This is a genomic window from Actinomyces naeslundii (assembly GCF_001956585.1).
In the GTDB taxonomy this organism is placed as follows: Bacteria; Actinomycetota; Actinomycetes; order Actinomycetales; family Actinomycetaceae; genus Actinomyces; species Actinomyces naeslundii.
On the sequence record NZ_MSRR01000024.1, the window covers coordinates 1 to 57,671 of the forward strand.

General features: G+C 66.8%; 51 protein-coding genes and 1 tRNA gene (1 of these 52 running past the window's edge). 17 read left to right on the top strand and 35 right to left on the bottom strand.

Going from position 1 to position 57,671, the window contains the following annotated elements:
* The first annotated feature begins 1 nt into the window (after position 1).
* Positions 2–1,111 (top strand): 6-phosphofructokinase, encoded by a 1,110-nt coding sequence (locus tag BKH33_RS10585; protein WP_081395430.1) that lies wholly within the window; start codon positions 2–4, stop codon positions 1,109–1,111.
* Between the two features lie 33 nt (positions 1,112–1,144).
* Here the strand turns inward: BKH33_RS10585 and BKH33_RS10590 are convergent, their stop codons facing one another.
* Positions 1,145–1,876: a nucleoside/nucleotide kinase family protein gene (locus BKH33_RS10590; RefSeq protein ID WP_003784870.1), complete on the bottom strand. Its 732-nt coding sequence runs from the start codon at positions 1,874–1,876 to the stop codon at positions 1,145–1,147.
* 44 nt (positions 1,877–1,920) lie between these two features.
* Here BKH33_RS10590 and BKH33_RS10595 point away from each other — a divergent pair, with 44 nt between their 5' ends.
* Positions 1,921–2,220 carry a YciI family protein gene (locus tag BKH33_RS10595; RefSeq protein ID WP_003784895.1) on the top strand — a complete coding sequence of 100 codons (300 nt, stop codon included), beginning with the start codon at positions 1,921–1,923 and terminating at the stop codon, positions 2,218–2,220.
* A gap of 21 nt (positions 2,221–2,241) precedes the next feature.
* Here the strand turns inward: BKH33_RS10595 and BKH33_RS10600 are convergent, their stop codons facing one another.
* Both BKH33_RS10600 and BKH33_RS10605 read right to left on the bottom strand, forming a co-directional pair.
* Positions 2,242–2,757, bottom strand: coding sequence for a GNAT family N-acetyltransferase (locus BKH33_RS10600; RefSeq protein ID WP_003784890.1), 516 nt, complete (start codon positions 2,755–2,757; stop codon positions 2,242–2,244).
* The gene (locus BKH33_RS10605; protein ID WP_003784902.1) at positions 2,754–5,153 is read right to left on the bottom strand and encodes an ATP-binding cassette domain-containing protein; all 2,400 of its coding nucleotides are present in this window, start codon (positions 5,151–5,153) and stop codon (positions 2,754–2,756) included. Before BKH33_RS10605 ends, BKH33_RS10600 begins: the two co-directional genes overlap by 4 nt.
* Positions 5,154–5,371: 218 nt before the next feature.
* On the opposite strand from BKH33_RS10605, the gene BKH33_RS10610 reads away from it, so the two are divergent.
* The 4 genes from BKH33_RS10610 to BKH33_RS10625 all read left to right on the top strand — a co-directional run bounded on the left by BKH33_RS10610 (position 5,372) and on the right by BKH33_RS10625 (position 9,045).
* A complete protein-coding gene (locus BKH33_RS10610; RefSeq protein ID WP_003784861.1) occupies positions 5,372–6,484 on the top strand; it encodes an ABC transporter permease in 1,113 nt (370 codons plus the stop codon).
* 50 nt (positions 6,485–6,534) lie between these two features.
* Complete coding sequence (locus BKH33_RS10615) at positions 6,535–7,236, top strand: ABC transporter ATP-binding protein (RefSeq protein ID WP_050998543.1); 702 nt, start codon at positions 6,535–6,537, stop codon at positions 7,234–7,236.
* A 44-nt stretch (positions 7,237–7,280) separates the two neighbouring features.
* Complete coding sequence (locus BKH33_RS10620; protein ID WP_003784903.1) at positions 7,281–7,904, top strand: SGNH/GDSL hydrolase family protein; 624 nt, start codon at positions 7,281–7,283, stop codon at positions 7,902–7,904.
* A gap of 112 nt (positions 7,905–8,016) precedes the next feature.
* Positions 8,017–9,045, top strand: a complete 1,029-nt coding sequence (locus BKH33_RS10625; protein ID WP_003784871.1) for a LacI family DNA-binding transcriptional regulator — start codon at positions 8,017–8,019, stop codon at positions 9,043–9,045.
* Between the two features lie 85 nt (positions 9,046–9,130).
* Here BKH33_RS10625 and BKH33_RS10630 read toward each other — a convergent pair whose 3' ends face one another.
* The 4 genes from BKH33_RS10630 to BKH33_RS10645 all read right to left on the bottom strand — a co-directional run bounded on the left by BKH33_RS10630 (position 9,131) and on the right by BKH33_RS10645 (position 14,570).
* Positions 9,131–11,185 carry a sucrose-specific PTS transporter subunit IIBC gene (locus tag BKH33_RS10630; RefSeq protein WP_171972159.1) on the bottom strand — a complete coding sequence of 685 codons (2,055 nt, stop codon included), beginning with the start codon at positions 11,183–11,185 and terminating at the stop codon, positions 9,131–9,133.
* Between the two features lie 229 nt (positions 11,186–11,414).
* The gene (locus BKH33_RS10635) at positions 11,415–12,959 is read right to left on the bottom strand and encodes a glycoside hydrolase family 32 protein (protein ID WP_003784866.1); all 1,545 of its coding nucleotides are present in this window, start codon (positions 12,957–12,959) and stop codon (positions 11,415–11,417) included.
* A 130-nt stretch (positions 12,960–13,089) separates the two neighbouring features.
* Positions 13,090–13,335, bottom strand: coding sequence for a hypothetical protein (locus tag BKH33_RS10640; RefSeq protein ID WP_003784853.1), 246 nt, complete (start codon positions 13,333–13,335; stop codon positions 13,090–13,092).
* The gene (locus tag BKH33_RS10645; protein WP_003784856.1) at positions 13,332–14,570 is read right to left on the bottom strand and encodes an inorganic phosphate transporter; all 1,239 of its coding nucleotides are present in this window, start codon (positions 14,568–14,570) and stop codon (positions 13,332–13,334) included. Before BKH33_RS10645 ends, BKH33_RS10640 begins: the two co-directional genes overlap by 4 nt.
* A gap of 308 nt (positions 14,571–14,878) precedes the next feature.
* Between BKH33_RS10645 and BKH33_RS10650 the strand changes: the two genes are divergently transcribed.
* On the top strand, positions 14,879–16,480 hold the full coding sequence (locus BKH33_RS10650) for an Hsp70 family protein (RefSeq protein WP_003784899.1): 1,602 nt from the start codon (positions 14,879–14,881) through the stop codon (positions 16,478–16,480).
* A 21-nt stretch (positions 16,481–16,501) separates the two neighbouring features.
* Here the strand turns inward: BKH33_RS10650 and BKH33_RS10655 are convergent, their stop codons facing one another.
* The 7 genes from BKH33_RS10655 to gndA form a co-directional block, all read right to left on the bottom strand.
* The gene (locus tag BKH33_RS10655; protein WP_003784876.1) at positions 16,502–17,461 is read right to left on the bottom strand and encodes an aldo/keto reductase; all 960 of its coding nucleotides are present in this window, start codon (positions 17,459–17,461) and stop codon (positions 16,502–16,504) included.
* 149 nt (positions 17,462–17,610) lie between these two features.
* Positions 17,611–18,138 carry a MerR family transcriptional regulator gene (locus BKH33_RS10660; RefSeq protein WP_009397704.1) on the bottom strand — a complete coding sequence of 176 codons (528 nt, stop codon included), beginning with the start codon at positions 18,136–18,138 and terminating at the stop codon, positions 17,611–17,613.
* A gap of 318 nt (positions 18,139–18,456) precedes the next feature.
* Positions 18,457–18,930, bottom strand: coding sequence for a hypothetical protein (locus tag BKH33_RS10665; RefSeq protein WP_043539761.1), 474 nt, complete (start codon positions 18,928–18,930; stop codon positions 18,457–18,459).
* Positions 18,931–19,070: 140 nt separating this feature from the next.
* Positions 19,071–19,835 carry a transcriptional regulator FtsR gene (gene ftsR / locus BKH33_RS10670; protein ID WP_003784868.1) on the bottom strand — a complete coding sequence of 255 codons (765 nt, stop codon included), beginning with the start codon at positions 19,833–19,835 and terminating at the stop codon, positions 19,071–19,073.
* Positions 19,832–20,284, bottom strand: a complete 453-nt coding sequence (locus BKH33_RS10675) for an FHA domain-containing protein (RefSeq protein ID WP_003784879.1) — start codon at positions 20,282–20,284, stop codon at positions 19,832–19,834. The genes ftsR and BKH33_RS10675 overlap by 4 nt, the downstream gene beginning before the upstream one ends.
* Positions 20,285–20,539: 255 nt before the next feature.
* Positions 20,540–23,263, bottom strand: coding sequence for an aminopeptidase N (gene pepN / locus BKH33_RS10680; RefSeq protein WP_076074427.1), 2,724 nt, complete (start codon positions 23,261–23,263; stop codon positions 20,540–20,542).
* Between the two features lie 48 nt (positions 23,264–23,311).
* Positions 23,312–24,787 carry an NADP-dependent phosphogluconate dehydrogenase gene (gene gndA, locus BKH33_RS10685; protein WP_003784875.1) on the bottom strand — a complete coding sequence of 492 codons (1,476 nt, stop codon included), beginning with the start codon at positions 24,785–24,787 and terminating at the stop codon, positions 23,312–23,314.
* A gap of 428 nt (positions 24,788–25,215) precedes the next feature.
* Here gndA and zwf point away from each other — a divergent pair, with 428 nt between their 5' ends.
* The 8 genes from zwf (at position 25,216) to BKH33_RS10725 (ending at position 32,726) form a co-directional block, all read left to right on the top strand.
* Positions 25,216–26,799, top strand: a complete 1,584-nt coding sequence (gene zwf, locus BKH33_RS10690) for a glucose-6-phosphate dehydrogenase (protein ID WP_076066699.1) — start codon at positions 25,216–25,218, stop codon at positions 26,797–26,799.
* The gene (locus BKH33_RS10695) at positions 26,796–27,764 is read left to right on the top strand and encodes a glucose-6-phosphate dehydrogenase assembly protein OpcA (RefSeq protein ID WP_043539766.1); all 969 of its coding nucleotides are present in this window, start codon (positions 26,796–26,798) and stop codon (positions 27,762–27,764) included. Before zwf ends, BKH33_RS10695 begins: the two co-directional genes overlap by 4 nt.
* Entirely contained in the window at positions 27,757–28,557 is an 801-nt protein-coding gene (gene pgl, locus BKH33_RS10700) for a 6-phosphogluconolactonase (protein WP_003784880.1), read from the top strand. The genes BKH33_RS10695 and pgl overlap by 8 nt, the downstream gene beginning before the upstream one ends.
* Positions 28,558–28,591: 34 nt before the next feature.
* Positions 28,592–29,653, top strand: a complete 1,062-nt coding sequence (locus BKH33_RS10705; RefSeq protein ID WP_003784855.1) for an HNH endonuclease family protein — start codon at positions 28,592–28,594, stop codon at positions 29,651–29,653.
* Between the two features lie 25 nt (positions 29,654–29,678).
* Positions 29,679–30,116, top strand: coding sequence for an RNA-binding S4 domain-containing protein (locus BKH33_RS10710; RefSeq protein WP_003784862.1), 438 nt, complete (start codon positions 29,679–29,681; stop codon positions 30,114–30,116).
* Positions 30,117–30,213: 97 nt separating this feature from the next.
* A tRNA-Pro gene (locus BKH33_RS10715) sits at positions 30,214–30,290 on the top strand.
* Positions 30,291–30,763: 473 nt separating this feature from the next.
* Positions 30,764–31,717, top strand: a complete 954-nt coding sequence (locus BKH33_RS10720; RefSeq protein ID WP_003784884.1) for a CAP domain-containing protein — start codon at positions 30,764–30,766, stop codon at positions 31,715–31,717.
* A gap of 139 nt (positions 31,718–31,856) precedes the next feature.
* Positions 31,857–32,726, top strand: a complete 870-nt coding sequence (locus tag BKH33_RS10725) for an HAD-IIB family hydrolase (RefSeq protein WP_003784877.1) — start codon at positions 31,857–31,859, stop codon at positions 32,724–32,726.
* Between the two features lie 93 nt (positions 32,727–32,819).
* Here the strand turns inward: BKH33_RS10725 and BKH33_RS10730 are convergent, their stop codons facing one another.
* The 4 genes from BKH33_RS10730 to BKH33_RS10745 all read right to left on the bottom strand — a co-directional run bounded on the left by BKH33_RS10730 (position 32,820) and on the right by BKH33_RS10745 (position 36,250).
* Positions 32,820–33,116 (bottom strand): rhodanese-like domain-containing protein, encoded by a 297-nt coding sequence (locus BKH33_RS10730; protein WP_167368389.1) that lies wholly within the window; start codon positions 33,114–33,116, stop codon positions 32,820–32,822.
* On the bottom strand, positions 33,116–33,658 hold the full coding sequence (locus BKH33_RS10735; RefSeq protein WP_003784878.1) for a GNAT family N-acetyltransferase: 543 nt from the start codon (positions 33,656–33,658) through the stop codon (positions 33,116–33,118). Before BKH33_RS10735 ends, BKH33_RS10730 begins: the two co-directional genes overlap by 1 nt.
* A 4-nt stretch (positions 33,659–33,662) precedes the next feature.
* The gene (pgi, locus tag BKH33_RS10740; protein WP_003784886.1) at positions 33,663–35,318 is read right to left on the bottom strand and encodes a glucose-6-phosphate isomerase; all 1,656 of its coding nucleotides are present in this window, start codon (positions 35,316–35,318) and stop codon (positions 33,663–33,665) included.
* A 116-nt stretch (positions 35,319–35,434) separates the two neighbouring features.
* Positions 35,435–36,250, bottom strand: a complete 816-nt coding sequence (locus tag BKH33_RS10745) for a helix-turn-helix domain-containing protein (RefSeq protein ID WP_003784867.1) — start codon at positions 36,248–36,250, stop codon at positions 35,435–35,437.
* A gap of 72 nt (positions 36,251–36,322) precedes the next feature.
* Here BKH33_RS10745 and BKH33_RS10750 point away from each other — a divergent pair, with 72 nt between their 5' ends.
* Positions 36,323–36,835 (top strand): VOC family protein, encoded by a 513-nt coding sequence (locus BKH33_RS10750; RefSeq protein ID WP_003784882.1) that lies wholly within the window; start codon positions 36,323–36,325, stop codon positions 36,833–36,835.
* Positions 36,836–36,847: 12 nt separating this feature from the next.
* Here BKH33_RS10750 and BKH33_RS10755 read toward each other — a convergent pair whose 3' ends face one another.
* The 15 genes from BKH33_RS10755 to rapZ form a co-directional block, all read right to left on the bottom strand.
* Positions 36,848–38,026 carry a low temperature requirement protein A gene (locus tag BKH33_RS10755; protein ID WP_232621437.1) on the bottom strand — a complete coding sequence of 393 codons (1,179 nt, stop codon included), beginning with the start codon at positions 38,024–38,026 and terminating at the stop codon, positions 36,848–36,850.
* Positions 38,027–38,091: 65 nt separating this feature from the next.
* Complete coding sequence (gene der / locus BKH33_RS10760; protein ID WP_076142739.1) at positions 38,092–40,251, bottom strand: bifunctional cytidylate kinase/GTPase Der; 2,160 nt, start codon at positions 40,249–40,251, stop codon at positions 38,092–38,094.
* Between the two features lie 129 nt (positions 40,252–40,380).
* A complete protein-coding gene (locus tag BKH33_RS10765; RefSeq protein ID WP_003784889.1) occupies positions 40,381–41,541 on the bottom strand; it encodes a prephenate dehydrogenase in 1,161 nt (386 codons plus the stop codon).
* Positions 41,538–42,524, bottom strand: coding sequence for a pseudouridine synthase (locus BKH33_RS10770; protein ID WP_003784872.1), 987 nt, complete (start codon positions 42,522–42,524; stop codon positions 41,538–41,540). The genes BKH33_RS10765 and BKH33_RS10770 overlap by 4 nt, the downstream gene beginning before the upstream one ends.
* A complete protein-coding gene (gene scpB / locus BKH33_RS10775; RefSeq protein WP_003784874.1) occupies positions 42,521–43,120 on the bottom strand; it encodes an SMC-Scp complex subunit ScpB in 600 nt (199 codons plus the stop codon). The genes BKH33_RS10770 and scpB overlap by 4 nt, the downstream gene beginning before the upstream one ends.
* A complete protein-coding gene (locus BKH33_RS10780; protein WP_003784865.1) occupies positions 43,117–43,947 on the bottom strand; it encodes a segregation and condensation protein A in 831 nt (276 codons plus the stop codon). The genes scpB and BKH33_RS10780 overlap by 4 nt, the downstream gene beginning before the upstream one ends.
* A complete protein-coding gene (locus BKH33_RS10785) occupies positions 43,937–44,809 on the bottom strand; it encodes a ParA family protein (protein ID WP_003784854.1) in 873 nt (290 codons plus the stop codon). Before BKH33_RS10785 ends, BKH33_RS10780 begins: the two co-directional genes overlap by 11 nt.
* 163 nt (positions 44,810–44,972) lie before the next feature.
* Complete coding sequence (gene xerD / locus BKH33_RS10790) at positions 44,973–45,896, bottom strand: site-specific tyrosine recombinase XerD (protein WP_081392039.1); 924 nt, start codon at positions 45,894–45,896, stop codon at positions 44,973–44,975.
* 91 nt (positions 45,897–45,987) lie between these two features.
* Positions 45,988–46,230 carry a preprotein translocase subunit SecG gene (gene secG, locus BKH33_RS10795; RefSeq protein ID WP_003784896.1) on the bottom strand — a complete coding sequence of 81 codons (243 nt, stop codon included), beginning with the start codon at positions 46,228–46,230 and terminating at the stop codon, positions 45,988–45,990.
* Between the two features lie 230 nt (positions 46,231–46,460).
* The gene (gene tpiA, locus BKH33_RS10800; RefSeq protein WP_003784860.1) at positions 46,461–47,240 is read right to left on the bottom strand and encodes a triose-phosphate isomerase; all 780 of its coding nucleotides are present in this window, start codon (positions 47,238–47,240) and stop codon (positions 46,461–46,463) included.
* Positions 47,241–47,255: 15 nt separating this feature from the next.
* Positions 47,256–48,449 (bottom strand): phosphoglycerate kinase, encoded by a 1,194-nt coding sequence (locus tag BKH33_RS10805; protein ID WP_003784869.1) that lies wholly within the window; start codon positions 48,447–48,449, stop codon positions 47,256–47,258.
* 111 nt (positions 48,450–48,560) lie between these two features.
* Positions 48,561–49,568: a type I glyceraldehyde-3-phosphate dehydrogenase gene (gap, locus tag BKH33_RS10810; protein WP_003784883.1), complete on the bottom strand. Its 1,008-nt coding sequence runs from the start codon at positions 49,566–49,568 to the stop codon at positions 48,561–48,563.
* 248 nt (positions 49,569–49,816) lie between these two features.
* Positions 49,817–50,797: a DNA-binding protein WhiA gene (whiA, locus tag BKH33_RS10815; RefSeq protein WP_075405977.1), complete on the bottom strand. Its 981-nt coding sequence runs from the start codon at positions 50,795–50,797 to the stop codon at positions 49,817–49,819.
* A 339-nt stretch (positions 50,798–51,136) separates the two neighbouring features.
* Positions 51,137–52,138: a gluconeogenesis factor YvcK family protein gene (locus tag BKH33_RS10820; RefSeq protein WP_076066715.1), complete on the bottom strand. Its 1,002-nt coding sequence runs from the start codon at positions 52,136–52,138 to the stop codon at positions 51,137–51,139.
* A gap of 3 nt (positions 52,139–52,141) precedes the next feature.
* Entirely contained in the window at positions 52,142–53,116 is a 975-nt protein-coding gene (gene rapZ, locus BKH33_RS10825; RefSeq protein WP_003780742.1) for an RNase adapter RapZ, read from the bottom strand.
* Positions 53,117–53,237: 121 nt separating this feature from the next.
* Between rapZ and purT the strand changes: the two genes are divergently transcribed.
* Complete coding sequence (gene purT, locus BKH33_RS10830) at positions 53,238–54,527, top strand: formate-dependent phosphoribosylglycinamide formyltransferase (RefSeq protein WP_076142740.1); 1,290 nt, start codon at positions 53,238–53,240, stop codon at positions 54,525–54,527.
* Positions 54,528–54,557: 30 nt separating this feature from the next.
* Here purT and BKH33_RS10835 read toward each other — a convergent pair whose 3' ends face one another.
* Together BKH33_RS10835 and BKH33_RS10840 are read right to left on the bottom strand one after the other, a co-directional pair.
* Positions 54,558–56,021, bottom strand: coding sequence for a glycoside hydrolase family 1 protein (locus BKH33_RS10835; RefSeq protein ID WP_003780739.1), 1,464 nt, complete (start codon positions 56,019–56,021; stop codon positions 54,558–54,560).
* A 54-nt stretch (positions 56,022–56,075) separates the two neighbouring features.
* On the bottom strand, positions 56,076–57,671 hold the 3' portion of the coding sequence (locus tag BKH33_RS10840; protein ID WP_003780740.1) for a beta-glucoside-specific PTS transporter subunit IIABC. The gene runs 255 nt beyond the window's last position; only the last 1,596 of its 1,851 coding nucleotides appear in the window; its start codon lies off the right edge, out of view; it ends in the stop codon at positions 56,076–56,078.

The following is a 57,671-nucleotide window of genomic DNA, read 5'->3' on the forward strand; positions in this document are numbered from 1 at the left end:
CATCGGCATTCTCACGGCGGGCGGCGACGCCCCAGGACTCAACGCGGCGATCCGAGGCTTTGGAAAGGCGGCGATTCAGCAGCACGGCTGGGAGCTCATCGGCTTTCGAGACGGCATGCGAGGCCTGGCTGAGAACCGCTTCACCGAGCTCGACCCCGCCGCCCTGTCCGGGATCCTCACCACTGGTGGAACCATGCTGGGAACCAGCCGGGACAAGGTGCATCGCATGATGGTGGACGGCGAGCCGCGCGACATGGTGCCCACCATTGTGGAGAACTGCGAGAAGGACGGGATTGACGCCCTCGTGTGCCTCGGTGGTGGCGGAACCGCGAAGAACGCCAAGCGCCTCATGGACGCGGGCCTCAACGTCATCCACCTGCCCAAGACCATTGACAACGACATCGTCCACACCGACTCCTCCTTCGGATTCGCCACGGCCTTGGAGATCGCTACGGAGGCCGTGGACCGGCTGCACTCGACGGCGCACTCCCACCACCGCATCATCCTCACCGAGATCATGGGGCACCGAGCCGGCTGGCTAGCCCTGGGCGCTGGTATCGCGGGTGGGGCGGACGTCATTCTGCTGCCCGAGATTCCGTACTCGGTGGACGCGATCGCGGACAAGATCGAACGACGCCGCTCCCACGGGTCGTCCTTCTCAGTGGTGGCCGTGGCCGAGGGGGCACTGTCGGTGACGGATCACGCCGAGCTGGAGCACGCCCGCGCCCTGGTCAAGGACGCCTCCAGTCCTGAGCGCAAGGCGATGGCCAAGCGGGGCGTCAAACGCCTGGAGGCATCCCACCGCGCCAACACCTTCACCTTGGCCGAGCAGCTGGAGAGCCTGACCGGACTGGAGGCGCGTGTCTCCATCCTGGGATACGTCCAGCGCGGTGGTTCACCCTGCGGAGCGGATCGTCTCCTGGGCACGCGTCTGGGCGTGGCCGGTGCCGATGCGATCGCTGAGGGCCATTACGGCGTCATGGTGGCCGACCGCGGTCACGGCACGGAGCTGGTGCCGCTCAAGGATGTGGCCGGTCACACCAAGTTCGTTCCGGCCGACCACGAGTGGATCCAGGCCGCTCGCGCCGTGGGGACGGCGCTGGGGGACTGAGAGCCCAGCCTGAGCGGCGGGCGGCTGTGCGCCTCAGCGGGGGAGGAGTGGCCCCGGAGTCCAGGCGACCTCTCCCGGCTCCACGCCGGCCGGGGCGTCTCCGGAGACGATGACGTCTGCGCGCTGCCAGGGGCGGTCCTTGGCGAAGAAGATGCGCTCGCCGGCCATCCACCAGTGCCAGAAGCGCACCGACTCCTCGGCGTTGCCGTTGACGCCCTCTGCGATGTCGCGGCTGATGCCGCGGCGCTCGGCCACATCGTCTCCGGTCTGGACCCAGACGTGCGCGTCAATGAGGTTGCTGACCGCGCGCAGACCGGCTCCGGTTCCCTCGACGACGACCAGGGGGGAGCCGGCCGGGACGCGGATGGAGCCCTCTCGGCCGTGCTCCCGCCATTTGTCCGGGACGAGGTCGAGGCAGCCGGCCTCACGCAACTGGGTCAAGGTGTCGACGAGCAGCTGGTCCCAGTCGTAGAGCGGCTCGTTCCAGATGAGGTCGTCAAGGTGGAAGGCCTGCGCGCCGGGGACGGCCGCCGTTAGTGCCGTGGTAAGCGTCGTCTTGCCGGATCCGCCTCGTCCGTCGACGGCGATGATCGCCGGCCGTCCCTCTGGGGCTCCGACAAGGCCCAGCAGATGCGCAACGAGCTCATCGGTACCGCTGACCTGCCACTGAGCGACAGCGGGCTCCTCCGGCTGAAGCTGGATGGACTCAGCCCCACTCACGCGCCGGAAACGATTGTCGTCGGTGGGGTTTTGACAATTACTCATGAGATATTTCTCCCTGGATACCAATCAAGTGCTACCATACCATCATGGCTCACTTATTTGTTCTCGATATTATATACACGCAGGGTACTGAAGCCGTCGACCCCCACCTGGAGGCCCATCGCCAGTACCTCACCCGCAACTACAAAAACGGCAGGTTCCTAGCCAGCGGGCGCAAGGATCCCAGAACAGGCGGTATCATCATTGCTGTTGGTGCGCGCAACGAGATTTCAGAAGTTGTGACTGAAGACCCGTTCGTAGTGAACGGTGTCGCAGAGTACACCATTACCGAATTTATTCCAACAATGACGTCACCTCATCTCGAGAATTATCGCGAAAACCTGTAAATAGTGAACATAAGTCTCCAATCAATGTAAAGAACGGCTCATGAGGGTCAGATCGAGGAGCTGTCCGAGCTTCTCGCCTGCCTGCGGGACGGTGCCGACTATGGTGAAACCATAGCGTTCGTGCAGACGTACCGAGGTCACGTTGCCGGCCTCGACGAGAGCGATCATGGTACGGTCCCCAGCCGCCCGGGAGGCTTCGATCAGGGCAGCCAGAAGCCTGGAACCAAGACCATGACCTTGAGCGGCCGGGGACAGGTAGATCGAGTCCTCGACGGTACGGGCATAGCCCTCATAGGAGTGCCATGCACCGGCGACCGCGAAGCCGACGATCTTCTGAGGCCTACCGTCCACGTGGGCAACGAGAGCCGTTCCGCGCTGCACCATGGGCGCCAGCCAGGCCTCAGCCTGGACAGGGTCCTGCTCAACGCTCGTCCAGATCGCCAGAGACTCCCGCACGGCCGCATTGCGGAGACGCCGGATACCGGGGGAGTCCTTCATGGTCGCTGGACGGATCCGATAGAGCCCTGCCGTCGTCATGAGCCGCCTTTCTCAACGTACCGGGCCAGGTATCGGCCCGTCAGAGTCCTCCGGTCCGCCACCATCTGCGCCGGCGTTCCGGTGAACACGACGCGACCGCCGTCATGGCCTGCGCCGGGGCCCATGTCGATGACCCAGTCTGCGTGCGCCATGACCGCCTGATGGTGCTCGATGACGACGACGGTGCGACCGGAGTCCACAATCCTGTCCAGCAGCGCGAGCATGGCCTCAATATCGGCCGGGTGGAGCCCAACGGTCGGCTCGTCAAGGACGACGACGCGCCCTTCCTGGCCCAGGTGGACGGCAAGCTTGAGCCGCTGGCGCTCGCCTCCGGACAGGGTGGTCAGCGCCTGACCGAGTCTGAGATAACCGAGGCCAACGTCCGTCAACCTCGCCAGGATTCTGGATGCGGCCAGTAGACGCGTCTCACCCCGGGAGAAGAACTCCAGTGCCTCGGTGACGCTCATGTCCAGGACGTCTGCGATACTTCGTCCGCGGAGCCGGTAGGCCAGTACCTCATCGTTGAAACGGCGCCCCTGGCATGCCTCACAGCAGGACTCCACGGTCTCCATGAAGCCCAGCTGTGTCTCAATGACACCGGAGCCACCGCACACGGGACAGGCTCCTTCTGAGTTGGCCGAGAAGTACGCCGGCTTGGCGCCCTTGTCCTTATTGGCTTTGGCGAAGGCCTTGCGAATATGATCGAGCAGGCCGGTATAGGTCGCCGGATTCGAGCGCCGAGACCCCTTGATCGGGCTCTGGTCGATCGTCACCACGTCATCCATGGGGGAGAGGTGGCCGTGGATGAGACTCGATTTACCGGAACCGGCAACGCCCGTGACAACAGTGAGAACGCCTGTGGGTATATCGACATCGACGTGGCGAAGATTGTTCGTGCTGGCGCCACGAATCTGGATTCTTCCCGCGGGGGAGCGAGGGGTGTTCTTGATCTGCAGATGGTCGGTCAGGTGGCGCCCGGTGAGAGTATCGGAGTCACGCAGCTGCTCAACGGTTCCTTCGAAGCAGATCCGACCGCCCTGATCGCCGGCTCCCGGTCCCAGGTCCACCACGTGATCGGCGATCTCGATCGTCTCAGGCTTGTGCTCGATGACGAGCACTGTGTTTCCCTTGTCCCGCAAGGACAGCAGGAGCTCATTCAGAAGGTGGAGGTCGTGCGGGTGCAGACCGATACTGGGCTCATCGAAGACGTAAGTGACATCGGTGAGGGCAGAACCCAGGTGACGTACGAGCTTGGTGCGCTGGGCCTCACCACCTGAAAGTGTCGCAGCGGGGCGATCCAGTGAGAGGTATCCCAGTCCGATGGATACGAAGGCATCCAGCATTTCCTTCACGTTGGCAAGCAGGGGAGCAGCGTCGGCAAGAACACTCTGAAGATGAGTGATCCACTGCGCCAGATCGGAGATCTGCATGGCGCAGGCGTCGGCAATCGACTTCTCATCGATCAGACAGGTGCGGGCCGGCTCGGACAGGCGGGTCCCGTCGCACTGCGGGCAGGTCCCGAAGACGACAGCCTGTTGCACAAAGGCGCGAACATGGGGTTGCAGCGTCTCTGGCTCCTTGGAGAGCATTGACCTGCGAATTCTGGAGACGAGTCCCTCGTAGGTGACGTTGATTCCGCCGACCTTGATCTTGGTCGGATCCTTGTAAAGCAGGTCGTTTCGCTGCCTAGGCGTGAAGGTGGACACCGGCTTGTCCGCCGGAAAGAGGCCGGACTCGGTGAAACTGCGCACCTGCCAACCGCCCACTGCGTAACCGGGGACGGTGATCGCACCGTCTTTCAGGGAGAGCGTCTCATCGAGCACCTGCGTCAGATCGATGTCGGAGACCTTGCCCATACCTTCACAGGTCGGGCACATCCCGCCCTGAACGCTGAATCTCTTGCGCTCAACGACCTTGCGGCCGCCGCGCTGCGTGGTGACCGCGCCGCCACCGGTAACGGACGGAACGTTGAAGGCGAAGGCCTGGGATGAGCCGATGTACGGCTCGCCCATGGTGGAGAACAGAACCCTCAGCAAAGCCCCGACGTCGCTGACGGTTCCGAGCGTGGAGCGCGGATTGGATCCCATACGCTCCTGGTCCACGACGATCGCCGGTGTCAGCCCTTCCAGGTGGTCGACGTCGGGACGCGCGCTGGCGTCCATGAATCCCTGGACGAAGGCCGGGTAGGTCTCGTTGATGAGACGGCGCGACTCGGCTGCGATCGTGGCGAAGACCAGCGAGCTCTTGCCGGAGCCCGACACTCCGGTGAACACAGTGAGCCTGCGCTTGGGGATGACGACGTCGACGCCTCGCAGGTTGTTCTCACGAGCTCCGACGACGCGGATGACATCGTGCTTGTCAGCAGCGGTCTGTGCAGCAGCCCTTCCACCAGTCACAGGAGCAATTGTGCCGGATGTCGCCGCATGCCGGCGATACCGCCCAGTCCCAGTCAATGCCGATAATGTACATTATGTCATTCTGCGTGAGCGGGAAGAGGCGCGCCCGACCTCTACCCTCTCTCGCCCACAACCGTCCCCCCTCACACAACCGTCGTGTAGCCTTCGCGGAGCATGCCAGCCGGTCCCGCCTGCAGACCACGTCCTCAGGGAGCCACATGTTCCTCGCCCTACGCGAGATCCGCCACGAACCCGTTCGTTTCGGGCTCATCATCTCCGTCATCACATTGGTGGCTTACCTCACTTTTTTTCTGGCCTCGTTGGCCATTGGGCTTGCCCACCTCTATCGCGCCGGCATCGATGGCTGGAACTCAGGCAGCGTGGCCATCACCGATGCCTCCAACGAGAACCTCTCAGCCTCACGGCTGAGTGACGAGCAGCTGAGTGCGGCCAAGGAGCTGGCACAGGAGCACGGAACCACGGCGTCGACTCTCATGAGCACGGCTGCCGTCGCTCAGGTCCCGGAGGTCAAGGACAAGGACGGCAAGGCACTGAGAGACGACGTCTTCGCCTTCGGCATCGACCTGGACGGAGAGCTCAGCCCGGTCGTGACCAGTGGCCGATCGATCTCGGACCCCACCAGGGAGATACTCGTGGATGACTCCCTTGAGGCCAAGGGGTTCAAGACCGGTGACACGCTCCGGCTCCTGGGATCAGATCACGACTGGACCATCGTCGGTCTCACCCACGACACGACCTTCCAGTCGGCTCCCGTGGTGACCCTGGACGGCCAGGCCCTGAGCCAGTACGGTCCCACCAGCCTGTCCCCCGCGGTCTCCGCCATCGTGTTCAAGGCCGACCTGACCACGGACAGCAAAGCCATGCAGTCCGCTCAGGACGCGGGTCTGACGATTCTCACCAGCGAGGAGCTCGTTCGGACGCTGCCGGGATACTCGGCCCAGGTTCTTACCTTCAGCCTCATGATCGGCTCGCTGATCCTCATCGCCTCTACGGTGCTGGGCATCTTCATCTATGTGCTGACCCTGCAGAAGAGACCAGTTCTGGGAATTCTCAAGGCGCGTGGTGTGCCCACGGGGTATCTCGTCCGGTCGGGCTGCGCCCAGACCCTCGTGCTGTCGGTCGTCGGTATCGGCATCGGACTGCTTCTGACGGTGGCAACCTCCCTGGTCCTGCCCAGTGCCGTCCCCTTCAGGCTCTCCGGTCTTCTGGACCTTCTCATCGCCGCCGCCTTCGTCCTCGTCTCGGTCATCGGTGGTCTTATCTCCGTGCGGGTCGTCTCCCGCATCGACCCCGTGGAGGCCATCTCATGACGACGCCGACAGCAGCAGGCCAAGCAGCGAGCCAAGAAACAACCACAGTCATGTCCCTGGAATCGGTGACCCGGGACTACCGCCAGGGCGACGAGATCGTTCACGCGCTGCGCAGCACGGATCTTCACCTTCGCGCCGGTGAGCTCGTCGGGATTCTGGGGCCGTCCGGTTCTGGAAAATCGACGCTGCTGACCATCATGGGCGGGCTGCGCACTCCCTCCAGCGGCACCGTCACCATCTTGGGCGAGCCTTTCTCCTCCCTGCCGGAGAAGCGCCGGGCCCGGCTCAGGCTCCGGCGCATCGGTTTCGTCCTCCAGGCCTCGGGCCTGGTTCCCTTTCTGCGGCTCAACAACCAGTTCGACCTGCACGACCGGGTCACGCGCACGAAGGGCGACACCGACAGGCGCGATCACCTTCTGGACTCACTGGGCATCTCGAAACGTGCACACGCCTATCCCTCCGAGCTCTCCGGGGGCGAGCGCCAGCGCGCCGCCATTGCGGTGGCGCTCTACCACAATCCCGACATCATTCTGGCGGACGAGCCGACTGCCGCTCTGGACACCCGACGGGCTCAGGACGTCGCCCATCTGCTCGCAGATCAGACCCATGAGCTGGGAAAGGCCACAGTCATGGTCACTCATGACGAGCGGCTGCTTCCCGTGTGCGACCGGGTGCTGGTCATGCACGACGGCGTCCTGACAGAGCAGGACGCCGTGAAGGACGAGGGCCACGCCCACTCAGACACTCACTGAACCGCGCTGGTTCCTCCCAGCATGGAGAACTACAGTCGTGAATCGTGTCCACGATTCCGAACTCCGACCACTTCCCCACTGCTGTCTTCCTCGGTGACTCCGTCACCACCGGCTGGCGAGCACTGAGCCATCCCCGTAATCGCTGGACCTCCCTCGTGTGCGAGCACCAGCGGTGGCGGGAGGTGAACCTGGCGGCGGACGGTCTTGGCTTCTTCGCACGTCGCGGAGGCCACCTGCCTGGAGGTCAGCGCTCGCCGTCCTGCCGTGACACCACCTGGTTGGAGGCGGTTCTGCGCTGTGAGCCCGACGTCGTTACCATCAGCCTGGGCCTGAACGACGCGGCCTTCCTCCCCTCCCAGCGCGAGCTGGTCGAGCAGGCCATCGACCATGACCTCACCTTCTTCTCCACCCGGTTGCGGGGCACCCCGGTCATTGTCGCGCCCTACTTCCCCTCCCTGGAGATCGGTCCGCGCTTCCAAGCCATCCACCGTCTCGTCCATGAGGGGGCCACTTCCCTGGGCCTGTCTTCCACCGACGCCCTGACCACTGCGATCAACGGTGACGAGGACCGGCTCGCCATCGACCAGATCCACCCCGACGACGCCGGGCACGCCCAAATGGCCCGCGCCATGATCTCCCTCTACGCCGAGCTCCTGCCCAGCGCATAACACTTCCGTCGGCGTTTACGCAGGTCAGTTGGGTAATGACCCCTTCGAGGCATATGCTTGACAGCAGATCGCACTGACCATGAACGACTAGAGGGAGCTCGAGGATCCACTCGTGGAGTCACATCGCGAACCCACACTGGCTGATGTTGCCCAGGCTGCAGGCGTCTCGCTGACTACAGTCTCCCGCGTGCTCAATAACCGCGGTTACCTCTCCCAGGAGACCAAGGAGCGGGTGGCCGAGGCGATCGCACAGCTGAACTACCGCCCCAATCAGATCGCCCGGGCGCTGCACGGCAAGTCCACGCAGTCGATCGGGCTGATCGTCCCCACCGTCGCCCTGCCCTTCTTCGGGGAGCTCACTGAGTACGTCGAGGACTTCCTGGCCGAGCACGGCTACAGGACATTCGTCTGCAACTCCATGGGAAAGGCGGATCGAGAACGCGACTACCTCGATCTCCTGGTCTCCCACCGGGTCGACGGGATCGTCTCCAGCGCCCACAACGACGGCCTGGCCGACTACGGCTCGATCCACCTGCCCGTGGTCAGCGTCGACCGAGACCTCTCCCCCACCGTCCCCAACGTCCGCTGCGACAACGAGGCCGGCGGCCGTCTCGCCGCCGAGCACCTGCTCAAGAGAGGAGCGCGGCGTCCAGCGCTGCTGACCTCCCGTACCGGTATCCACAACCTGCGGGAGAAGGGCTACCGTCAGGTGCTCCAGCAGGCCGGGATCGAGCCGGTGGTCCTGACCGTTGACTTCAACACGCCCAACGGCGAGCGCCCGGGCCTCATCCGCGAGCGGCTCGACCTCGTCGCCGACGACATTGACGCAGTCTTCGCCACCGATGATCTCGCTGCCGCACAAGTGATGGAGTGGGCGGCCGAGCGCGACCTGAGGATTCCGGACGACTTCAAGGTGATCGGTTTTGACGGCACTATCGCCATGCAGCATGCTCTGCCGGCGCTGACCACGATCCAGCAGCCCATCGCCAACCTGGCCCGGGCAGCGGTCGACCTGCTCCTGAACCGGATCGAGTCGGCCACCGCCGTCTCCTCGGAGAACAAGCAGCAGGGCGAGCCCTGGAAGGACCTGCAAGCCCCCTCCCCCATGCCAGTCAGGCTACTGCCCGGCCGCACCGCCTAGTGAACCGGAGAAGATATTCAGTGGGCCCCAACCATCTAGGTCGGGGCCCACTGAATATCTGTGTCACAGACAATCGTTCAACGGATCAGGCATTGGCCTGTGCAGCGTCGGCCTGAGCATCCGCCTTGTCATCATCGGAGTCGTCGGTCTTGCGAACGACGTCGAAGAGGGCGTCTCCCCGGTGAATCGTTCCAGCACCGTGCTCCTCGATCCCCTCGTAGCCCTGGGCGTTGGAGACGACGATCGGGGTGACGGTCTGGTAGCCGGCGGCACCGACGGCAGCCCAGTCGACGTCCACCAGCGGCATGCCACGCAGAACCTTGTCACCGGCCTTGACCTTGGGGCTGAAGTGCTTGCCCTCGAGCTGGACGGTGTCCATGCCGACGTGGATGAGCAGCTCGACTCCGCTTGCGGCTCGCAGACCGTAGGCGTGCCCGGTCGGGAAGGCCACGAGAACCTCGCCGTCGACCGGGGATACGACCGGCCCCTCAGCGGGGGCGATGGCCATGCCCGGGCCGAGCATGCCGGAGGCGAAGGTCTGGTCCTCCACCTCGGACAGCGGGATCGCACGCCCCTGGATCGGAGCGGTGACGGTGAAGTCCTCGGCGGCCTCATCGGGCAGCTCGACGGTCTCGGCGTGCTCGGCCATGGCCTCGGCCTCCAGGGCAGCCTCATCCGCCTCACCGACGTCGTCGCCGGCCAGGGATGCCTTACCACGCGTTGAGGCGTAGGCATAGGCTGCGGCGAAGGCGATGATGATCGTGAACACCTCCACGGCGAGGTACTTGGGAATATCCGTTGTTCGCATCGACACGAAGCCCACCATTCCCGCAGCCCCCAGGGAGTGCGTGCGCAGGTCGAGCAGGGAGACCAGGATGCCTCCGATGCCGGCTGCTCCCATTCCGATGAAGAAGGGCCAGCGGAGGCGGAGATTGACACCGAAGATGGCGGGTTCGGTGATGCCGAAGAGCGCGGAGACACCACCGGCGCCCGCAAGCCCCTTCATCTTGGCATCACGGGTCTTGAGGAACACGGCCAGAGCCACGGCGCCCTGCGCGACATTGGCCATGGAGGCGATCGGGAAGATGAAGGATCCACCGGTAGTGGCCTTATCAGCAATGAGAGGCAGCTCCACCGCGGGGAAGGACTGGTGCAGACCGGTAACCACGATTGGGGAGTAGACGATGCCAAAGAGGAAGCCACCCACAGGACCTGCCGTGTTGTACAGCCAGTCCAAACCGTCCGTGATCCAGATCGACAGCTCGCGGGTGAGCGGGCCGACGACGATGAAGGTGAGGAAGCCGGTGACCAGCATGGTGAAGAGCGGCGTCAGCAGGAAGTCGGCGGTTCCGGACAAGCGTTTGTGAAGCCACTTCTCAATCATGGACAGGATCCATGCCACGCACAGCACCGGGATGACCATGGCCTGGTAGCCGATCTTGGCCACTTCCAGACCGAACAAGGACCAGGTCGAAGACTCCCCTGTGTACTGCCAGAACTTTGCCGCCGCCTCCGGATTGGACATGTCATAGGCGGACAACAACGACGTCGAGACCATGGCCGCACCCATAGCGGCACCCAGATAGACGTTGCCACCGAAACGCTTGGTCGCCGAGTAGCCCACGAGTACCGGCAGGAAGGCGAAGGCCGCCGCCGAGATCATGTTGATGAGAGCCGCATAGTCCTTGAGCCAGCCCCAGCGCTCTGTCAGCGCCTGGTCGCCGAAGAGCCCCTCGGCGGTCAGGACGTTGTTCAGGGCCATCATGAGACCGCCGGCGATGAGGGCGGGAAGAATCGGAACGAAGATGTCGGCGATCGTCTTGATGAAACGGGAGAGCGGGTTGCCGCCCTTGGCGGCCTGCTCCTTGGCCTCATCCTTGGAGACCTCCTTGACGCCTCCGGTGTGGATCATCTCGGAGAAGACGAGGTCGACGTCTCCCGGCCCGACGATGATCTGGAACATGCCGCCCGCGATGAAGGTTCCCTTGAGGTCGGGGTCCTTGTCGAGAGCCTTCTGGTCGACCTTGTCCATGTCATTGAGGACAAGACGCAGGCGGGTCGCGCAGTGCGCTGCTGCGTTGATGTTGTCGGCGCCACCGACGTACGTCAGGACGTCCTTCGCCACGCGGGCGTGATCCATTGCCACCCGGGGTTCCTTTCTCGTGATGGGACCGCGAGAACTGGGAGGGCTGGGAAACCCATTGGTCGGGAACATCGCTGACTCCCGGCGGCCACACCTATGTCAATCGATGGTCACAGTACAGTGAGTCACAGCACCCTGCAACCGGAGAGAAGGGTCTGGTCAGTTTCTCGACTCCGGGCTACTGAATCATTACCTGTCCGCGTCTATCCGCGTCGTGGAGCGGATATCAGCAAGCCTGCGGAGCCTGGACGAAAGTCCTGATGCTGCCGGCTGACAGTGTCAGCACGTCCTCTACCAGGAGCCCTGCCCCCGAGCTGGCGGGATCGACGAAGCTGCGCAGGGTGAAGGTCAGCATCCCGCCGCCAACGAGGATCTCGGTCAGTGAGCGGTCGTGGATCACCTCCAGCGACGACGTACAGCCCTCGGGCAGCGTCACCGTGCGCGTCTCACCGTGCTGGGTGTAACGGGAGGTCGACCGGTCCACCCGAAGCGCCCCACCGTCCAGAACAATGTCCACGTGCGACTCGTCCGTGCCGATTCGCAGCCCCCACGCGCCTGAGCTGCGTGCTTCATCGACGTCCACACGCAGCTGCCAGCTGCGGTGGCCCTCCAGCTCGGTAACCTGGTGAAGACCGGGCTCGAGAACCGTGCCCACCAGAGCCGGCTGTCCGACGTCGTAGGGCAGATCAGTCGCAGGGCGCTGAACGAGCCGACCATTCCTCACGCTCAGCGCTCTTGGCAGACTCAGGGCGTGAACCCATCGGCCTGTCTCGATCGAGGGCTGGTCGTCCTCGGAGGCATTGCCTGCCCAGGCGGTCAGCAGCACCGGCCCCGGCTCAGAGGGGCGGCGGGTGAACACCTGGGGAGCGTAGAACTCGAAGCCTCGGTCGACCTCGTAGAAGGCGCCATCGGTGTCCCGCAGCTCGGCGCCCACGAGATGCCCCACCGTGTAGACGCAGGGGAAGACGTTCTCGAAGCCCTCTCGCTGCGGGGTGATGCCCTGGGGGCACCAGACGAGGACGTCCCAGTCCTCGCCAGTCACCTCGTCCTTCACCCGCACCAGGCCGGGGCACTCCCACATGTAACCGAAGGAGTCGAAGGCACCGTCCGCGTCCGGAAAGCTCAGCTCCCCCTCGAGCTCCCAGGAGATCAGGTCCCGGGAGCGGTACAGAACTGCGGCGCCGGTCTCGTTAGTCCGCTGGACGCCGATGAGCATCCGGTACTCCCCGGGCCGGTCGGGGTCCCTGAAGACCTGCGGGTCACGGTAGTGGGCGGTATATCCCTCAGCATTGGTAGGAATGAGGGGATTGCCGGGCCACTTGGTGAAGGCGCTCAGATCACTGCTGGTCACCAGGCACTGACTGGCGGTGCGTTCATCAGTCACCGGGTCCTTGAGGTTGCCGGTGTAGAAGAGCTGGCACGGAGCCCCAGCAGGGGCGGCATCGACCTCGTGCCCCTCCAGCACGATCGCGTTACCGGAGTAGGCGCCGGAGCGGTCGTAAAAGGAGTCCGGGATGATGGCCGGCTCGTGGTGGCGCCAGTGCAGCAGATCCGTCGAGGAGGAGTGTCCCCAGTAGACCAGCTTGCGGTGGGGATGGAAGGGGCTGAACTGGTAGAAGGCGTGATAGGTGCCTCGGTCGACCAGAAGCCCGTTGGGATCGTTGAGCCGTCCTATTGGGGGAACGACGTGGAAGTGCGGGTAGTCCGGGTCATCGGCCGCAGCGGAAGTAGCAATCGCATCCAGGGCCAAGCCCTTGAGGTCCTCAGTCACGCTCGGATGTTAGCAGGACCACTCCCCCGTGCTGGACGTGCGCCCAGCAGATGTGCGGCGGGATTCGGTGGGAGGCCGTTTAACGACCAGCAGACGACCAGCACAGGACCAGTGGGCAGCTGGCGGACGATCAGTGGAAGTACGGGATGATGAGCCAGAGGCCGAACAGCGCGATCACGGCGGCGATCACGATGAAGACTCCGGCCAGGATCTGGGCCCGCAGCACGCCCTCGACCTGACCGGCCTCGTGCTTGGCGTGCACGGTGGCCATCATACGGGCCGCCAGCGAGCAGATGGTGAGAATGAAGGCGGTGCCCAGTACCGTCACCGCGGTCACCAGCCCCAGGGAGGCCCAGTCGATCGTCATACCGGTCATGCCATGGATCCTGTCGTCATCCGCTGCGCACGCTCCTGGTCCGTCGCACCGTTGACGATCTCGGAGCGCACCTCCTCAAGTGTGCGCGGTTCGCGACCCAGCTCGGGATCGCGCTTGGCGACGACGACCTCGGAGGCGTCATTGACGTTGGAGAAGTCTACCCGGTTGTGGCCGGCCTGCCTGATGATCGCCAGCGCCCCGAGGATGAGCAGGCAGATGACGACAATTGTGCCGGGCACCCCTCCCTTGACCGCGACGTATGACGTAGCGGCGCCCACCAGACCTGAGCATGGGAGCGTCACCAGCCAGGCGATCCCCATCTTGCTGGCCGTTCCCCACGACACCTTGGTGCCTCGGCCGATCCCCGAGCCCAGGATCGACCCGGTGCAGATATGAGTGGTGGACAGGGCGAAGCCCAGGTGGGAGGAGGCCAGGATCGCCACGGTCGAGGCGGTCTCGGCGGCGAAGCCCTGTGGAGCCTCGACATGCACCAGTCCGCGCCCCATGGTGCGCATGATGCGCCAGCCTCCGGAGTAGGTTCCCAGACCGATGGCGAGTCCTGCCGCGGCGATGACCCACCAGTGGGGGCCGGTACCGGCCTCCTGGTAGCCACCGGCCACGAGCACGAGAGTGATGACTCCCATGGTCTTCTGCCCGTCGGAGGTGCCGTGAGACAGGGCCACCAGCGATGCGGTGACCCGCTGGCTGTTGCGGAAGAGTCTCTGGGAGTAGGGGTTGGTCGGGTGCGCGATGCGGTAGGCGAGCGCTGTGGCCAGCGTGGCAGCCACCCCGGCCACAACCGGGGCGATGACGGCCGGCAGGATGATCTTGGAGATCACCGTTCCCCAGTGGACTCCTTGAGCCCCGGCCGCCACGACGACCGCCCCGATGAGTCCCCCGAACAGTGCGTGCGAGGACGATGACGGCAGCCCGAACAACCAGGTCGCCAGGTTCCACAGGATGGCGCCGGCCAGACCCGCGAAGATCATGGCCGGCGCCGCCTCGATCACCGCGTCGTCGAACATCCCGTGAGAGATCGTCTTGGAAACCTCGGTTGACAGGCAGGCTCCGATCACGTTGAGCACGGCGGCAACCAGAACCGCTCTTCTGGGTGTGAAGGCGCCTGTCGCCACCGACGTCGCCATCGCATTGGACGAGTCGTGGAAACCGTTCGTGAAGTCGAAGACGAGGGCCGTCACAACGACAACGACCACAAGGAAGAGAATGGTGCTCATACCGTTCCCGATGGGAGATTGAGTGACCCTCCCTGCCGCCCTGCCGGGCGGGGGCGAAGGCCCGGGCCGCTTGAGCGCAACCCACCAGTATTGTTACCCGCCGATCGCCCCACTGCCTAACTGATCGCGCACAGGCTTCGGACCAGCTGCAGTCACCTACCTTCATACGTGAAGCTAATGGGCCAACAACACGGCCTTTCGTCCCAACGAGGGCGCAACTTTCCTGAGCAAATTGTCACCTTCCACAAACGGCTCTTGATGCAGTGGCATTGCCGGGAAAGGGGCACCCATCACGATAGGGTCACCGCATGGCAGCGGACACCACGAACAGCCTGGACACCATCCACAGCGGGACCCTCCCCGGACAGGGGAATGACATCGAGTCAATGACTGACATCGACCTGGGGATCGACCTGGGAACGACTCGTACCGTCGTCGCGCGCGCCGACCGGGGCAACTACCCAGTCCTCAGCTTCGGCGACGAGAACGGCGATGAGAACGACTTCATCCCCTCGTTGACGGCCCTGCGCGATGGCGAGCTCGTCCACGGTTTCGCTGCCAGGCAGGCCGCCCGCCGAGGGACCCCCTTGTTGCGCAGCCTCAAGCGGGCTCTGGCAGCCCCTACCCTGACCGCCTCCACCCCGGTGAGGCTGGGCGAGCAGTCCTTCTCCGTCTTGGAGGTACTCACCAGCTACCTGCGTCACGTCAAGGCTGAGCTGGAGAAGCAGAATGTGTCTGTCGACCGGGCTCGTGTGGTTGTGGCGGTGCCCGCCCACGCCTACGGGGCTCAGCGGCTGCTGACCCTGGAGGCCTTTCAGCAGGCGGGCTTCCGCGTGGCCGCCATGCTCAACGAGCCCAGCGCCGCAGGCTTCGAGTACACGCACCGCAAGGCCACCACCGTCTCCTCCAGGCGCACCCGGGTCCTGGTCTACGACCTGGGCGGAGGCACCTTCGACACCTCACTGGTCGACGTCGTCGGCACCTCCCACGAGGTGCTGGCCTCGCACGGGCTCGGGGACCTGGGCGGGGACGACGTTGACCTGCTCATAGCGACGATGGTGCTGAACAAGGCCGGTATCGCCGAGGAGGACCTCTCCCCTGCTGAGCTCGACGACCTGCTGGACCAGTGTCGCGACGCCAAGGAGCACCTCACCCCCCAGAGCCGCCGGGTGCTCATTGTCCTGCGGGGACAGGACATCGTCCTTCCTGTGGTCGACCTGTACCAGGCATGCAGCCCGCTCATCGAGCGCTCCCTGGCCACGATGGCTCCACTGGTCGGCAGGCTTGACGACGGCAGTCCGGACCTGACCGACATCGCCGGCGTCTACCTGGTTGGAGGCGCCTCCGGTCTCCCACTGGTGCCCAGGCTCCTGCGTGAGCGCTTCGGCCGTCGGGTCCATCGTTCCCCCTACCCGGGGGCCTCGACGGCGATCGGCCTGGCGATTGCGGCCGACCGCACCAGCGACTACGACCTCACCGACAGGCTCTCACGGGGCTTCGGTGTCTTCCGTGAGGCCGACGGCGGTCACCGCCTCACCTTCGACTCGATCCTCAGTCCCGAGTCCATCCAGGCCTCTCCCGGTGGCCGGGAGGGCACGGTTCTCACCCGTGAGTACAACGCCGCCCACAACATCGGCTGGTACCGCTTCGTCGAGTGCGCCGATGTCGATGAGACCGGCGAGCCCCGCGGAGAGATCGCCCCCTACCAGGACATCGTCTTCCCCTTCGAGGCCGCACTGCGTGATGTGGACGACCAGGAGCTGCGCACCTACTCCGTGGAGCGGCGTGAGCACGGGCCACGGATCCAGGAGCACTACCGCATCGATGAGGCCGGCCTGGTGCGAGTCACCATCACCGACCTCACCGACGGGTACAGCCGCCACTACGTCCTGGGTCAACGCACCGAGTAGGTGCGAGGAACCACGAGCGCGTCAGAAGCGCGCCGCATCGGAGACCCGGGTGAGAGCCCGGGTCTCATCTTCGCTGAGCTCAAGGCTCAGGGCGTCAACAATTGGCGCCAGCTGCCTCAGGTTACGTGCGGAGGCCAGTGGAGCGGTGACGCCGGGGCGGTCACGCAGCCAGGACAGCGCGACGGCCGCCGGCTCCACTCCGTGATCCGCTGCCACCTGGACGACGGTGTCAACGATGTCGTAGCACTCGGGCCGCTGGTAGTCGGCGACCATCCCGGCACGGTCACCGTCGACCGGCTCGCCCCGTCGATACTTTCCCGTGAGGAACCCGGCAGCCAGAGCGAAGTAGGGCATGAGCCCCATGCCGAGCTCGGCCGCCACCTGTCCTCGCAGGCCCGGGCCCTCGACGTCGTCGCGATGGAGAAGGTTGTAGTGGGGCTGCAGGACGATGGGCCTGGCGCTGCCCTGGGAGTCGGCGATGGCGAACCACTGCCGAATGCGCTCAGGCGTGTAGTTGGACAGCCCCACATGACGGATCTTGCCGGCACGGCGGGCCTCCTCGAAGGCGGCCACGGTCTCCTCCAGCGGGACGGACTCGTCGTCGAAGTGAGCGTAGTAGATGTCGACGACATCGGTACGCAGACGTGACAGCGACTCCTCCAGCGCCAGGCCGATGTTGTCAGCGCTCAGACCGGAGTGGTCGGGCTTGGTCGAGACCTTCGTGGCCAGGACGATGCGATCGCGGACCGGACGTGAGGCGAGCCAGGACCCGATGACGGTCTCGGACTCCCCACCGGAGTTCCCTGGAGCCCAGTAGGAGTATCCGTCAGCGGTGTCGACGAGGTTGCCCCCGGCATCCACGTAGGCATCGAGCACGTCGAAGGAGGTTGCCTCGTCCGCAGTCCAGCCGAATACGTTGCCCCCCAGCCCGATAGGACTGATCCGAAGGTCGGCCAGAGGCCGGGTCGGTGTTCCAGTCATGTTCTCTCCTGATCTCGTCAGCGCTCCCGGAAGGGGAACTTGTCCAGTCATAGGGCATGTCGTCAGACTCGGAATACGTTCGAGGCCGGAACCGCCTCCACGGTTCCAGCCTCGCCGAACAGTACTTTCTTTAGTGCGTCTTGCAGGGCTCAGATGGCCTGCTGCCGCTTGGCAGCGCGACGCTTGGCCAGCTCGTCCTCGACCAACGGTGTCCCCAGCGCCTGGGCGTGATCGACAGGCAGATCGGCAAGCGCCCCCTCGACCTCGTGCCACACGCGTCCCACAGCGATGCCGAAGACGCCCTGACCTCCGGCAACCAGGTCGACGACCTCGTCCGCAGAGGTGCACTCGTAGACCGACGCGCCGTCGCTCATGAGCGTGATGGAGGCCAGGTCCTCGACTCCACGTGAGTGGAGCGCGCTGACAGCCGTGCGGATCTGCTGGAGCGAGACGCCGGTATCGAGAAGGCGCTTGACGACCTTGAGGACCAGGATGTCGCGGAAGGAGTAGAGACGCTGGGAGCCCGACCCCTTGGCGCTGCGGATCGACGGCTCAACCAGTCCGGTGCGAGCCCAGTAGTCGAGCTGACGGTAGGTGATGCCGGCGGCGCGGCAGGCGACCGGACCCCGGTAGCCCGAGTCGGCGTCGAGCTGAGGAAGCGGGTCGCCGAACAGCATGCCCTGAGTACGCTGAGGCCTTGCTACCGCGCTGGCTTCATTCATGCTCACGACCTGCTCCTGTCACCGAAAGAAGGCGCGTCTGAAACCGACGCGGTGGCTCGCTTCGCGCGGCCACGGCTCCACGATAGGGCCAGTTGGGGCGATGCTCAACGAAGGGCACGCCCGATCTCGATGTGCCGTCAGGCATGAATCTCTAGATGAGGTCGAGCACCTTGCGAGATAGTCCCTTGAATCCTTGCAACGGAGCCATTGTGTCGCCTTCACACTCATCATTGTCGAGTGTCATAGATCACAACTAAAGTCACAGCAGTCACATCAGTCCCGCGTGTCGTCAGTGAGGTCGTCAGTCTCCGACAGCATACGCCGCCACTGCGCGAGCCTTTCAGCTCCGTGGTCATCACTGAGGTCAACAGCCCTCAGGCGCGTCAGCGAGCTGCTGGCGTGCACCGGGAACCGGTGGTAGCCGCTCAGTAGGAGTCCCTCGCCCGGAGTGCAAGGCACCGTAGTGACCCCGTCCGGGTAGGCGGGCGTTTCAACGACGAGCCTGGCAACGATGCGAGCGTCGTCGTCGACATCGAGCTCCGTGCGCCCGATACGCCCACCTAGGGCTTCAACGACGTCATCGAGGAGTCTGGGCCACGACGGCGAACGGTGCGGGCCGTGAGCATGCAGGACCAGCCCCTCGTGAGGTGTTACCGGAATCGCCAACATCGCCGGTCCTCCGTCCTCCACGAGGACAGCGACCAGGCCGTCATCAGGATTGGTGGACCTGACGCCCACCAACTGCATCAATGGCACACCCCAACCCTAAGGGGCGGCGATGACCCCTGTCCCCGGAACGCGTACACGACGAGGGCTGATTTTCGTCGACACCGGCTGTCACACGACCCGACTCCGGGCCGGTTCCAGACCCCTTCACGGATGCGCCGTCAGCCCAGCGCGTCGATGGCGCGGCGCAGCAGGATCGTGTGCAGGTCTGCGACGAGCTCGGCCAGCTCGCGGGCGGTCTCCTCCCCCGCACTGCGAGAGCGGGAGCGGCGTGGAGCCACGGCCTGCTCGATCGTGTCCGCCTCCCGCTCGGCGGACGCGCGTACCGCGCGCAGATTGCGCAGGGGCACCCCCTTGCGAGTGATCTCCATGGCCAGGCGCACGGTCCTCAGGTTCTGCTGGCTGTAGCGCCCCCGGACATCGGGGCTGATGAGTCCGACCGCGACGAGCTCCTCGATCTGCGCCTCACTGGCACCGGAGTGGGCCAGGAGCGCCTCCAGATCCATAGGACCGTCGTCGACGATCTGGCCGTCACGGGCAACGACCCGGGCGACGGGCTGAGGCGCAGGAGCCTCGGCGTCGGCATCCAGGCTTGCCAGACGTTCACGAATGACGTGCAACGGGAGGTACTCGTCGCGCTGCACCGCCAGGGCGTAGCGCAGACGCTCCAGGTCCGCCTGCGAGTAGCGACGGTAGCCGTTTCCGACCCGGTGGGGACTGATAAGCCCCTCCCCCTCGAGATAGCGGACCTTGGAGATCGACAGGGCCGGGAACTCAACCTTGAGGAGGTCCACCACCTGCCCGATCTTCATCACCGGCTCTCGGGAGATGCCGCGGGGCCAGCTTCCACCGGCCGGGCGCTCAGAAGCCTCAAGCAAGGAGGAGGGGGTGTCCCTCTTCTTGCTTCGTACGGTTGCGGCGCTCACCGAGACGCGGCTCCGCCCTGGGGGCCGGGGTGGTAGGTCATCCGGTACTTACCGATCTGGACCTCATCACCGGAGCGAAGAGCCATCTGCTCCACACGCGTGCGGTTGACGTAGGTGCCGTTGAGCGAGCCGGAGTCGCGAACTCCGTAGCCGCCGTCAGGCAAGGAGGAGAAGACCGCGTGCTTCCTGGAGACGGTGACATCGTCGAGGAAGATGTCGGCACGCGGGTGACGCCCCACAGTCGTTTCCTCGGCATCCAGGAGGAATCGCGCACCGGTGGTCGGCCCGTGGTGGACCAGAAGGAGCGCGGTTCCTGATGGCAGGGCAGCGATCGCGGCAGCGTCCTGCTGGCTCAGCCCCACCACCGGGGAGTCGACCGAGTTGACGACATCGGCAACCCCGAAGGTCTGGGTGGAGGAGGGATCCTGCTCGATCGGACTGCTCGACATTATTCCTGCCCCTCGGTTCGTTGCGGCGCCCGGTGCGCCGCCTCACGCACCACCATACCGTTCGTTGCACCGGCGTCGAGTCAACACCACGACGTGGCTTGCTGTGAATGGCGGGAAGCATACCCGCTGTCCGCCCCTAGCCAACTCCTCAAGGTGATCAGGAGCACCGGACGATGGTCTCGAACAGGTAACCGCCTCCACTGATCATGCTCAGGATAGGCCCAAGGTCCCGCAGTGCGGCTGGAGCGGGCTCCCTCAGTCAGAGGCTGAGGCGACCCGGCGAGCGGCGAGAGCGCGTCGCAGGTCGTCAAGGCCTTTGAGGACCAGCCGCCGTAGAGCCGGCGGCGCCTCGGGGTGCCCCTCGAGCCAGTCCTCCACTGCCTGAGCATCAGCCTCGTCCCCGCAGACCGGGAACAGTCCCGTCACTAGCCGGGTGGCGATCTCCTGGCCGCGCCCGGACCACATCCCTTGAAGCTCGTGGATGTAGCGCGCGGTGAACGGCGCGGTGAGCTCACGGTGAGCGTCGACGGCGAAGCCCGCGATGAGGGCGTCGATGTGGTCGTTGCTCAGGGAGCTCTCGTTCAGGAGCCTTTCGAAGATCTCCGTCTTGAGCTCCTCGCGGGGAGCCGAGCTGGACGCTCTCAGATAGTGGGTGATGCCTTTGGCCGTCGGGTCCGCCTTTCGCTGTGCAGCGAGCTCGCCAGGACCGACGGCGTCCAGTCGTGCCAAGGCCGTCAGTGCCCGCCATCGCAGGTCGGCGTCCGGCTCAAGACCGGGCAGGCCGCCGTTGAGAAGCAGGCGGATGCGGTCAGTCACCTGGACGCGCGACTGCTGGCTGAGCCGCCCCGCCTGTCCGGCAGCCTCCAACCAGGCGCGTGCGCGCACGAGCTGGGAGTCCGAGCCCGGCGCAGCGGCACACAGCCTGCCCCAGCCACCGCGCCCGGGGAGGAGCGCAGAGTCTTCCGGGTCCCTCGTCGGGTCGTCTGCAAGGAGCCTGTCCAGTAGCGCCCGACGTGTCCTGGGGCCGCTGTACCGGCTGGCTGCTCGCAGTGCCTGGCTCAGTAGCGTGGCCAGGGTGCCCGGCTCGGTGTCGTCGTCGGCGTGCGCCAGGACGGCCTCCACGAACAGCGGTGAGCCGATGAAGGCGTCCCGCAGAAGGTTGTGCAGCATCGACCATGCCAGGGCCCGGGCCATGGGGTCGCGGACGGACCCGAGCGAGGTTGCCAGACAGGACAGGGAGTCATCGTCCGGCCGCACGACGGCGTAGGTGAGGTCCTCGTCATTGACCAGGACGACGTCGGGTGCGGGCATCCCCACCGCCTCCGGGACCTCGACCTGCTCGGCCTCCATGGTCACTGGCAGACGGTGGGTGCGCACCAGCGCGCCGTCCTCGTCCAAGGAGTACAGGCCGACGACGAGCGTGTGCGGACGCAGCACCGACTCCCCGGTGGTCGGGTCGGTGCCCTCCTGGCGAAGAGTCAGCGAGACGATCCGTCCACCGTCCACAACCACCTCGTTGGTGAGGATGGAGGGACCCGCGGTGTGCAGCCAGGCCCGGGCCCAGTCCTGCATGTCCCGGCCTGATACCTGCGAGAGCACGTCAAGGAAGTCGTCCAAAGCAGCGTTGCCGTAGGCGCTGCGCTCGAAGAGACGCCCGGCTGCCTCCAGGAAGGCGTCCTGGCCCACGTAGGCGACCAGCTGCTTGAGGACGGAGGCGCCCTTGGCGTAGGTGATGCCGTCGAAGGCCTGACGAGCGGCCTCGACGTCGTCGACCTGCGCGACGATGGGGTGGGTGGTGGCCGGCCGGGAGTCCTCCAGGTACGCCCAGGCCTTACGGGTGGAGGCGAAGCTCACCCATGCCTCGGTGAAGCCGGCGGCCTCGCTCGCGGCCCAGGTCCCCTGGTGGTCGGCGAAGGACTCCTTGAGCCAGGTGTCCTCCCACCAGGCGGGGGTGACGAGGTCACCGAACCACATGTGGCACATCTCGTGGAGGATCGTGTTGGCGCGCCCAGACCTCTGGGCTCGGGTGACCGGCCCGCGGAAGAGGTAGAGGTCCTCGTTGAAGGTGACGCAGCCGGGGTTCTCCATGGCACCGAGGTTGTACTCGGGGACCAGCACGCTGTCGTAGGAGTCCCAGGGGAAGCCGTAGCTGTAGAACTGGTCGTAGAGGTCCAGGCCTGCGCGGGTGAGGTCGAGGAGCTCGGAGGCGTCCAGATGGTCGGCCAGGCTGGCGCGGCAGGACCAGGACAGGGGAATCGTCAGGCCCTGGCGGCTCGGGGAGCTCCACTGGCCGGTCACCCGGTGCCAGGGGCCGGCCGCCAGCGCGGTGAGGTAGCTGGGCAGAGGCTTGGATGAGGCGAAGGACGTCACCTCGACGTCGCCACCGACCTCACCGCTGTCGGTGTCGGCCGAGTCAGCCGGCACATGGGCGCCCGAGCCGCCCGCCACCGGGCGCGTGTTGGACATGACCGTCCAGCCGCGCGGATGCGTGACCTCCAGGGAGAACCGGGTCTTGAGGTCCGGCTGCTCCATGACCGGCCAGGCCCGGCGCGCGTCTGAGGGCTCGAAGTGGGTGTAGAGATAGGTGGCGCCGTCAACCGGGTCATGGAAGCGGTGCAGTCCCTGACCCGAGTTGGAGTACAGGCCGCGCGCCCCGATCTCCACCGTGTGCTCGCCCGGATCCAGCACGGGCAGGATGATACGGGCGCCGTCCCAGCTCACTGCGACCGGTTGCCCGTCGATGCTGAGCGAGTCGACTCCCTGACCTACGAAGTCCACCCACAGTCCTTCGGCCGGCCACCTGATGCGCAGACGCATCCAGCAGTGGACCGTGAAGGCGACCTCACTGGGGTCGATGGCAGTGGAGACGTCGATTGCCACGTGGCTGGAGGCCACCTGGCACACCGAGGCCCGCCAAGCCGCTTCCTCGTGACGCAGGTTCGTGAGGCTGTCCGAGCGAGCCGGAGCGGTCGTCGTCATGTGCGGGAGTCTCGCGGAAGGTGGGGAGGATGGAGGCTGAGGCGGGGCTCAGCTCCACTTCTCCTCGGTGCGCTCGGACGTGGCCCACAGCGTGTGGTAGACCCCCTCGACGTCGTCCGTGCGGTGGTAGGTGTGCGAGCCGAAGAAGTCGCGCTGTCCCTGAATAAGGGCGGCCGGCAGTCGCGGTGAGCGCAGCTGGTCGACGTAGGCCAGGGAGGAGGCGAAGGCCGGGGCCGGGACACCGGCGGTTGCGGACGTGGCCACGACCTGGCGCCAGGCGGGCAGCACCGTGGCCAGGGAGGAGGCGAAGACCGGCGCCGTCAGCAGGCTGGCGAGGCTGGGGTTCTCGTCGTAGGCGCGGGTGATGTCGTCCAGGAAGCGGGCCCGGATGATGCAGCCTCCCCGCCAGATACGCGCCATGGCCCCCAGGTCGATATTCCAGTCGAGTTGGGCCGAGGCGGTGGCGATCTCATCGAAGCCCTGGGCGTAGGCGGCGATCTTGGAGCCGTAGAGAGCCTGCCTGACGGCGTCCACGAAGGCGCGCCGCTCCTCGGGGTTGGCCAGGGTCGGAGTCGAGGTTCCCGGGGCGATATCTGCTGCCTGGACGGCGGCTCGCGCCGCGCCGGCGGAGGAGACGGCGCGGGCGAAGGTGGCCTCGGCGATGGCGGGCACGGCGACCCCCAGCTCAAGAGCCGTCTGGGTGGTCCACACCCCGGTGCCCTTCTGGCCGGCGGCATCCACGACGACGTCGACGAACGGTTCCCCAGTGGTGGCATCGGTGTGGGAGAGGACCTCGGTGGTGATGTCGATGAGGTATGAGTCGAGCTCGGAGTCCTTCCAGGAGCGGAAGACCTCAGCAATCTCGGGGACGGTGAAGCCACCGACGTGGCGCAGCAGGTCGTAGGCCTCGGCGATGAGCTGCATATCGGCGTACTCGATACCGTTATGGACCATCTTGACGAAGTGGCCGGCGCCGTCAGGGCCCACGTGGGTGCAGCAGGGCACGCCGTCGACGTGCGCCGAGATGGACTCCAGCATCGGCCCCAGGCGCTTGTAGGACTCAGCGGTACCGCCGGGCATGATCGAAGGGCCGTTGAGTGCGCCCTCCTCCCCGCCGGAGACGCCCATGCCCACGAAGTGCAGGCCGCGCTCGCGCAGGGAGACCTCACGACGCCGGGTGTCGGTGTACAGAGTGTTGCCGGCGTCGACGATGATGTCACCGGGCTCCATGAGCGCGGCGAGCTCCTCAATGACCTCCTCGGTAGCTGCTCCGGCCTGGACCATGATGATGGCCACGCGGGGGGTGCGCAGAGAGGCCACGAAATCCTTCAGGTCGGCCGCGGGCACGAAGTCGCCCTCGGAGCCGTGCCGTTCGATGAGCCTCTCGGTGCGGGCCAGCGTGCGGTTGAAGACGGCGACCGCGTGACCGTGGCGAGCCAGGTTGCGTGCCAGGTTCGCTCCCATCACCCCCAGCCCGAAGACACCGAGGTCGGCTGTGGCTGGTGCCGGGGTGAAGCTGCTCATGGAGGTCCTTTCCTGCGTGACAGGCCTGTGACAGCCCTGCGGTTCCAAGACGTGGTACCGGACGATGCTCGTTGCGATCCGCGAGGCGAGGACGACGCGTCGGCAATCCTGGTCCAGACGCCGACGGACACCCACCGGTACCGGTCAACGCCGTTGACCCTACCGCCTCCGGCCCTCGCGCACGAGGATCGTCCGTGGTTCAGTCATGCCCCGGAAGGAGTGTGACGGCTCACGGTGAGCCCGCCCTTGCCAGGTGAGACCCCCACGGGCGCGTTACAGTGGCATTCGGCTCGCACGGCCCTTCGATCTCCTGCTGCAGCCCTGACCGAAGCTTCCGGACCACAGTGCCTAGGCAGTCTGCCGACAGCTCGCCGCCGGTCTGTTGCCGTTGCCTGCCCCATGCTTCGTCGATTCTCAGAAAGGCTGACGTGTCCAGCTCCGACTCTGCGACTCCGCTACCGCTGTCGCGGCCCGCGCGAGCAGCCAACCCGCTTCTCGACGCCCGCGACCTTCGCTTACCGCGTATCGCCGACCCCTGTGTGCTGGTGATGTTCGGCATCACCGGTGATCTCGCGCGCCACAAGCTCCTGCCCGCCATCTACGACCTGGCGAACCGCGGCCTGCTCTCCCCCAGCTTCTCGCTGGTGGGCGTCGGCCGGCGTTCCTGGTCCGACGACGACCTGCGCGAGTACGTGGAGAAGGCCGTTCGTGCAGGGGCTCGCACCCCGTGGCGCCCCGCGATCTGGGAGCAGCTGGCCGCCGGAATGCGCTTCGTGGAGTTCAGCTCCTTCGAGGACGACGACGCCTACGTCCAGCTCACCCGCGTCGTGGACGACCTGGACGCCACCCGAGGCACCCGCGGGAACCGCGCCTTCTACCTGTCGATTCCCCCGGGATGGTTCCCGGCCGTGACTGAGCGTATCGCCCGCTCCGGACTGGTGGAGGAGTCGGCCGACGCCTGGCGTCGCGTGGTCATTGAGAAGCCCTTCGGGCACAACCGCGCCAGCGCCCGTGAGCTCGACGCCCTCGTGGGACGGATCGTGCGTCCCGACGACGTCTTCCGGGTGGACCACTACCTGGGCAAGGAAACGGTGCAGAACATCCTGGCGCTGCGCTTCGCCAACACGATGTTCGAGCCTCTGTGGAACCAGCGCTACGTCGACCACGTCCAGATCACGATGGCCGAGGACATCGGCATCGGCACCAGGGCCGGTTACTACGACACCATCGGCTCAGCACGTGACGTCATCCAGAACCACCTGCTCCAGCTCCTGGCACTGACGGCCATGGAGGAGCCCACCAACATGGACGCGGCCGCCGTGCGTCTGGAGAAGGAGAAGGTTCTCAACTGCGTGCGCCTGGAGCGCGACGGAGTTCTGGACCTGGATCTCACCACGGCCCGAGGACGCTACGAGGCCGGCTTCCAGGGTGGGCTGCCCGTGAGGGGCTACCTGGAGGAGGACGGTGTCGCCGCCGACTCCCGGACCGAGACCTTCGCTGCCGTGCGCCTGGAGATCGCCAACCGCCGCTGGGCGGGGGTGCCGTTCTACCTGCGCGCCGGCAAGCGTCTCACCCGCCGGGTGACAGAGGTGGCAGTCGTCTTCAAGCAGCCCCCGTTCCTGCCCTTCGAGGCGGCAGCCACCACAGCCGTGGGGGCCAACACGATCGTGCTGCGGATCCAGCCCGATGAGGGCATCACGCTGCGACTGGCCTCCAAGGTTCCGGGCACCCAGATGGAGCTGCGCGACGTCTCCATGGAGTTCGGCTACGGAGCCACCTTCAACGAGGAGTCACCGGAGGCCTACGAGCGCCTCATCCTCGATGCGCTCCTGGGCGACGCCCCGCTCTTCCCCCACCAGCGCGAGGTCGACCTGTCCTGGCGCATCCTGGATCCTGTCATCGAGCACTGGGCCGCACAGGGAGCCCCCGATGGCTATCGCCCCGGTTCCTGGGGCCCGGCCAGTGCCCACGAACTCCTTGCCCGCGACGGCCGCACCTGGAGGCGCTCATGATCACCACGCTGACCGCAACGACCACCTCCCGGATCGTCTCCCGACTTGTGGAGCACGAGGGCACTTCTGGGTCCTCCCGAGTGCTGACGCTCGTCATCTCCACCGACGAGGCGGGACTGGAGGAGGCGCTGTGCGCTGCGCACGGAGCCAGCCGGGACCACCCGTGCCGGGTCATCGCCGTTGTCAAGCCGCCTGAGGAGGACGCCGATCGGGTGAGGCCGCGCAGCCGCGACGGGCACGTCTCCGCTCAGGCCGGCGGGCACCTGGATGCCGAGATCCGTGTGGGCCATGACGCCGGAGCCGGCGAGACACTGGTCCTGCGCCCCTGGGACGAGGCGGCTCTGCACACCGACACGCTGGTGGTGCCCTTCCTCCTGCCTGACGCCCCGGTGGTCGTGTGGTGGCCGACGACCGTTCCCGAGGTCCCCTCTCAGGATCCGTTGGGTCGCCTGGGCTCCACGCGGATCACCAACACTCCCGCACAGGACTTCCCCGCCAGGGCGCTGCGTCAGCTGGCCCCGGTGAGCGTGCGCGGCGACATCGATCTGGCCTGGACCAGGATCACCCTGTGGCGTGCCATGGTGGCCTCCACGCTGGACCCGATTCTTCGCTCGGGCAGGCTGCACGAGGTGGTCGTTGCCGGTGAGCCCAGAAACTCCTCGCTCTCCCTCATGATCGCCTGGCTGCGGCTCCGCCTGGACGTCCCTGTGAGACGTGTCGATGAGGAGGGATTCAAGGGCATCTCGTCCATCACGGCCAGGACCGACGACGGCGACGTCGTCATCGCCCGCCACGATCTGGAGCGGGTGACAATCACCCGTCCTGGCTCACCCGAGCCGCAGGTGGTGACGATGGCCCGCCGAGAGCCGGTGAGCACCCTCAACGAGGAGCTGCGTCGGCTCACCCCTGATCTCGTTTACCAGGAGGTCCTGGCCACCTTGCTCGAGGAGCCCGCTCATGACTGACAACGCTGCTGACGGCCGGACGATCACTGAGATCCAGATGGGGGCGGCTGCGGCCCCTGAACCAACCGTCGTCGTCGCAGCGACACTGGCCGACGCCGCCGGGCTGGCCTGCCAGGACACGACACAGGCCCTGGCCGAGGCGGTTGCGGACCGGGGAGTCGCACACGTGGCGCTGACGGGAGGGTCCGGCGGGGTCGCGCTGGCCGAGGCCCTAGCACCGCTCATCGCCGCCCAGCCCGAGCCCGTACGCTGCGGCATCCACCTGTGGTTCGGCGACGAGCGCTTCGTTCCCATGGGGGACCCGGAACGCAACGACATGCTGGCCACGCCACTCATTGCCGCCGGAGTACGGGAGTCCCAGGTGCACCGTCTGGCCGCTCCGCAGGATGTCAGTGGGCTCGATGAGGCGACGGCACGTATGGTCCACGAGCTGGAGTCGGCGGGACTGGCCAGTGGCGGCTTCGACGTCGTCCATGTGGGCCTGGGGCCCGATGCCCATGTCTGCTCCCTCTTTCCCGGGCACCCGGCCGCGCTCGCGGTGGGGGTACCAGCCGTGGCTGTACGCAGGTCGCCCAAGCCCCCTTCCCAGCGCTGCTCCCTGACCTTCGAGGTTCTACAGCGCGCTGGCCGGGTCATGGTGGTGGCCGGCGGCGCGGGCAAGGCCGAGGCAGTGCGCCTGGGGCTGGGTACGCCTGACGTCCTCTCAGCACCCGCCTCCTGCTGCCGGGGCCGGCAGACCACCTGGTACCTGGATGAGCCGGCTGCCGCGAGCTGCGGCGTCGAGGGCCGATAAGGATCGTGTCGGCGGGTGGTACTACCGTTGGCGCATGAGCTTCCCCGGCCGGTTCCTGACACGCCTCGGTGTCCTTGGTGCGCTCGGTGTCTGGGGCCTGATGACGGTGTCGCCGGTCCAGGCCGACGATGCCTCTTCAGGGCCCGCCCAGGACTCGGCCTCTTCTGAGCTCGCTGCCCTTCACGAGGCGCCGTGGGACCAGCGCGGCGATTTCATCCTGTCCCCTAAGGCCTCACTCGAAGCACTGTCGGAGCTGCCCGCGGACGCCCCCGCCGCGCAGTCCTGGAGCGAAGGAGGCTCCCGCACCGGCTGGTTCGGCGAGGCATGGACGGACGTCGACGGCGACGGCTGCGACACCCGCAACGAGATCCTGGCCCGGGACCTTGCCGATGCTGACTACTCGCGCGCCGACGGAGTTCAGTCCCGTGAGCAGGGGCGTGGCCAGGGCGCGGGGGTGTGTCCGGATGCCACTGTCTGGGCGGGAACGCTCCAGGACCCGTACACCGGCAGAAGGATCGCCTTCAGCCGCGGCCAGGACACCTCGGCCGCCGTTCAGATCGATCACGTGGTACCGCTGAACTACCTCTACGCCCACGGTGCCTGGCAGTGGGATGAACGCACGCGGCTGCTAGTAGCCAATGACCCGCTGAACCTCATCGCCGTCGACGGTGAGGCCAACCAGGCCAAGGGCGCCTGCGGGCCGGCGAGTTGCCCGGTCGGTTCCACGGACACCGGCAGCTGGCGGCCCACCGGCCCCGGAGGCTGGTGGCCCTCCAGCTCCTCCTATCGCTGTACCTACGCGCGTCGTTTCGTCTCAGTGGCCGGCGCGTACCGGCTTGGCCTGCCCCAGGCGGACAAGCAGGCCCTGCACTCCACCCTGACCGACTGCCTCGCTGGCGGCGACGGAGCCGAGTCCCTTCCGGAGCAGGCCACTCGCACGGCTCAGGAGATGGGCTCTGCCATATGGCGAACTCCCGGTTACTCGGCTCTGGCCGCTCTTGGCGCCCTCGTGCTGGGATGGGGACTCATCGCTCGAGGACGTGCTCGGGGACGTGGAACACGGCGTCGTCGAGCGAGATCCGCACACCGTCGTTGAGAACGGTCTGCCTAGGATGGCTCCCATGACAGCTCGTTCTCAGGCCGGGTCCTCCGGCGCCGGTGACCCGAACGGGCCGACGTCGGCACGTATCGACGTCTGGCTGTGGAGCGTGCGGCAGATCAAGTCCCGCTCGGCCGCGACGAGCGCCTGCAAGGCAGGACACGTGCGCATCAATGGCGAGACCGCCAAGCCGGCCCAGCACGTCTCGGTGGGAGACGAGGTCCGCTACCGCGTCGACGGTTTCGACCGGCTTCTTACGGTGACCCGGATTCTCACCAAGAGGGTGGGCGCGCCGATCGCCCGTACTGCGTACATCGACACCTCTCCCCCGCGTCCGTCTCCCTTGGATGCCCCGGCCGCAGTCATTCGGGATCGTGGTGCCGGCCGCCCCACGAAGAAGGAGAGACGCCAGCTCGACGCCCTCATGGGAGGAGGCCGCCATCGGGGAGACCACAACTGAACTGAGGTGAGCGGCCTCACCGTCGACGGATTTCTGAAGGAGCCGCCCCATGGGTTAGGGTTCTACTCGTTGCGAGCGGCTGATTGCCGTAAGACAACGGGCTGTGGCGCAGTTTGGTAGCGCACTTGACTGGGGGTCAAGGGGTCGTGGGTTCAAATCCCGCCAGCCCGACCAAATACAAGCATCCGCACCGAAGACGGTGCGGATTTTTATTTGCCAATACACTTTTGCAGCAAGGCTGCTTCGTTTCTCCAGCCATATCCGCATCAATATCCGTCACATCTGTAACTCCCATAACAACCATGGAGTATATTTATTCTTATTTCTCCTTTTGGAACCTTCTTCCAAGTTGGTTACGCTCGAGTAAACGTTGCAACGACGGCACTTACCCCACCCTCAACCTTACGTACCTACTTTTTGCTGACATAACCCCACGAAAGCGGAACAGCAACTCACATGTCCCCGATTCAGCCGGGCGCCAAATTCGGTCAGGAAAGTCACAACCCAATAACATGCATGGTCCGAACGACTGTGGTTGAGTGTTTGTCGACATCAAGGGTGTCTTCACAGCATCCTGCACACCGGTTCATAGCCGGTTGTTGCGAATCCGACTGTGTTCTCATGTCCCCGATCAGAGAGAACGACACATGAACATCAAGCGCGTCATCGCCGCAGCTGCGCTCACCGTCGTGCCGCTGACCGTTTCCTCAACCGCACTGGCCGCTCCGGCCGCTCCTCAGGGTGCACCCGCCGCTGCCGCGGCTGTTCCCGCTCAGGTGTCCGCGGATGGGGCCCAGTACGCCAACACCGTCCTGAACAAGGTCAACGAGCTGCGCAGCAGCCTGGGCCTTCAGCCCGTGACCCGGTACCAGGAGCTCGACACCGTCGCACAGGACTGGTCCGAGCAGCAGGCTGCCGCCAACAGCATGAGCCACCGCCCCGACTTCACGTCGGCCTACCCGGCGGGCTGGACCACCGGTTCAGAGAACGTGGCCTGGCGTACCGCGGGTGGCGACACCGGTGCGCTGATCTTCGACCAGTGGCTCAACTCCCCCGGCCACTACAAGAACATGACGGACCCGAACGTCAACTCCATCGGCATCGGATTCGCCCAGACCTCGGACGGCAGGTGGTACGCCACTCAGAACTTCGCCGCCTACAACGTCAGCAACACGACGCTGACCCAGACAACCAGCACGACCAGCAACACCACGACGACGACCACCAACACCACGACGACGACGAACGACGCCCCGCCGTCGGACACCCCCGCCCCGCAGCCGACCCCGGAGACCACGTCGTCGACGCCGACCACTGAGACGACTCCTGCGGCTCCGGTCGCTCCTCCGGCGACAGAGACCACCTCCCCCGCGGCCACCCCGACGCCGTCCGCTCCGGCCACCACGGCCACCACTAAGACCGTCACGGCCACTGCCACCCCGGCCAAGCCGTCCTCGACTCCTGCGGTCGCGGCTCCCAAGAGCACTCCGACGAAGTCCGCGCTGGCCACCACCGGTCCGAGCATCGCCATCGCCGTTGTCGCCGCCGGTCTGCTCGGTACCGGCTCCTTCCTCGTCATGCGCCGTCGCCAGGCCGGCTGACTGAGCTGAGGCTCCGACAAGACGAGCCGTTTCTCTGACGGGCGCCTGTTGTCCACGCATGTTGGTGGACAACAGGCGCCCGTCGTTGTCGTCTCCGTCATTGTCCACCTCGAGGGACGAACCCTGAGAGGATGGGCACGTGAAGCGTTTACCCCTTGAATCAGAGTATCTTGCGCCGCTACCCGCCGAGATCGACCTGCGCCTCATCGTCACAGACATGGACGGGACCCTCATTGATGGTGACGGCCGCGTTCCTGTCAGGCTGGACGAGGTCGTTGCCCGGATGCGTGAGGCCGGCATCATCTTCGCTCCCGCCTCGGGCAGACAGCTGGCCAACCTCCGTGCGGTTCTGGGACATGTCGTTGATGACTCACCGCTCATCGCGGAAAGCGGGGCCCTCGCCGTCCACGGGAATGAGGAGATCCACTCTGACACCATCAGCGCAGAGGAGGCCGGTGCCGCCATTGCCACAGCTCGGGAGCTGGCGAGTTCCGGCTACGACGTCGGGACTGTGGTGGCGTGCAAACGCTGCGCCTACATCGAGCGATCCGATCCCGCCTTCCTGGCTCAGGCCCGGCTTTACTACGCGGCGCTGGAGATCGTTGACGACCTCATGACCATCCCCCTGGATGAGGTGCTCAAGGTCGCGGTCTTCGACTTCGATGACGTCGAGAACGGCAGCTCGCAGGCGCTGGCCGCGGCGGTCCCAAGCGTCCAGACCGCCGTGTCCGGTCTGCACTGGATGGACATGACGTCCCCGCATGCCTCGAAGGGACGCGCGCTGGCGGCGCTTCAGGCCAGGTTCGGGATCCTTCCGGAGCAGACGGCTGTCTTCGGTGACTACCTCAACGATCTTGACCTCTACGAGCACGCGGACCTGGGTTTCGCTATGAGCAACGCTCACCCCGGTATCCGTGCGGCAGCCGCCTTCACGGCGCCGGCCAACACTGAGGACGGGGTGCTGCGCATGGTCGAGGAGCTGCTTCGGCGCTCACGGAGGAGAGACTGAGACGGAGAGGGACGGTGTCGGATCGATCGGGATCCGACACCGTCCCTCTGCGCAGCACGAGCGGAGTCTTTCAGAGCACTGACCTCCGCATCACTATCGCTCCAGCCAAGCCTTCATTCCGCCGCGTACGTTGACCAGCTCACCGGTGTATCCGGCCGCGGTCAAGGCCTCGATCGCCTTGACGGAGCGCACGCCTCCGGCGCAGATGACCGCAGTGGGCCTGGCGGGGTCGAGCTCGCTCATCCGGTCGACGACCTGTCCCAGTGGGATGTTGACCGATCCAGAAATGGCTGCTTGCGCCACCTCGTCCGGCTCTCGCACGTCAAGGACCACCAGGTCCTCCTCCGTCCCGAGCCGGCCACGCAGCTCATCGGCGCTGACCTCTTTCATCATGTCCTCCTCAAGGGTGGTGGGTCGCTGACATAACAGAGCATTCGGCTGGTCTCGCCGGGCTCGGTGTTCCGGAAGCCGTGGCGCTCATAGAAGCGTCGGGCATCGGTGTCGGCCTCATCAACGCCGATACGCATCTCGAGCGCGGAGCGTTGTCGCACCTGCTCCAGTGCCTGTTCGAGCAATCGGGAGCCGACGCCGCGGTTGCGCCGTTCCGGCTGCACATAGAGCTCCTCCAGCTCAGCAACCGGCCCCTCGCTGTATGGCGTGGGACGCAGGGTCAGGTACGCGAAGCCCACTGCTCGTGAGTGATCAGCACTGCTGTCCTCAACCAGGAGAACCATGACGTCCTGACGTCTCAGCATCGTCAGGAACCTGGTGGTCAGCTCCTTGGCCGAGGGCGTCGGAGTATCGAACTCGGTGTTGAAGTCGAACAGCAGGCGGGCAATGCATGACGCATCCGCCGTGTCTGCCGCGCGCACGTGGATGTGCTGAGCTCCTTCGTACGGATCGATCGCCGCTGAGTCGCCGTCGGGACACATGGGGTTAACGACGCAGACTGCGGTAGCGAGTGATGAGGCTGCGGGTGGAGGCGTCCTGACCTGCGAGAGCCTCCTCGTCCCCCTGGACGGCGGGGGCGATCTCGAGGGCCAGCTTCTTGCCGAGCTCGACCCCCCACTGGTCGAAGGAGTCGATGCCCCACACGATGCCCTGGGTGAAGGTGATGTGCTCGTAGAGGGCGATGAGCTCTCCGACGACCGCAGGCGTCAGGGCCGGGGCGAGGATCGAGGTGGTCGGCTTGTTGCCGGCGAAGACGCGGGCCGGAACGATCTCCTCAGGGGTGCCCTCGGCACGCACCTCATCGGCGGTCTTGCCGAAGGCCAGCGCTGCGGTCTGGGCCAGGTAGTTGGACAGGAACAGCTCGTGAACATCCACTCCCCCGTCCTTGGTGGGGTGAGCGGGGTTGGCCACCGCAATGAAGTCCGCGGGGATGAGCTGGGTGCCCTGGTGGATGAGCTGGTAGAAGGCGTGCTGGCCGTTGGTGCCCGGCTCGCCCCAGAAGACCTCACCGGTCTCAGTGGTCACGGGACTGCCGTCCCAGCGCACGGACTTGCCGTTAGACTCCATGGTGAGCTGCTGGAGATAGGCGGCGAAACGGTGCAGGTACTGGGCGTAGGGCAGGACGGCGTGGGAGCCGGCCTTGAAGAAGTTGACGTACCAGACGTTGAGCAGGCCCATGAGCATGGGGACGTTCTCGGCCGGAGCCCTGGTGGCGAAGTGCTCGTCAACGGTGTGGAAGCCGGAGAGGAAGTCGGCGAAGTTCTCCGGGCCGATGGCCACGGCCAGAACCGTGCCGACGGCGGAGTCCACCGAGTAGCGCCCGCCCACCCAGTTCCAGAAGCCGAAGGCGTTGGCCGGGTCGATGCCGAACTCGGCGACCTTATCCAGGGCGGTGGACACGGCCACGAAGTGCTTGGCGATGGCGCCGTCAGTCTCAATGCCCTTGGCCTGCAGAGCGGACAGGAACCAGTCACGGGCCATGCGGGCGTTGGTAAGAGTCTCCAGGGTGGTGAAGGTCTTGGAGGCGATGATGAACAGGGTCGTCTCCGGGTCGAGGTCCGCGACCTTCTCGGCGCAGTCGGTGGGGTCGATGTTGGAGATGAAACGGCACTGAAGGCCCTTCTGCACGTAGGGCTTGAGCGCCTCGTAAACCATGACGGGGCCGAGGTCAGAGCCGCCGATGCCGATGTTGACCACCGTCTTGATGGGCTTGCCGGTGATGCCGGTCCACTCCCCAGAGCGCACGCGGCGGGCGAAGGCGTAAATCTTCTCCAGGACCTCGTGGACGTCGACGACGACGTCCTGGCCGTCCACGGTCAGGGAGTCAGTGGCCGGGCGGCGCAGGGCCGTGTGGAGGACGGCGCGGTCCTCGGTGATGTTGATGTGCTCGCCGGCGTACATGGCGTCACGGCGGCCCGGGACGTCCACTTGCTCGGCGAGCTCGACCAGGGCGTCGCGGACGTCGTCGGTCAGCAGGTTCTTGGACAGATCGACGTAGAGGTCCCCCAGCTCGTAGGAGAAGCGCTCGGCGCGCTGCGGGTCGTCGGCAAACCAGGCGCGCAGGTCCGGGGTCATGGTGTCGTGGAGCTCGGTGAGGCGCTTCCAGGCGGGCGTGGTGGTGGGGTCAACCGGATTCAGCATGGCTACAGTCTATGGGTGTCACAGCCGCGCGCCACTCTCTGGTGCCAACCGTTCTCACACTCGCGGAGTCCTGTTGACTTCTGACCTCGCGCGGCGCCGCCCAAGGTTTGAACCCGTTACCGGTCACTGAGAGCCTGACGATCGCTGATGGTCTGCTGTCTGTACCGGCTCGGTGAGAGACCCAGGACTCGTCGGAAGTCGGCAGTCAGGTGGGCGTGGTCCGCGTAGTCGAGCTCGGCGGCCACTTGCGCGACGGTGACGGAAGGATCCTCCCGCAGCCGTTGTGCCGCTTCCTGGAGCCGATAGCGTCTGATCACGGCAAGTGGGGGCAGACCGATGTATCTCTCGGAGAGTCGTTGCAGACTTCGGATGGAGAGATCGAGGCGCCGCGCCAGCTGATCGACGCGCAGAATGCTTCTGTCGGAGGCGACGACGTCCTCCATCCTGTTGGCCGTGAGCGCCATCGCTTGTGGCGGCCCGGTGTACTGCGCCACCCAGGCTGCCAGCGCGCTGGCGGCACATTGTCCACCCGTCGTCGTGTTCGTATCCGCCATAGCGTCGGCGACGGCGACCTTCAGGTCAGGGTCCTCGAGCGGCCGATGGGAGTCCCGAATCAGGGACGGGGAGCACAGCGCGCCTGCACCCGCCGGTCGCAGAAGGGCTCCGACTGCCCATCCCCGGCCTTCCAGCTCGCGATAGGAGATGCTCGTCGTCGGGCCGTACAGGGAGACACCATCCGGCTCGACCACGAGGTTACAGGCCGGGAACGGGAGAACCTCCTGCCGCTCCCGTTGTCCTGCGGGCAGGTCCCAGCGCGGAATCCAGATCCAGCGGACACGGTCGGCCAGTGCCTCGGAGACAGGCTCACGGTGAAAGGTTGGAAGCCTGGAGGGGTAGAGGATCCCCCGCTGATCAGCGGTCGTCTCGGGCACGGTTCCTCACCTTTCCGGAACTGTCGCAGATCTTCAAGCGGAGGCACCTTTGTCGTTCCTACAGTCGTTGACATGAGTACACGTAACGTATCCGGGGCCACTGGTCAGTACACGACTGACGGGACTCCGCACGGATTCACCAGCATCACACCGTTTCTGGCCATTGACGGCGCCGACCGGGCACTTCGGTTCTATCGCGACGTCTTCGGGGCGCGCATCGCGGACAGCGTCGAGATCGAGGGAGCGGTCGTCCACGCGGAGCTCGACTTCGGTCACGGAAGGCTCCAGATCGGTGAGCCGTCCGCCTTGTCCGGTCTGGTCGCGACCCCGTCGGACGAGCCGGTCTGCTACTCGATCGGTCTGTACTGCCCGAACGTCGACGCCGTCACTGAGCGGGCCACTGCCGCCGGCGCAACCTTGCTGGAACCGCCTACCACTTTCGTGTCCGGGGACAGGTTCGCCTCCATCCGCGACCCTTTCGGCGTGCGGTGGGCGGTCATGACCCGGGTCGAGGACCTGTCCAAGGAGGAGAGCGCGGCTCGTGTTGCCGTATGGGCCAAGGAGCAGGCGGGCGGTGAGAAGTAGGGCGGCCAACGCTCAGGTCCGGGCGGCCCGGTCGGCGAGCTCATCGAGATCGGGAACGCCCGCGCCGGCCGGAGCCAGTGTCTCCCAGAGACACTCGGCCACCGTAATGAGAGCGAGGAGACTGACCAGGAGCACTCCGCTCATGTGAGGGCCTGCGGGGATGAGAGCAAGGCACAGGGCGCAGGCCACGACACGGGATCGGTAGATCTTGCGTGCGTTGCGTAACCTGATGACGGCGAACATGGCGAGGAAAACGATGACGCCGCTGCTCAGGAGGGCCGACGTCTCCATCGGGACGCGGTCGTGTGGCTCCTCCATCACGTGATGGAGGCCGGCGGCCAAGGCGATCAGTCCGGCCGCCAGAGCGAGGTGACCGTAGGCGAGGAGGCTGCGCACGGCACGGAAGGGAACGCGCGCCCGGTTGATGTAGTGCTCCATGAGACCGAGGCTGTGGTGGAAGTAGGCCCACCACAGCCCGCCCACAAGGACGAAGGCGGCAGCGAGACCGCCCAGGTCGCCCCAGGTCAGATGCTCGATCCCAGTCTGAGGAGTCGCGATCGACACGATCGTCTCACCGAGAGCCACAATGATGAGGAGGCTGAAGCGCTCCACGACGTTGCCGACGTCGTAGTGCTGGGCGCTCATGGTTCGGCTGTGCCGCAGGGGGCCGGTGATCTCCCACAGCGCCGCGAGGGTCCACAGTGCCAGTTGGCCGTTGCCGCCCATGATGGCCCCGCCGAGCATGAGGGGTCCCTGGATGAGGCTGGAGACCAGGTCCATGCGGAAGGCGTTGGAGTTCTCGTGCCGCGCCAGACGGAAGGTGATGACCATGCGCGAGAGCCAGCACGACGTCGCGAATATCAGTGCCCGTTCCCCGAAGGCGCGAGGCACGGCGACCGCGCTGACCATGACGATCACCATGAGGGTCATGATGGTGAGGCGGTGACGATTCGTCGACGCGTCACGCAGGCTGGACTGGATCGTCACCAGTAGCCACTGCCAGTAGATGAAAACCAGCAGGACTCCGGCATGTGCAAGCCCTCTCCAACCGGTTTCCTCCCGAATGACGCCGTTGAGCTCAGTGATGAGGAAGACGTAAACCAGGTCGAAGAAGAGCATCACCGGGTCCACAGCCCGGTGCGGCAGCAGCGAGACATCCCCGCGACGCTCGGAGGACCTCTGTGCAGTCACGCTTCTCCTCACGTAATCAGTACGTGGTCAGGCATGGTTGCTCCGTTTTCTCCCGAAAGCTCGTCTCAGCGCCGCTGGCGCTTCTCGCGCACGCGCACCCCGATCTGGATGGGGGTGCCAGTGAAGCCGAACTCCTCGCGCAGGCGGCGCTCGATGAAGCGCCGGTAGCCGGCGTCGAGGAAACCAGTGGTGAAGATGACGATCCGGGGCGGGGCCACCTGAACCTGGGTGGCGAAGAGGATGCGAGGCTGCTTGCCGCCGCGCACCGGGTGTGGGGTGGCGGACTGCAGCTGCCCCAGAAAGCCGTTGAGCCGGCCCGTAGGTACTCGGGTGGTCCAGCCGTCCAGGGCGGCGTCGAGGGCGCGCACGAGCCGGTTGGTGTGCCAGCCGGTCCGGGCGGCCAGGTTGATGTGAGGGGCCCAGGAGACGTGGGCCAGGTCGTGCTCGACCTCCCACAGCAGCATCTTCTGACGCTCCTCGTCCACCAGGTCCCACTTGTTGTTGACCAGGACCAGGGCGCGACCTGCGTCGACGACCTGCTGGACGACGCGCACGTCCTGCTCGCTGATCGGCTCGGAGGCGTCGAGGAGGACGACGGCGACCTCGGCCTTGTCGATGGCGCCCTGCGTGCGCAGGACCGCGTAGTAGTCGGCGCCCCGTGACTGCTTGACGCGCCGGCGGATCCCGGCGGTGTCGACGAAGACCCACTTGCGGGAGTCGAGCTCGATGATCTCGTCGACCGGGTCGCGGGTGGTGCCGGCGGTCTCATTGACGACGACGCGCTCCCGGCCCGCGATGGAGTTCAGCAGCGAGGACTTGCCGACGTTGGGCCGCCCCACGAGGGCAACCCGGTGCAGGTCTCCCTCGGGCGCGGCGGCGGCCACAGCGGAGACCTCTGGGAGGATCTCCATGACGGCGTCGAGGACCTCACCGCTGCCCCGGCCGTGCAGGGCCGAGACCGGGAAGGGCTCACCCAGTCCCAGGTTCCACAGGGCGGCGGCGTCTCCCTCCTGCGCTGGGGAGTCGACCTTGTTGGCGGCCAGGACCACCGGCTTGCCGCTGCGGCGCAGCATCCGCACCACGCGCGCGTCGGTCTCGGTGATACCGACCTGGGCATCGACGACCAGAAGGACGGCGTCGGCCATCTCGACGGCGACCTCGGCCTGGGTGGCCACGGCGGCATCGAGGCCGGCTACGTCCACCTCCCAGCCGCCGGTGTCAACGATGGTGAAGCGGCGCCCGGCCCACTCCGCCGGGTAGGAGACTCGGTCACGGGTGACACCGGGGGTGTCCTGGACGACGGCCTCGCGGCGGCCCAGAACCCGGTTGACCAGTGTCGACTTACCCACGTTGGGCCGGCCGACGACAGCCAGCACCGGCAGCCCGGCCTCGGCCCGGTCGCCGATTGGGAGCTGCCCGTCCGCCTCCAGAAGAGCGAGATCCTCCTCATCGAGCTCATAGTCACCCAAGCCCTCGCGCATGGCCTGGGCTCGCAGGTCCTCCTCGGCGTCGCGCCGGGCGGCGGAGTCGGCGGCCTCCTCCACCAGGTCCAGGACCCGCTCGACGGACTGCTCCAGGCTCAGCTCCGAGGTGTCCACCAGGGTGACGCCCTCGGGCGCGGTGAGGAACTGGGAGACCGTGGAGTCGTCGCGGTCGCGGCGTACCACCTGGTCGCGCAGGGCGACGGCGTCGACCTGCTTGCCGGCGGCCTCCAGGTCCCCGGCGCGGCGCGTCAGGCGGGCCTCCTCCGAGGCGGTCACGAGCAGGCGGGCGTCGGCGTCGGGGGCGATGACGGTGGTGATGTCACGTCCTTCGGCCACGATGCCGGCTCCCCCGGAGAAGGAGCCGGTGCGCCCGGTCGCCTCGAAGCGGATGATCTCGCGCTGACGGCGGGCCAGCTCGGCACGCACCTCGAGGTTGGTGGCGACCTTGGAGACGATCGTGGCGATGTGCGGGTCACGGATCGCGGCCGACACATCAGTTCCGTCCACGGTGAAGGTGGGGTGCTCGGGATCCAGACCCATGTGCAGCGGCATCGCAGCGACGGCATCGGCGACGGCGGCCCCGTCGTCCAGGTCAACCCCCTCGTGCTCGCACCACCAGGCCGCGGCCCGGTACATGGCACCGGTGTCGAGGTAGGCCAGTCCGAGCGTGGTGGCCACGCGCCGCGAGACGGTGGACTTGCCCGACCCGCTCGGCCCGTCGATAGCGACGACGATTCCCATGGTGTCCTCCAGCAGAGTCCGATTCCGGTCAAGAACTGGGCCAAGCGTCCCACACTCCGGCGCGATACTGCGGATCAGGACCCCATGAGCACTGACACAGGCGGCCGGCAGGCGCGCAGTGAACCGGTGTCAGCCCGCGACGACGCGCCAGCCCTTGGCGTCCAGGGCCTCCTCCAGCCCCTGGGCGGCCGCCGGCAGGACGGAGATGAGCGCAATCCCGGCGCTCTGACCGGCCGAGTGCTCCAGGGAGAAGTCCTCGATGTTGACACCGGCGGCACCGACGTCGGAGAAGAGCCGACCGAGCTCGCCGGCGGCGTCGGGCACGAGGACCTGGACCTCGGCATAACGGCGCGGCGCCCCGCCGTGCTTTCCGGGGATACGGGCCCGTCCTGCGTTTCCGCGAGTCATGACATCGGTGACGGCACCGACGGCCCCAGGTGCGATCGTGCTCACCGCGCCGGTGGCCGTGTACTCGGGACCACCAGGATCGCAAGCAGCCGCCTCGACCCCCGCGATCAACGCGCTAAGGTCGTCACTGATCCGGCGCAGCAGGTCGGCCACGGGACCGGCATTGCCCACGATGATGGCCGACCACAGCCGGGGGTCCGAGGCCGCGATCCGGGTGACGTCGCGAAGTCCCTGACCCGACAGGGCCAGGGCGCTCTCCCCCAGCTCCTCCAGGCGGGCGGCCACGAGGGAGGCGATGAGCTGGGGCATGTGGGAGACGGCGGCGACGGCGGCGTCGTGCTCCGACGCTCCCATGCGCACCGGGGTAGCACCCACATCGACCGCCAGGTTCCTGATGGCCAGCTCCGCCTCGGGATCCGAGTCCTGACCGACAACCACCCAGGGACGTCCGGCGAAGAGATCGGAATCGGCGGAGCCGGCACCCGAGCGCTCGCGGCCCGCCATCGGGTGGGAGCCGACGTACCTGCGCGCCTCCGCTCCCGCCCGGGCCCGAACCTCCGCGACGACCCGTTCCTTGACGGAGGCCACGTCAGTGACCACGGCATTCGGGTGGGCGCTCAGCTGCGCGACGACGACGTCGGCGGTCACGTCGGGCGGGGTGGCCACGACGACGATCTGCGGCTCGGGGCTGTGTTTGTCGTGGGGCGTTCCCGCCCCCATGTCACGGGCCAGGGCCAAGGACGTGGGCGAGGTGTCGGAGAGCTGGACCTCGACGTCCGCTGTCCGCAGCGCCAGGGCCAGAGACGTTCCCAGGAGGCCGGTGCCGATGATGAGGACCGGTCCACGTGTGGACACCGATGCCCGGGACTTGGCCGCGCTCACAGCCCGACCTCCTGCTGGAGTGCCGCGATCTCCTCGCCGCTGAGGGGGCGGGTCTCACCGGGGCGCAGGCTGCCCAGCCGCAGCGGTCCCAGTCTCGTACGCGCCAGGCGCGTCACCGGGTGGCCGACGGCGTCCAGCATGCGCCGCACGATGCGGTTCTTGCCCGAGTGTAGGGTGATCTCGACGATGGATCCCCGAGGCCCGGAGTCCTTGACGGTGACCCGGTCCGCCCGTGCCTCGCCGTCCTCGAGCTCCATGCCGCGCCGCAGCTTGCGCGGCACCCACGGCTCGACCTGCCCCTCAACGATGGCGACGTAGGTCTTGGCGATCTCGAAGCTGGGGTGCATGAGCCGGTGGGAGAGCTCACCGTCGTTGGACAGCAGAAGCAGCCCCTCGGTCTCGGTGTCGAGACGACCGACGTGCACCAGGCGCAGCGAGTCGGGCAGCTCGGGGTGCTCGGCCAGGTAGTCGCGTCCGTACTGGGCCACCGTCGGGCGGCCCTCAGGGTCCTCCATGGTGGTCACGACCCCGGCCGGCTTGTGGAGCATGAGGGTGATGAGCTCGGGGTTGGTGAGGATCCGGCTGCCGTCGACGCGGATCTCCTGGGTCCGCGAATCCACCCTGACACCCGGCTCGGTGACGGTGATGCCGTCGACGCTGACGCGGCCGTCGGCGATGAGCTGCTCGCAGGCCCGGCGTGAGGCGACTCCGGCGTGGGCGAGGACCTTCTGCAGCCTCTGTCCAGAAGCGACGTGCGGGTCGTCCTGACCACCCTTGGAGGCGCGCTCACGCATTGCCAGCAGACGGGACTCCTCGTCCTCATCGATGGCTTCGGCATCGAAGGCGGCCAAATCAGCAGCGTCACTGTGCTCGTCCAGCTCCTCGAGGTCGTCCTCGTCGTAGAACTCCTGGCCACCGAAGTCGCTGTCGGGTACTGAGATGGTCTTTGAGTCGGTCCTGCTGCGGTGCTTCCTCGGGGTCATGAGGTCCTCCTACCGGCCATCTCATCGGCCTGTTCGACGATCTCCCCCAGTGCCTCGACACGAGGCAGGTAGGGAGCCAGGGGTGGTAGCTCGTCCAGGGAGTCGATTCCCAGGTACTCCAGGAACTCTCCCGTGGTCCGGTACAGGATGGCACCGGAGGTCTCGGCCCCGGCCTCCTCGATGAGGCCGCGGGCGTGCAGGGTGCGCATGACGCCGTCGACGTTGACACCCCGAATCGCCGCGACGCGACCGCGGGTGACCGGCTGGCGGTAGGCCACGACGGCGAGGGTCTCCAGGGCGGCTTGGCTCAGGCGCGCGGTGGCGCCGCCGATGATGAACTGCTCGACGAGCTCGGCGTGCTCGGGCACGGAGGCGAAGCGCCACCCTCCGGCTGCCCGTCGCAGGAGGAAGCCGTGGGTGCGGCTGTCAGGTGCCTCTCCCCGGTACTCGGCGGCGAGGTGCTCCAGCAACGTCTCGGCCGATCGCTCCTCAATGCCGAGGGCATCTGCGATCGAGGCGGTGGTCACCGGTTCGTCGGCGACGATGAGAATCGCCTCGGCGGCGCTGCGCAGCTGGGGCTCGGCGGCCTCGCTCATGCGAATTCCTCCTCGAGCTCGATCAGGTCGTCGGAGGCCATCATGCCGGTCGGATCGTCCTGACCGGCACACCAGGTCACGGTGATCTCGCCCATGGCCTCGACCTGGTCCAGCTCGGCGCTGCCCTGCCGGTGAAGGATGAGCAGCGCCAGGAACCGGGCCACGACGACGGCCGTGCGCTCGGCGTCCTCAATGATCTGGGCGAAGGTCAGGGTTCCGTGACGACGCAGTCTCAGGACAATGAGGCTCAGCTGTTCTCCGACCGGGACCCGCTCGTGAAGGTGGACGGTCTGCACTCCCGGATCCGTGGGCCGGGTGAAGGCGCCGACCGCCAGCCGCGTGAGCTCCTCGGGAGTGATGGTGGCTACCAGCCGGGGCAGGAGCGCGGCCAGGTGCGGTTCCAGCGCGACGATCCGGGGATGGCTGCGAGCGGAGGTCTCCGCCCGGTGGCGGAAGGCGGCTGCGGCCTCCTTGAAGGCCCGGTACTGCAGGAGCCGGGCGAAAAGCAGGTCGCGGGCCTCGAGCAGCTCGAGGTCGGGTTCCTCGTCATCCTCATCACGAGGCAGGAGGCGGTGCGCCTTGAGGGCCAGAAGGGTGGAGGCCACCACGATGAACTCCGAAGCACGTCCCAGGTCCCAGTCCGAACGCATGTGGGCGATGAAGTCGTCGGTCACCTCAGCCAGCGCCAGCTCAGTGACGTCGAGCCGTTTGCGGGCGATGAGGCTCAGGAGCAGATCGAAGGGCCCCTCGAACTGGGGCAGGGCGACGCTGAACCCGGGCAGCCTGGGTGGGCCCTGAGACTCCTGGTCCTCCGACTCAGGCGACATCGCCGCGGGCGATGACCTCACGGGCCAGCCGGCGGTAGGCATCCGCACCGGGGTGGGAGGGCGCGTAGCTGGTGATCGGCTCGTTGGCCACGGAGGCGTCCGGGAACTTGATCGTGCGCCGGATGCGCGTGTCGAAGAGCTGCTCGCCGAAGGCCTGCTCAAGACGCTCAAGCACCTCACGCGAGTGCAGGGTCCGGGAGTCCACCATGGTGGCCAGGATGCCGTCGATCTCCAAGGTGGCGTTGAGACGGTCCTTGACCCGTTCAACGGTCTCCACCAGAAGCGCCACCCCTCGCAAGGCGAAGAACTCGGTCTCCAGCGGGATGATGACGCCGTGGGAGGCGGTCAGGGCGTTGATGGTCAGAAGCCCGAGCGAGGGCTGGCAGTCCACGAGGATGACGTCGTACTCGTCAAGGACAGGACGTAGCACCCGCTTGAGGGCCTGTTCACGGGCGACCTCATTGACGAGCTGGACCTCGGCGGCGGACAGGTCGATGTTGGCCGGGACGATATCCAGTCCCTCCACGGTGGTCTCATGGATGACGGTGCGGATGTCCGGACGGCTGGCGACGAGCAGGTCATAGATCGTGGAGTCGAGCTCGTGGGCGTTGATGCCCAGCCCGGCGGAAGCCGCCCCCTGAGGGTCGAAGTCGACGATGAGGACCTTGCGCCCCAGCTCGGCCAGCGCCGCGCCGAGGTTGATTGTCGTCGTGGTCTTGCCAACGCCGCCCTTCTGGTTGCACATGGAGATGACCCGAGCGGGTCCGTGCGACTCCAGCGGCGCGGGAACGGGGAAGTCCTTCTCCTCGCTCTCTTCGGTGCCGGGGTTGTCGATCAGGCCTGGCTGGATGGAGTCATTCACATCCGTCAGCCTAGTCGAAGTCGGCTCCACCTCGCCCAGTTCAGACGGGACACGCCAGAGAACGGGCTAAACAGGATCCGGCTTTCAGGAAGGCGTCGGCCGGCGCCCAGGCTCCCCTCACCAAGAGCCGGATCCCCTGACGTTTCAGGAGCGCACTCGGCGCTCAGGCCAGCGCGCGCGGATGGCTTGTGGCGTAGACCTCCCGCAGATGGTCGACGGTGACCTTCGTGTAGATCTGGGTGGTGGTGACCGATGCGTGCCCGAGCATCTCCTGGACGACACGCACGTCCGCCCCTCCGGCCAGCAGGTGGGTGGCGAAGGAGTGCCGCAGGGTATGGGGCGAGATACGACGCTCGTCGGGGACACCGGCTCCGGCGAGACCGGCCCTTTCGGCAGCCTGCTGCAGAACGGCCCAGGCACTCTGCCGGCTCAGCGGCCTGCCCAGGGTGTTGAGGAAGACCTGCGGCACTCCCCTGCCCCGCTCCGCCAGAACCGGCCGACCTCGAACCAGGTAGGCATCCAGTGCCTCCCAGGCGTAGGTGCCCATGGGGACCACGCGTTCCTTGCGTCCCTTGCCGAACAGTCGCAGCACCCGGGAGTCGGCATCGAGGTCGTCGACGACGAGCCCCACTGCCTCGGAGATGCGGGCACCGGTGGCGTAGAGGACCTCCAGCAGCGCGCGGTCCCGCAGACTCACCGGGGAGTCGTCGATGCCTGCGGCTTCCAGCAGGCGGCGGACCTCCTCGATGCTCAGGGCCTTGGGCAGCCGCCTGCCGGGCTGGGGCGGGCGCACTGTGGCCGAGGGGTCCTGCGAGGTGGTGCCCTCCGCCAGGAGGAACTTGTGCCAGCCGCGTACGGCGGTGACGGTTCGGGAGGCCGACGACGAGGCCAGCGGGCGGGCACCGTCGGCTCCGGTGCGCAGCGCCTCGAGGAAGCCGGCCACGTCATCGCGGCTCACCTCCTGCAGGACCGTGATGCCGCCGGTTCTCAGGTAGCGCAGGTAGCGACCCAGGTCGCGTTCGTAGGCGCTCAGGGTGTGGGGGCTCAGCCCTCGCTCGACGCGCAGATGCGCGAGGTAGCCGCGCAGTGCCCGGTCCAGGGCGTCGCCACGCGGATCGTGGGTGGTACCGGCGGCCGCGGCCGTCGTCTTCGCCGTGCTCGTCGCAGCCAGCCGATGCTCAGCCGAGCTTGGCGACCAGGCCGAGCCCGACGATCGTGATCGTCCAGGTGATGGCCACGGCCACGGTGATGCGGTCGAGGTTGCGCTCGGCCACGCCGGAGGACCCGGCTGAGGAGGAGATGCCGCCGCCGAACATGTCCGACAGGCCGCCTCCCTTGCCCTTGTGCAGGAGGATCGACATGATGAGGAAGAAGCTCGAGAGGACGAGCAGCACCTGAAGGACGATACGCACCACGTTCACGCCGCGTTCCCTTCGTCGTTGGTTTCGTCTTGCTGTGGAGGCCTCGCGCCGGTTGGAGACCGGCGCGATTCTCGAAGGAGACGTGCACCCCCACCTGTCCGCTCGGCAGTCTACCCGCAAGACGCCGAGTCCCGGACACCACATGGTGTGAGGTGTCCGGGACCCTGACTACGAGGGCTGAGGCTCTGCGGGGAACCGGTGGCCGGGTCCCTCGTCGAGGCTCAGGCCGCTCAGGCGTAGAAGCCGGCCATGGCGGCGAAGGAGTCCGCCTTGAGGGAGGCTCCCCCGACCAGCGCGCCGTCGACGTCGGGCTGGGCCATGAGCTCCTTGATGTTGGCGGGCTTGGCGGAACCGCCGTAGAGGATACGGGTGGCGTCGGCCGTGGCGTCGCCGTAGTCGGCACGCAGGGCCTCACGGATCGCCCCGCACACCTCCTGGGCGTCCTCGGCGGTGGCGGTCTCGCCGGTGCCGATGGCCCAGATGGGCTCGTAGGCGATGACGATCTTGGCGACGTCCTCACCGCTCCATCCCTCCAGGGCGGCGCGGATCTGCCTTAGGACGAACTCGACGTGGTTGCCCGCCTTGCGGACATCCAGGGCCTCACCGCAGCACAGGATGGGGGTCATACCGGCGTCGAGCACTTTGCGGGCCTTGGCGCCAACGAGGGCGTCGGACTCGCCGTGGTACTCGCGGCGCTCGGAGTGGCCCATGACCACGTAGCTGCAGCCGAGCTTGGTGAGCATCTCGGTGGAGATCTCGCCGGTGTAGGCGCCGTTGTCGTGGGTGGAGACGTCCTGGGCGCCGTACTTGACGCTCAGGGAGTCGGCCTCGACGACGGTCTGCACGGTGCGGATGTCCGTGAAGGGCGGGATCACGAGGACCTCGCACTTGGCGTAGTCGTGGTCGTGGTCCTTGAGCTCCATGGCCAGGCCCTGGACAAGGTGGTTGGCCTCGAGGTGGTCGAGGTTCATCTTCCAGTTGCCCGCCATGAGCGGGGTGCGGTTGCTCATCTAGGTTGCCTTCCTTCAGTCTTCGAGCACTGCGATACCGGGCAGCGTCTTGCCCTCGAGGAGCTCGAGGGAGGCGCCACCGCCGGTGGAGATGTGGGAGAACGTGGCCTCGTCGAAGCCGAGTGTGCGCACGGCCGCGGCGGAGTCGCCACCGCCGATGACGGAGAAGGCGTCGGACTCGGAGATCGCCTTGGCCACGGCCTTGGTGCCCTCGGCGAAGGCCGGGAACTCGAAGACGCCCATGGGGCCGTTCCACACCACGGTCTTGGAGGTGGCGATCGCGTCGGCGAAGAGCTTTCGCGTCTCAGGGCCGATGTCCAGACCCATCTGGTCGGAGGGAAGCTCGCTGGAGAGCACGACGGTGGCCGGGGCGTCCGCGGCGAAGGTCGGGGCCACGACTGTGTCGACGGGCAGCAGAAGCTCGACGCCGTTGGCCTTGGCGGTCTCCAGGTAGCCCTTGACGGTGTCGATCTGGTCCTTCTCCAGCAGGGAGGTGCCCACCTCGTAGCCCTGGGCGGCCAGGAAGGTGTAGGCCATGCCGCCACCGATGAGAAGACGGTCGGCCTTGCCCAGCAGGTTGGAGATGACGCCGAGCTTGTCGGAGACCTTGGAGCCACCGAGCACCACGGTGTAGGGGCGCTCGGGGTCGTTGACAGCGCGCCCCAGTGACTCGATCTCCTTGACGACGAGCAAGCCGGCGGCCGAGGGCAGCAGCTTGGCGACGTCGTAGACGGAGGCCTGCTTGCGGTGAACGACGCCGAAGCCGTCAGAGACGAAGACATCGGCCAGGGCGGCGAGCTCAGCGGCGAAGGCCTCGCGCTCGGCGTCGTCCTTAGAGGTCTCGGCGGCGTTGAAGCGGACGTTCTCCAGCAGGACGATCTCGCCGTCACCGGCTGCGGCGACAGCGGCCTTGGCGGACTCACCGACGGTGTCCTCGGCAAGCGTCACCTTGGTGCCGGTCACCTCGGCAAGGCGCTTGGCCACGGGCGCCAGGGAGTAGTCGGGGTTGGCCTGGCCCTTGGGACGCCCGAGGTGGGCGGTGATGATGACCTTGGCACCGGCGTCGAGCAGGGTGCGCAGGGTGGGCAGAGCGGCCTGGATACGGCCGTCGTCGGTGATGTTCTTGTCGGCGTCCAGCGGCACGTTGAAGTCGGAGCGGACCAGGACTCGCTTGCCCTTGAGGTCGCCCAGGGACTCGATGGTCTTCATAAAGCCTCTCATCGGTTGTGGGTGATGGTGTGGGGTCTGACGGACGGCGCCCGCGCACGCATAGCGTGGCGCGGGCGCCGTCTTCTAGAGAGTCATGCTCTCGGTCTGGTCTCAGGCGAGCTTGGAGCCGACCAGGGCGGTCAGGCGGACCAGGGCGTTGGAGTAGCCCCACTCGTTGTCGTACCAGGAGAGGACCTTGACGAGGTTGCCGATGACCTTGGTCTCGGTGGCGTCGAAGATCGAGGTGTGCGGGTTGCCCACGATATCGGTGGAGACGATCGGGTCCTCGGTGTACTCGAGAACGCCCTTGAGCTCACCCTCGGCGGCGGCCTTGACGGCGGCCTTGACGGCGTCGACGGAGACCTCCTTCTCGGCGATGAAGGTCAGGTCGGTCAGCGAGCCGGTCGGGGTGGGGACGCGCACGGCGAGGCCGTCGAACTTGCCCTTGAGGGCGGGCAGGACGAGGGCCACGGCCTGGGCGGCACCGGTCTTGGTGGGGATCATGTTCAGCGCGGCGGCGCGAGCACGGCGCAGGTCGCTGTGCGGGGCGTCGAGAACACGCTGGTCACCCGTGTAGGAGTGGATGGTGGTCATGATGCCGCGCTCGATACCGAAGTTCTCGTGGAGGACCTTGGCCAGGGGGGCGAGGCAGTTGGTGGTGCACGAGGCGTTGGACACGATGTTCATCGTGGCGTTGTCGTAGTCGCCCTCATTGACACCCATGACGAAGGTGCCGTCGACGTTCTTGGCGGGAGCGGAGATGACGACCTTCTTGGCGCCACCGTCGAGGTGGGCCTTGGCCTTCTCGCCGTCGGTGAAGAAGCCGGTGGACTCCACGACGACCTCAACGCCCAGGTCGCCCCAGGGCAGGTCGGCGGGGTTGCGCTGAGCAAGCACCTTGATGTGCTTGCCGTTGACGGTGATGCCATCCTCGTCGTAGGAGACCTCGCCGTTGAAACGACCAAGGATCGAGTCGTACTTGAGCAGGTGGGCCAGGGTCTTGTTGTCCGTCAGATCGTTGACGGCGACAACCTCGATGTCGGCGCCCTGCTCGAGGGCGGCGCGGAAGAAGTTGCGGCCGATTCGGCCGAAGCCGTTAATACCAACGCGGGTGGTCACTTTGTGTCCTCCTAGTGCGCCGGTAGAGGCGCACGGTTGCTGGGCTCTTCTCACACACAGCGTGTGCTCCGGAACATCGTCAGCTCACATCTCCGATTCAGCTCCGGCACGGCCGAGTCTAGCCACACTGGGCAGCCGCTGGGAGCCACTGGCCACGCCACGGGCGAACACTGTGACGCAGAATCCAGCCTTCACGGGACTGATGACCATCGATTGTCCTCACGCCAGGACCGAGGTCCCACCTGGACTCAGGGTTCGAGCATCTCCTGAGTGAGGACAGACTCCGTGTCGGGGATGCCCAGCTCGTGCGCCTGCTTGTCCGCCATGGCCAGGAGCCGGCGGATACGTCCGGCGACGGCGTCCTTGGTCAGCTGGGGGTCGGAGAGCTGGCCGAGCTCCTCCAAGGAAGCCTGCTTGTGGGCGATCCGCAGCTGACCGGCCTGGAGCAGGTGGCCGGGGACGTCATCCCCCAGGATCTCGAAGGCGCGCTCGACCCGAGCCCCCGAGGCCACGGCGGCGCGGGCGGAGCGACGCAGGTTCGCGTCGTCGAAGTTGGCCAGACGGTTGGCCGTCCCCCTCGACTCGCGCCGGGAACGGCGCTCGGCCCACACCTTGAAGGCCTCTGGAGCACCCATTCGCTCCAGGAGGACACCGATGGCCTCACCGTCACGGACGACCACGCGGTCGGCTCCGCGCACCTCGCGGGCCTTGGCCGAGATGTCGAAGCGCCGCGCGGCCCCCACAAGAGCCAGCGCAGCCTCGGAGCCGGGACAGGTGACCTCCAGTGAGGATGACCTACCGGGCTCGGTCAGCGAGCCTCGGGCGAGGAAGGCTCCGCGCCATGCGGCTGCGGCGGCATTGCGCCCCCCTTGGACGACGGCGACCGGCATGCCGCGCACCGGCCGTCCGCGATCGTCGACCAGGCCGGAGAGCCGGGCCAGGTCCTTGCCCCGTTGAGTCACGCGCAGCACGTAGCGGGATCCCCGGTGCAGGGATCCGCCCTGCACCACCATGACCTCGGGCTCCATCCCGTAGAGCTCCTTGAGGTGCTGGTGCAGGCGGCGTACGGCCCCGCCGTGGTCGAGCTCGGCCTCGACGACGATGCGCCCGGAGACGATGTGCAGTCCCCCGGCGAAGCGCAGCATCGCGGAGACCTCAGCCCGTCGTTGGGCGGCGTTCTCGGTGACAACGAGCGCGAGCTCATCCTTGACGGTGACCGTCAGCGACATTGGGTGGGCTCCTCGTGCTCGGGGTCGTAGCCGGTGCCGATGGCAACGGACGGACTATGGATATGGGTACTGCCGGCGTGACTCAGGTGCAGCCGGTGCTCCGCTCGAGAGAACCATGGGGCGGACAGCGACCGGGGCGGATGAGACGACATGGTGATGTGGTGCGGCGCCCGAAGGCGCGTCTAGGAAAATTCCTAGCAGTGCCACCCTGCTGCGGGCTGGGCGGGGACCCAAGGAATTATGAACGATGGCGAGCAGCAGGATTCTTCAATGAGTCCATTGTCACGATCCACGGGGTCCACCTAGATCTGCCGGGACCCGGCCACGCTGCCGGCCGCGTCAGGTCTGCCTCTCGTCGGTGACGTCGCCCAGCGCCCCCTCGAAGGCGTCCCGGAAGGCTGCTGCCAGGCGCAGCGGGTCGTGGTGACGCAGTGCCTCGCCGGTGCGCACCTGCCGTAGGACGACGGTGGCGCCCATGGCTGAGGCCACCGACTCCAGATCGGTGACGTCCTCAACGGTGGAGGGATCGGCCAGAACCACGTCCAGGCGCAGGTCGGGTGCGTACTGACGCAGGACCCGCAGGTGATCGGCGCTGGTCATCCCATCAGTCTCGCCCTGCTGCGCGGAGAGGTTGAGGACCACGACCTTGCGGGCCGAGGTGCCCACCAGGGCCTGGCGCATGGAGGGAAGAATGAGATGCGGGAGCACCGACGTGTACCAGGACCCCGGCCCCAGAACCACCCAGTCCGCCTCATCAATGGCCCGCAGCGCCTCAGGGTGGGCATCGGCATCCTGCGGAACGATCCCCACGTTCTCCAGGCGTCCTCGGGCTGAGGCCACCGCCACCTGTCCACTGACCCTGCTGCTGGTACCGCCTGAGACGATATCCGCCTCGATGACCAGGGGTGAGGATGACATGGGCACGACCCGGCCGTGGATCGTCAGCAGTCGTCCCACCCAGTCGAGTCCGGCGACGTCGTCTCCCAGCAGCTGCCACAGCGCCAGGATGAGCAGGTTTCCCAAGGCGTGGTTATCGAGCTCCCCGTGCCCCTCAAACCGGTGCTGGAGCACGTCCCGCCAGGTCAGCCCCCACTCGGAGTCCTCGCACAGGGAGGCCAGCGCCATCCGCAGGTCCCCCGGCGGCAGGCAGTCGAACTCCCGACGCAGACGCCCCGAGGACCCGCCGTCATCGGCGACGGTGACGACGGCGGTGAGCCGGTGGGTGACGTGCCGCAGCGCCCGGAGCGTGGCGGACAGGCCGTGCCCGCCCCCCAGGGCCACGACGGCGGGCCCCTCCTCGCCTCGGCGGGGCCACCCGGCTACATCGATCGTCGTTCCCACTGGCTACTCCCGTCCCAGGTCACGGTGCTGGACAACAACCTCGAAGCCCGCTCTACGCAGCCTGGCTCCGAGCCGCTCCGCTGAGGCCACGGAGCGGTGCTTGCCACCGGTGCATCCCACAGCCAGGGTAACGTGGGGCTTGAGTTCATCAATGTACTGCGGGAGTGCGGGAATGAGCAGGTCCGCGTACCCGTCGACGAAGGCGCCCGCCCCCTTCTGGGCGAAGACGTAGTCGGCCACCGGGGCGTCACGGCCGGTGAGGTGGCGCAGCTCGGAGACCCAGTAGGGGTTGGGGATGAAGCGCACGTCCAGGACGTGGTCGGCATCCAGGGGAATGCCGTACTTGAACCCGAAGGACATGACATTGATGCGCAGGGCCAGGTCGGACTCGTGGGCCACGAGCTCACGCACTCGGCGGGCAAGGTCGTGAACGGAGTAGTCGGAGGTGTCGATGACGATATCGGCCACGCCCCGCAGTCCCCCGAGGAGAGTGCGTTCGTGCTCGATCCCGTCCAGGACGGAGCCGTTGCCCTGCAGGGGGTGGGGCCTGCGGGAGGACTCGAAGCGCCTGACCAGGACGGCGTCGGAGGCGTCCAGGAAGATGAGCCGTACGTCGGTGCCGTTGTCGCGGACCTTGCGCAGGTAGTCCATGAAGTGGGAGAAGAACTCGCGGCTGCGCACGTCGACGACGGCGGCCAGCCGGTGCACACCGGCTCCGACCGTGGTCATCATGCCGGACAGGGCCGGCAGCAGCTGGGGCGGCAGGTTATCCACCACGTACCAGTCGAGGTCCTCCAGAGCGTTGGCCGCGCGCGAGCGCCCGGCCCCGGACATGCCCGTGACAATGATCAGCTCGGGCCGTTCGGCGGGCGGAACCGGAGGGGTGGCCTCATCGAGGGCCGGGATCTCGATGGGAACCGTGTCCTGAAGCCGCTTGCGCTTGCCGGAGGAGGGCTGAGGGCGGCGCTCGTCATGCATACCCCAAGCATCGCACGTCCAGGCGCCTCCGCCCGCCGACGAGGCCGGATTACCGGTAGCGTTTCACCGTTGCCCGTACTCACTGCCGCCGGTTCTCGGCAGCCAGACGTCAGGAGGCCCCATGAGCCCCTCCCCTTCTTCCGACCAGAGCGCTCACCCGTCCCCCTCCGCGTCCCAGGGGAGTGCGGCGCCTCAGCCCGGCGCCCCGGTCCTGGGCACGCCCTGGACCCGCAGCGCGACGAAGGTGGCGTTGCTGGGCGCCGGCGAGATCGGCAAGGAGGTGACGATCGCGCTCAGCCGCCTGGGTGTGGAGGTCACGGCCATTGACCGCTATGACGGGGCGCCGGCCCAGCAGGTCGCCCATAACGCCCTGACGGTGGACATGAGCGACCCCACGGCGCTCACAGCCGCGATCCGCTCCAGCGGCGCCACGATCGTCGTCCCGGAGATCGAGGCACTGGCCACCGACGCCCTCGTGGCCCTGGAGCAGTCCGGTGAGGTACGGGTGGTGCCCACGGCCCTCGCGACGCAGCTGACGATGAACCGTGAGGGGATCCGCCGTCTGGCGGCCGAGGAGCTGGGCCTGCCGACCAGCCCCTATGCCTTCGCCTCCAGCCCGGAGGAGCTGGCAGCGGGCGCCCAGCAGGTGGGCTTCCCCTGCCTGGTCAAGCCGGTCATGTCGTCGTCGGGCCACGGCCAGTCAGTGGTGCGCGGCCCGGAGGATCTGGACGCGGCATGGCACTACGCGGCCACCGACGGGCGCGTGGACCGGGGCCGGGTCATCGTGGAGGGCTTCGTCCGCTTCGACACCGAGATCACCCTGCTCACGGTGCGCTGGCGCGACCCGGGTACCGGAGAGACGGTGACGAGCTTCTGCGAGCCGATCGGGCACCGACAGGTCGACGGGGACTACGTGGAGTCCTGGCAACCGCAGAACCTGAGTCCGGTGGCCCTGGAGCGGGCCCACCAGGTGGCCCGGGCCGTCACCACGGCGCTGGGCGGGTGGGGGCTGTTCGGCGTCGAGCTGTTCATCTGCGGGGAGGAGGTTCTCTTCTCCGAGGTCTCACCGCGCCCGCACGACACCGGCCTGGTGACACTGGCGAGTCAGCGCCTGAGCGAGTTCGAGCTGCACGCCCGTGCCCTGCTGGGCCTGCCTGTGGACACCTCGCTGCGCTCCCCCGGCGCCTCGGCGACCATCAAGGCGACGGGCGAGTCCGCCCCTGGCGAGGGCGTGAGCTTCGCCGGCCTGGATGAGGCGCTCGTGCAGGACGGGGTGGACCTGCGACTGTTCGGCAAGCCCGAGGCCCACCCGGGTCGACGCCTGGGCGTCGTGGTGGCCTGCGCCGACGACGTACAGGTCGCCGTCGACCGGGCCCGGGCCGCGGCCCGGGCAATCCGTCCCAGCGTCTGAGTCGGCCGCCCGGGTCCGGAATCGCAGCGCCTACCCCCGCGGCGGTTCCTGCACCGGAGGCACGAGGGAGGCACCGTTGGAGGCGATGACGTCGCGGTACCAGCCGAAGGACTTCTTGCGGTAGCGGGCCAGGGTGCCGTTGCCGCCGTCGTCACGGTCCACGTAGATGAACCCGTAGCGCTTGGACATCTGGGCGGTGGAGGCCGAGACCAGGTCGATGCAGCCCCAGGAGGTGTAGCCCAGGACCTCGACGCCGTCGGCAATGGCCTCGGCGACCTGGACCAGGTGGTCGTTCATGTAGGCGATGCGGTAGTCGTCCTCGACCGTGGGACCGTTGGGTCCGTCAACGAGGACGTCCTTGGCTCCCAGGCCGTTCTCGACGATGAACAGAGGCTTGCCCCAGCGGTCCCAGTAGTCGTTCAGGATGGTGCGCAGGCCCGCCGGGTCGATCTGCCATCCCCACTCGGAGGCCTCGAGGGTGGGATTGGGGACGCCGCCCATGAGGTTGCCCCGGCCGGCCTCGGCCGACTGGGTGACGGTCTCGCACACGGACATGTAGTAGGAGAAGGAGACGAAGTCGACGGTGTGCTCCCGCAGCAGCACGCGGTCCTCCTCGGTGATCTCCAGCTCGATGCCCTTGTCCCGCAGGGTCCGCCGCAGGTAACCGGGGTACTCACCACGTACGTGGAGGTCCCCGAAGGCGTAGTTGGCGCGCTCTGCCTGCTTGGCCGCCCACACGTCCCGGGGATCAGGGGTGAGCGGGTAGGTGGGAACGGCCAGGATCATGCAGCCGACCTGGATGTCGGGGTTGGTCTCATGGGCGATCCTGGTCGCGGCCGCGGAGGCGACGAGCTCGTGGTGGATGGCCTGGTAGAGGTCCTGCTCGCTGAGCCTGTCCTTGGGCGTGGCGATGCCGCCGGATAGGAAGGGCTCATGGAGCACGGAGTTGATCTCGTTGAAGGTGAGCCAGTACTTGACCCGCTTGCCATAGCGCTCGAACAGGGTGCGGGCGTAGCGCTCGAAGAAGCCGATGAGGCGGCGGTCGGTCCAGCCGTCGTAGGTGCGCGCCAGGTGCAGCGGGGTCTCGTAGTGGCTGATGGTGACCAGTGGCTCGATCCCGTGCTTCTCGAGCTCGTCGAGGACCCGGTCGTAGAAGGCGAGTCCTTCCTCATTGGGCTCGGTCTCGTCGCCGAGCGGGAAGATGCGGCTCCAGGCGATGGAGAAGCGGAAGACCTTGAAACCCATCTCCGCGAACAGGGAGATGTCCTCGGCGTAGCGGTGGTAGAAGTCGATCGCCTCGAGCTTGAGGTTATCCGGTGTGGGAGCCTGGGTGGGTGGGGCCATGATGCCCCGAGGCATGACGTCCTGGACGGACAGGCCCTTGCCGTCCTCGTTGTAAGCGCCCTCGATCTGGTTGGCGGCGGTGGCCCCGCCCCACAGGAAGCCGTCGGGGAAGTTCGGATTGCTCTTAGAAGTAGTGGACGTGGCGGTCATGTGCGTGTCTCCTGATGTGTTCTCTCAGTTTCGGTTCATCGGTTAGGTATCGGTTCAGTGGTCGATCTCGACCACGGTGGTACTGGTGGTGACCTCACCATCAACGATCGGGACGACGGCGCCCAACGAGGCGGTGTTGGTGACGACGAGGATCGTGGTGGGGTCGTAACCAGCGTCGCGAATCGCCTTGAGATCAGCGTCTACCAGAGGCTCACCGCGCCCGACTCGTTCACCGGCGCTCACTTTGGGGGTGAACCCCTCTCCCTTGAGATTGACGGTGTCCAGGCCGACGTGGATGAGGACCTCCACACCGTCGTCGGTCTTGATGCCGTAGGCATGGCCGGAGTCCATGGCGGTGACGACGGTCCCAGATGCCGGTGCGACGACGTGGCCGTCGGAGGGGACGATGCCGACTCCGTTGCCGAGGGCCCCGGAGGAGAAGACCGGGTCGGCGACGTTCTCCAGCGGCATGGCAGATCCGTTCATCGGTGAGGTGAGCGCGGTGGTGGGCTCGGCATCACTCTCCTCGGAAAGGACCGGGGAGGGCTCATCCGGGGACGGGTCCTTGAATCCGAGGATGAGGGTGAGAGCCAGGGAGATGACGACGGCGACGACCATACCGATGAAGACCAGGACGAGGTTTCCGTGGTTAATCAGCGCAGGAATACCGATGAGGGAGGGGAAGACGAAGGAGGTAGTTGCCCCGTTTCCTGCTGCGACAATAACGCCACCCGCAGCACCGCCGATGCAGCCGTAGAGGAAGGGACGTTTGAGAGGCAGGTTGACACCGTAGATCCCGGGCTCGGTAATGCCGGCCAGGAAACCGGACAGCGAGGCCGGTCCGGCCAGCTCCCGCATCTTCATGCTTCGTGTGCGGATCATGACACCGAGGGTCGCGGCCGCCTGGGCCAGCACGGCGGGGAAGATCGGCCCCGCCATGAGGGAGAAGCCCGGGTCGTTGTACTGGGCGATCATGACCGGTACCAGGCCCCAGTGCACACCGAACATGACGAAGACCTGCCAGAAGGCTCCCATGACGGCGCCCGCCACCCAGGGCACGTGCTCGAAAAGCGCGTTCATCAACGAGGCGATGCCGTTCGACGCCGCGGTCGTCACCGGGCCGACAGTGATGAGGGTCAGGGGGACCATGATGAGCAGCACGAGCAACGGCACTGAGAAGTTGCGGATGGCTGAGGGCAGAATCCTGGTCAGCCAACGCTGTAGATGGGACTGGAACCACACGGCCACAATGATCGGGACAAGAGAGGACGTGTAGGAGGCCATGACCACCGGAATACCGAAGAAGGTGACCTGGCCGCCGGCGTCGTTGAGCGCGACGATCTCGGGATACACCAGGGCTCCGGCCAGGGCCACGGCTGTCATCTCATTGGCTTTGAAGTAGCGCGCCGAGGTGATGGCCAGCAGGATCGGTAGGAAGTACAGGGCTGAGTCACCCGCGGCATTGAGGATCGTGTGGGTGGTGGAGTCCTCCTTCAGCCATCCCAGCGTCGTTGTCAGCGTCAGAAATGCCTTGATGAGGCCGGTTCCCGCAAGCGTCCACACCACGGGGTTGATGAGGGCCGAGACCATCTTGATGAACCGGTCGAACAGGTTGCCGTCGTTGCCGGTCGATTCATCGTCGTCGCCGGT

Bases quoted from the DNA above. Each gene is read 5' to 3' on its own strand.
- BKH33_RS10705 (WP_003784855.1), top strand. From the start codon at position 28,592: ATGAGCTTCCCCGGCCGGTTCCTGACACGCCTCGGTGTCCTTGGTGCG.
- pepN (WP_076074427.1), bottom strand. From the start codon at position 23,263: ATGACGACGACCGCTCCGGCTCGCTCGGACAGCCTCACGAACCTGCGT.
- BKH33_RS10805 (WP_003784869.1), bottom strand. From the start codon at position 48,449: ATGAAGACCATCGAGTCCCTGGGCGACCTCAAGGGCAAGCGAGTCCTG.
- BKH33_RS10665 (WP_043539761.1), bottom strand. From the start codon at position 18,930: ATGCAGTTGGTGGGCGTCAGGTCCACCAATCCTGATGACGGCCTGGTC.
- scpB (WP_003784874.1), bottom strand. From the start codon at position 43,120: ATGAGCGAGGCCGCCGAGCCCCAGCTGCGCAGCGCCGCCGAGGCGATT.
- BKH33_RS10600 (WP_003784890.1), bottom strand. From the start codon at position 2,757: ATGACGACGGCAGGGCTCTATCGGATCCGTCCAGCGACCATGAAGGAC.
- BKH33_RS10615 (WP_050998543.1), top strand. From the start codon at position 6,535: ATGTCCCTGGAATCGGTGACCCGGGACTACCGCCAGGGCGACGAGATC.
- BKH33_RS10650 (WP_003784899.1), top strand. From the start codon at position 14,879: ATGGCAGCGGACACCACGAACAGCCTGGACACCATCCACAGCGGGACC.
- BKH33_RS10735 (WP_003784878.1), bottom strand. From the start codon at position 33,658: ATGTGTCCCGACGGCGACTCAGCGGCGATCGATCCGTACGAAGGAGCT.
- BKH33_RS10710 (WP_003784862.1), top strand. From the start codon at position 29,679: ATGACAGCTCGTTCTCAGGCCGGGTCCTCCGGCGCCGGTGACCCGAAC.
- tpiA (WP_003784860.1), bottom strand. From the start codon at position 47,240: ATGAGCAACCGCACCCCGCTCATGGCGGGCAACTGGAAGATGAACCTC.
- BKH33_RS10660 (WP_009397704.1), bottom strand. From the start codon at position 18,138: ATGCTGTTCGGCGACCCGCTTCCTCAGCTCGACGCCGACTCGGGCTAC.
- BKH33_RS10590 (WP_003784870.1), bottom strand. From the start codon at position 1,876: ATGAGTAATTGTCAAAACCCCACCGACGACAATCGTTTCCGGCGCGTG.
- BKH33_RS10835 (WP_003780739.1), bottom strand. From the start codon at position 56,021: ATGACCGCCACGTCCACTACTTCTAAGAGCAATCCGAACTTCCCCGAC.
- whiA (WP_075405977.1), bottom strand. From the start codon at position 50,797: ATGTCGCTGACGGTCACCGTCAAGGATGAGCTCGCGCTCGTTGTCACC.
- BKH33_RS10630 (WP_171972159.1), bottom strand. From the start codon at position 11,185: ATGGATCACGCCCGCGTGGCGAAGGACGTCCTGACGTACGTCGGTGGC.
- BKH33_RS10695 (WP_043539766.1), top strand. From the start codon at position 26,796: ATGATCACCACGCTGACCGCAACGACCACCTCCCGGATCGTCTCCCGA.
- BKH33_RS10770 (WP_003784872.1), bottom strand. From the start codon at position 42,524: ATGACCCCGAGGAAGCACCGCAGCAGGACCGACTCAAAGACCATCTCA.
- pgl (WP_003784880.1), top strand. From the start codon at position 27,757: ATGACTGACAACGCTGCTGACGGCCGGACGATCACTGAGATCCAGATG.
- BKH33_RS10730 (WP_167368389.1), bottom strand. From the start codon at position 33,116: ATGAAAGAGGTCAGCGCCGATGAGCTGCGTGGCCGGCTCGGGACGGAG.
- BKH33_RS10720 (WP_003784884.1), top strand. From the start codon at position 30,764: ATGAACATCAAGCGCGTCATCGCCGCAGCTGCGCTCACCGTCGTGCCG.
- BKH33_RS10645 (WP_003784856.1), bottom strand. From the start codon at position 14,570: ATGAGCACCATTCTCTTCCTTGTGGTCGTTGTCGTTGTGACGGCCCTC.
- BKH33_RS10655 (WP_003784876.1), bottom strand. From the start codon at position 17,461: ATGACTGGAACACCGACCCGGCCTCTGGCCGACCTTCGGATCAGTCCT.
- BKH33_RS10780 (WP_003784865.1), bottom strand. From the start codon at position 43,947: ATGTCGCCTGAGTCGGAGGACCAGGAGTCTCAGGGCCCACCCAGGCTG.
- gndA (WP_003784875.1), bottom strand. From the start codon at position 24,787: ATGAGCAGCTTCACCCCGGCACCAGCCACAGCCGACCTCGGTGTCTTC.
- BKH33_RS10610 (WP_003784861.1), top strand. From the start codon at position 5,372: ATGTTCCTCGCCCTACGCGAGATCCGCCACGAACCCGTTCGTTTCGGG.
- pgi (WP_003784886.1), bottom strand. From the start codon at position 35,318: ATGCTGAATCCGGTTGACCCCACCACCACGCCCGCCTGGAAGCGCCTC.
- BKH33_RS10640 (WP_003784853.1), bottom strand. From the start codon at position 13,335: ATGACCGGTATGACGATCGACTGGGCCTCCCTGGGGCTGGTGACCGCG.
- BKH33_RS10595 (WP_003784895.1), top strand. From the start codon at position 1,921: ATGGCTCACTTATTTGTTCTCGATATTATATACACGCAGGGTACTGAA.
- purT (WP_076142740.1), top strand. From the start codon at position 53,238: ATGAGCCCCTCCCCTTCTTCCGACCAGAGCGCTCACCCGTCCCCCTCC.
- BKH33_RS10675 (WP_003784879.1), bottom strand. From the start codon at position 20,284: ATGTCGAGCAGTCCGATCGAGCAGGATCCCTCCTCCACCCAGACCTTC.
- der (WP_076142739.1), bottom strand. From the start codon at position 40,251: ATGGGAATCGTCGTCGCTATCGACGGGCCGAGCGGGTCGGGCAAGTCC.
- rapZ (WP_003780742.1), bottom strand. From the start codon at position 53,116: ATGCATGACGAGCGCCGCCCTCAGCCCTCCTCCGGCAAGCGCAAGCGG.
- BKH33_RS10750 (WP_003784882.1), top strand. From the start codon at position 36,323: ATGAGTACACGTAACGTATCCGGGGCCACTGGTCAGTACACGACTGAC.